Raw genomic sequence first — 56383 nt, 5'->3', positions numbered from 1 at the left:
CTGCGCGGACTCGAGGTCCGATTCCAACCGGGCCCGCTCGGCCTGCTCGCGGGCGTATTCGCTCACCCAACGGGCATATTCGGCCTCGCGTCCCGTCCGGAATCCGGCGTATCCCCCGCCGTACAGGCGCGGACGACCGTCACGGCTCGGGTTCAGGTCGAGGATCGACGTGGCGACGTCGGTCAGCAGGGCGCGGTCGTGGCTGACGAGGACCACGCCGCTGCGGGTCTGCTGCAGGCGTTCGGTGAGATAGTCGAGTCCCGACGCGTCGAGATGGTTGGTCGGCTCGTCGAGCAGCAGGAAATCGTGTTCGGCGCCGAGCAGTGCGGCCAGGCGCACGCGGTAGCGCTGCCCGACCGACATCTCCGCCAGCGGTCGCGAACGGTCGGTGACGGCGCCGAGCGCTTCGAGGGCGGTGTCGACGCGACGGTCGGCGTCCCACGCGTCGAGTTGCTCGGCGATCTCGAGGGCGTCGGCGTACGCGTCGGCGGCTCCCGGACGCTCGTCGGCGAGCGCTGCGGTGCTCTCGTCGAGCGCACGCAGAGCGGCGCGGACGTGCGCCAGCTCGATGTCGACGAGATCGCCGACGGTGCGCCCCTGCGCGACGGTCATTTCCTGCTCGGCGATGCCGAACGAGCCGAACCGACGCACGGTCCCCGAGTCCGGTTCGAGGCGACCGGCGAGGACGTGCAGCAGCGTGGATTTGCCGCGACCGTTCTCTCCGACGACGCCGAGCCGGGACCCCGGCGTGACCGCGAGGTCGACGCCGCGCAGGACGGGATGGCCGTCCCGGGCGAGGTGGACGTCGACGGCGCCGAGTTGGGCGCGGGAGCGCCGGGGCAGGGTGATGCTGATGGTCATGTGGTTTCCTCCGAGCGGAGGCGCACTCGTCCCCGGATCACGGGTGGGAGGATGCGCTCGCTGACGAACGGCCGGACACTCGGCCGTATTCGGGTACGGCTCGAACCGCGACCTCGGAGTACGTCCCGAGTCGCGGAGGGGGTGTCGTCAGTGGAAGTAGAGCGCCTGGATCATGATCTCCAGGGTACCGAGCGCCCGACCACCGTCAATCGAATTTCGATCCTCGGTCACGGCATGCGTCCGTCTCGGCGGCGAACCGTTCCTCGTAGGCCGCGGCGAGTTCTCCGAGCGTCGCGGCGCACTCACCTTCGTAGGCAGGGGCGTGCATGGGTGCGAGGGTGCTCGGTTGCAGACTCGCGAGTGCGCGGATGGTCGGACCGAGTGCGGGGGTCAGACAGGTCGCACGCCCCAGGTCCTCCGCCTCCAGAGCGGGCCCGACGATCTCGCTCGTCGTGCGTGCCGGATACCTGCCGAAGGCCGTGAACAGGTCGCCGCACAACAGGGTCGACGTCGTCTCCTCGAACATCACGCCCGCGTCCCACCCGTGCGGAACGTGCGGGGTGTCGATGTGCCGCACCCGACGGCGCCCGGTGTCCAGGACGTCCCCGTCCTGCAACGGATGCGGTGGACGGTCCGCAAGATCGGCGACCTGGACGAAACAGCCCATCGCGCCGTGCGCGACTTCGGCAGCCGGCGCCACCTCGAGCCAAGAATTCATCGAGCCGCACTCGTCGGCCTCGACGTGTCCGAAGGTGATCCACCGCAACCGATCCAGCGGTATCAACCGCGCCACCGCGTCCGACACCGACGGGAACAGCGCGCGATAACCGGTGTGGAACAGCAGTGGTTCGTCACCGTCCACGAGGAACTGGTTCATCGTCAGGTTCGCCGCGTCGAGAAATGTGGACACGCGGTAGACATCCGGAGCGATCTCGGTGATCTCGGTTTCCATCACAGCTCTCCTCGGTCGCACCCCCTTCTTCCGAGCGTGCTCCCGTCTCCGGCCGGACACAAGCCTCCGACCCGGTACTCGTGCGAGGATGCGAGGAACAGCTGTCGACGAGGCCGCAGGAGGCGCTCATGGAGCACACCGAATCGTCGTTCACCGGCGTCGGCGCGATCCCGATCGTGTACGACGTGTGGTCGCCGGAGGCCCCTACCGGCGTGCTGATCCTCAGCCACGGGCTGGGTGAGCACGCACGTCGCTACGACCACGTCGTCGCGCGGCTCACCGATCTCGGCCTCGTCGTGTACTCCCCCGACCACCGCGGTCACGGTCGGTCGGGCGGCAAGCGTGTGCGCGCCCAGGAGATGCGCGAGTTCACCGACGACCTGGACAGCCTGATCGATCTGGCGACCCATGCGCATCCCGGCCTGCCGGTCTTCATGCTCGGTCACTCGATGGGCGGTGCGATCGCTCTGGCCTACGCGCTCGATCATCAGGACCGGCTCGACGCGCTCGTGTTGTCGGGGCCGGCGGTGATCGTCACGTCGGGCACGCCGAAACCGGTCGTGGAGATCGGCAAGCTGATCGGGCGTTTCCTGCCGGGTGTGCCGGTGCAGAAGCTCGACAGCAAGGCGGTCTCGCGCGATCCTGCAGTGGTCGCGGCGTACGACGCCGATCCGCTCGTGCACCACGGTCTCGTGCCCGCCGGGCTTGCACGGGTGCTGGTGCTCAACGAGCAGAGCCTCGAACGTCGTCTTCCGGGCCTGACGTTGCCGTTGCTCGTCATGCACGGAACCGCCGATGCTCTCGCCGATCCGGCCGGGGCGCAGCTCATCGCCGATCGTGCGGGTTCGAAGGACCTGACACTGAAGTTGTACGACGGGCTGTACCACGAGGTGTTCAACGAGCCGGAGAAGGACCGCGTGCTCGACGACCTGACGGCCTGGTTGAAGACACGACTCGACAACTGAGGCTCGACAACCGGAAGGAGGGGTCGTGTCGTCACGCATGCCGGTCGCGTTCGTCGGCCACGGCAGTCCGCTCAACGCGCTCGAATCGAATCGGTACACGCAGGCCTGGGCGGCGTTCGGGCGATCCGTGCCGACGCCCCGCGCGATCCTGGCGATCTCCGCCCACTGGTTCATCAACGCCACCGCGGTGACCGCGATGCGGTCGCCGCGCACGATCCACGACTTCTTCGGGTTCCCGCAGGAGTTGTTCGACGTCGAGTATCCGGCGCCGGGTGCTCCGGAACTGGCGGAGGAGATCGCCGACCTCGTCCACCCGACGTGGGTGGGTGCCGACGTCGACTCGTGGGGTATCGACCACGGCACCTGGTCGGTGCTCACCCACGCCTTCCCGGAGGCGGATGTCCCGGTGGTGCAGCTCAGCCTCAACGCCTACAAGCCGCTCGACTATCACGTCGAACTCGGAGCCCGTCTCGCCGGACTCCGCGATCGCGGGGTGTTGATCGTCGCGAGCGGCAACGTCGTCCACAACCTCGGCGCGATGGATCCGCGACGCCCGGGCGCGGGGTTCGACTGGGCGCACCGATTCGACGAGGACGCCTTCGCCGTTCTGTGCGACCGTCCCGGTGACGCCGCGGCGCTGGGTGAGCACCCCGATTACCGCCACGCGGTGCCGACCCCCGATCATTTCCTGCCGTTGCTGTACGTCGCGGGTCTGGCCGCCGAGTCCGGGGAGCAACCGGAGACCCTCGTCGACGGTGTCGAATACGGATCGCTGTCGATGACGTCCTACGCCGTCGGCGGGAACTGTCCGCCGCGCGACGGGGACGGCCACGGCGCCGGACTGCCCGAGAGCCCGGAGCCGCCCGACACCAACCTGTGAGCGCTCAGGCGGCGTCGTCCACTGCGACGATCGCGCGTCGCGCGAACCGGGTGCTGAGCCCGATCAGTTCCATGGCTTCGGGGATCGCGCGGGCCAGGACCGGCCACGCGTGGATCTGCCCGCGCCACAGATGTGTCTCCACGGTGCGTCCCGCCGACGCGAGTCGTTCGGTCATGATCTCCACGTCCGGCCTGGTCAGCTCGTATTCGGCGGCGCACATGAACATGGGAGGGAACAGCGCCGGATCGGCGTCGACGGGGTTCGTCTCGCCCTCGATCGCCTCTTCCCCGGCGAACCAGCGCGGACTGATCTTCCCGAGTGCCTTGATGGGCAGGTAGGCGTCCCTCGCCATGTACTTCGGGTCGTGCTTGTCGAGGTCGAGGTTGAGCAGCGGCGAGTACCCGATCACCGCGGCCGGTCGCTGGATGCCGCGACGCGCGGCGAGTTCGGCGACCTTCGCCGCGAGATAACCGCCGGCCGAGTCGCCGCCGACGACGATGCGCGTGGGATCATCGGCCACCTCGAGCAGAGCGGTGTACGCGTTCATCGCGTCCTGCACCGAACCTGCGATCGGCACCGCGGGCACCTGCCGGTAGTCCATCGAGTACACCGGGGCACCGGAATCGAGCGCGAGCTGCACGCACAGCTGACGGTGGGTGGACGGGCCGCAGAAGATGAAGCCGCCGCCGTGGAAGTAGAGGATGGTGGCGTCGTCGAGCGGATCGTCGACCGGCTTCGGGGAGATGATCCGCTCACCGGGCACTCCGCCGAGTTCGGTCTGCGTGATGTGCACGGCGCGCGGCGTGGGCGTGATCCTGTGGACCACCCACGACAGCCGGCCGAGCACGGCGATGCCGAAGTCGTTGCTCGGCCAGAGACTCAGAATCGGCTTGAAGAGGATCCGGACCACCCACAGGAGGATCAGCGCGACCCTACTGCTGCGGTCGTGCCAGGTCACCGCATCGGTACGCATGTGCACACACTATGTGACCGATACGTTTCGGGCATCGAGAGTTCCGACACCCGGCGGCCCCGGACCTCGAACGCGTCACCCGATCCGCAGCAGCGGCACGAGCAGTTCCTCGTCGGTCAACGCCCCGTGCTGCCCGGGAAGGTTCGACATGACCTGCTCACCGTCGCTGCGGATCACCGTCGATTCGCCGCGTCCGACGGCCACGATGTCGCCGATCCGTTTGGTCAGCGCCGGATCGGGATCGGATCCGAACAGGCACGCCGCGAACGCGTCGTCGCGGGTGCCGACCCACGCGTGATCGCCGAGTTCGTTGCGCCAGCGTTCGAGGACCCGGTCGACGTGGTCGGTGTAGATGTGGCGGCACCGCGGTTCCCCGGCGATGACGGTGACGTCCTCACCGAGACCCGGGGTGTGGTCGAAGTCGATGCGGCGACCCCGCGAGGCGTCGACCATGCCGTGATCGGCGGTGACGAGCAGGCGGGTGCCGGTCGGCAGCGCGTCGGCGAGTTGCTCGACGAAACGATCGACCACCGTGAGCTGCGCGAGCCACGCCGCGGACTCCGGTCCGTAGACGTGTCCGAGGGTGTCGACCTCGCCGATGTAGCAGTAGACGAGGCTGCGGTCGCCGGCGCTCACCGCGGCGACGACCTGGGCGAGCAGATCGCCGTAGGCGGAGACCCCGACGAAGTTGCCGCCGCGCAGCACGGCCCGGGTGAGGCCGCTGCCCTCGAAGGCCTTCGGCACGACGGTGGTGACGGTCAGGCCCGCCTCGCGGCCGCGTTCGAACACCGTCGGGTGGGGCTGCACGGTCTCGGGTACAAGATCGTCGCGCTGGTCGATCGCGGTTCCGGCGAGGGTCCAGCGGAGCCAGTTGACCGGGGCCTCGATCTCGTCGACGTACGACTGGTAACCGGTGATGCCGTGGAGGCCGGACGGCAGCCCCGTCCCGAGGGAGGCGAGGCTGACGGCGGTGGTCGTCGGGAAGCCGGCACGCATCGGGCTCCCCGGCGCCTGCGTCAGGTACGGAGCTGCTTTCGCGTTGCGCTGCAGCAGTTCCCATCCCATCCCGTCGACGAGTAGGACGACGGTGTGATCGACGGGGGTGAGATCGAGTCGGTTGGTCTCACCGGCGACCCCCGCGGACGAGAGCACCGACGGCATCAGGTCGGCGAGGGTCGGCTCGGCGTAGACGTCGCGCAGCGGCAGGCTCATAACCCGAGTATGAGCCACTCGCCTGCGCCGAGGGTCACTTGATGTCGGAGCCGTGCTTCGTCAGCGGCATGACCTCGATGTTCATGTAGGGGAACAGCGGCAGGTTCCACAGGATCTCGTGCAATTCGTCGGCCGACTCGACGTCGAAGATCGAGATGTTGCTGTACTGGCCGACGATCCGCCAGATCTCCCGCCACTTGCCCTGGCGCTGGAGATCCTGGCTGTAGGCCTTCTCCTTCGCGACGGTCTCGGCGCGCACGTCGGGGTCGAGATCGCGGGGGATGTCGACGTCCATCCGAACATGGAACAGTGCCATGATGTTTCTCCTTCTTCTGTTCTGACGAGAGCGCGAATCAGGAACGCGCGTACTTCTTCACGACGTCCATGTCGAGTTCGACGCCGAGTCCCGGCCCCTCGGGCAGGTGCACCTGGCCCTCGGAGTAGTCGAGCGGCTTCTGCAGCAGTTCGACGGCGAACAACTGCGGACCGAACAGTTCGGTGCCGTAGTCGATCCCCGGTTCGGCGCAGGCGAAGTGGACGGACGCGGCGGTCCCGATGGGACCTTCGATGGAGGTCGCGCCGTGGCACCGCAGGCCGGCCGCCTTCGCGACGGCGACGACCTGCTTGCTGCGCTGCAGTCCGCCGCACTTGGTGGTCTTGAGCGCGACGACGTCGGCGGCGCCGAGCTTGGCCACCTCGTACGCGTCGTGCGGGGTCTGCACGGACTCGTCGGCCATCACCGGCGCCGAGACGCGTCGGTTGATCTCGGCGAGCACGTCGAGTTGATCTGCGGGAGTGGGCTGTTCGATGAGTTCGACTCCACCGTCGACGAGCTGCGGGACGTGGCGCAGCGCGGTGAAGCGGTCCCAGCGGGCGTTGACGTCGATGCTGAATCCGACCTCGCCGCCGAACGCCTCGACGATCTTGACGACACGATCGGTGTCGACTGCCGGGTCGAGCGCACCCATCTTGAGCTTGAAGGAGTAGTTCAGGCGCTGTTCACGCTTGTGGGTGACCTCCTCGACGATCTCTTCGAGCGGCGCGGCGCCGAGCGCCCACCGCACGTCGACGCCGGTCCGGAAGGCACCGCCGAGCAGCGACGCGACCGGCACACCCAGCGCGCGTCCCCACGCGTCGTGCATCGCGACGTCGACGGCGGCCTTCGCGAATCGCGCGTTGGCGACGATGCGCTCGATATCGACCATGACGCCACTGATCTCGTCGACTCCGCGTCCGATGATGTAGGGCCCGATGTAGCGATCGACGATCTGCTGCATCGTCTCGACCGATTCGCCGCCCCACCACGGCCCGCCCGGCACGACGCCTTCACCGTAACCGGTGACGCCGCCCTCGGTGGTCACCGCGACGAGCAGGATCGGCTGCGCTTCGGCGGTGGTGGTGGCGAACTTGTGGGGTCGGATCAGCGGTACGTCGATGATCGTCGTGGTGACGGAGGCGATCTTCAGATCGGGGTCGGACATCGGAATTGCTCACAATCGGATCGGGGTGTGACGGGGAATACGTCGACCCTGCATTCAGCACGAATGCCGGTACCCCAGTGGGGCACCGGCATTCGTTACGCAGAACCGACTCGCGCGCGGGGGCCGGATCGGGCGGTTTCCGCGGTGCGGATCACGCTTCGGGGTCGAGTACGAAGTTGTAGGTCACCTCGTCGATGCCGTCGGCGTTGGGCTGCGGATCCAGGATGAGCTCGGGCTTGACGGCCGTGGCGACGTCGTCCTCGACCCACTCGCCGCCCTTGAAGTACAGCTGGGTGGTGATGGCGCGCTTGCCGGGAGCCTTCACCATGAGGTGCAGGTGGGCCGGACGCCAGGGGTGTCCGCCGTAGGAGCTGATGAACCAGCCGGTCGGTCCGTCGGCCGGGATCTTGTAGGGAGCCGGCTTGAGCGTGGTGATCTCGAAGTTGCCGTTCTCGTCGACCTCGACGGTGCCGCGCAGGTTCCACTCGGGGATGCCGGGGGCGAACTGCGAGTAGAAGCCCTCTTCGTCGGCGTGCCACAGCTCGACGGTGGCGCCGTGCAGGCCGTTGCCCTCGAGGTCGGTGACCTGGCCCTTGAAGACCAGCGGCGGCGCGACCTTGTCCTTCTCGCGCATCGGCATCGTGCACTTGGCCGGGAGCTTGGGGCTGTTCGGGACGTAGTAGGGGCCTTCGATGGAGCCCTTGGTGCCGGTGAAGCCCTTGCGGTTGTAGTGCACCTTCTCGATCTCGTGCTCGAGGAAGACGTCCAGCCACAGCGGCCACTCGCCGTATTCACCCACGTCGATGAGCCACTGCTTGAGCACCCGGTACTCGTCGTAGGTCACCTGGTGCTTGTCGACGATACCGGCGAGAGCTCCCAGCAGGTCCTTGTAGATCGCCGACGCGCGCTCGACCGAGGTGTCGGACGTGACCCGCTCGGACTTGAACTTGTCGGTCGCAGCGTTGCCGGACCCGTGGGCGGTGGGGTTCTCCATGGTGGTCATGGCTCTCCTCGTGAAGGACTGAACTATCGGAAAGTGTGGGGCCGGTGCGACACGGGGCTGCGGTGATCACCGGTCAGTACGCTGTGCGTACTTGTGTATCGCAGTGCGTACATCACATACTGTGCGTGGTGTCACACAGCTTGTCAACACCGGATCGGGCAGTATCAACAAGTACGCAGGTAGGAGGCAGGATGCCGAGCATCGACCTAGGTAATGGTCCTAGTAACGATCGGGACTTCATCCAGAGCATCGAACGTGGTTTCGCGGTATTGCACGCCTTCGACGACAAGGACCCGAACCCCAGTCTGGCCGAGCTCGCCGCCAAGACCGACCTGTCGCGACCCGCCGTCCGCCGGATCCTGCTGACCCTGCAGAAACTCGGCTACGTCACCTCGCACGGCACGAGATGGTCGCTCACTCCGCGCGTGCTCAGTATCGGCCGGCACTACACCGAATCCCACACTCTCGTGGACTCGGCGTTGCCGAAACTCGTCGAGATCGCCGAGCACGCCAACGAATCCGCATCCCTCGGCGTACTCGACGGCACCGAGGTCGTCTACGCCGCACGCGTCCCGGTCCGCCGGATCATGAGCATCAACGTCTCCGTCGGCACCCGCGTCCCCGCCTACGCGACGTCGATGGGTCGGGCGCTGCTGGCCTGGTCACCACGCGAAATCGTCGATCGCGTGCTCGAGGAAACCGAGTTCGTACGATTCACGAGCGCGACGATCGACAACCCCGACGACCTGCGTGCCGAACTGGCCCACGTGCGCAACCGCGGCTACGCGATCACCTCCGCCGAGCTCGAGGAAGGGCTCATCACGATCGCCGCTCCCGTCTTCGACCCCTCCGGCTATGCCGTGGGAGTGCTCGCGTGCTCGACGTCGACCGGTCGGCACACCCTCGACTCGTTCCGTGATCTCGCTGCGAAAAGGGTCGTGAACTGCGCCGAAAGGCTCAGCAGCGAGCTCGGCTACCGCCACAACTGACGGCCCTCGATCACCCACGCAGCGTGACCGACGGTGCCACCCCGTACTTGCGCTTGTAGGCCGCCGCGAACCGGCCGGTATGGGTGATACCCCACTTCAGAGCCACATCGGTGACCGACAGCTCCGCCGCATCGCCCACCGCGAGTTCCTCGTGGATGCGCTCGAGACGCAGGTCGAGCAGGTAGTCGCGCGGGCACACCCCGAGATATTCGCGGAAGCCCTCCTGCAGACGCCGCACACTGACACCGGCCACCTCGGCCATCTCCGCTGTGGTCCACGCCGAGGCGGGATCCTCGTGCAACCGGTCGAGGACACGCTTGATGATGCGCGGACGCGCACCGCCGGTCGGATCCGCGTCCTCCGGCATGACCGCGAGGATGAACGAGGTGGTCAGAGCGCCCGACAACTGCTCCGCGACAAGCGGATTCCGCCAGAGCGATTCGTCCGCTTTGAGCTGTTCCACGACCGAGCGCAACAGCGTCATCCAGCTCTGCCCCGCCTGCGTCGTCAGATCCACCCGATTCGGGAGCTGCAGGTCGGGACGGGCGAGGATGCGCGACATCTCGCGCTGCAGATAGTCGCGTTCGAGCTTGATCCCGACGATCTCACAGTCGTTCGTCCACTTCTGTTCCGGAGCTGCGGTGTCGGGACGGAAGACGGCGGCGTGCCCGACCTCCGACACCAACCCGTTGCCGGCGGCGATCCGACCGGCGATCGGAATGTTCACCGCGTACGCCCCGGGATGTTCGCTGCGGATCGACACCGCCGCTCCCCAGCCGATGCGCGTGAGACGGATCGGCCCGAGCGGCAGCGTGCGGAGCCGGAGCGAGGGCGCGACGTCGTCGAGCGGCGTCAGTTCGTGCTCGAAATAGGCATTCGAGACAACCTCTTCCACCTCTTCCCAATCGACCGGCCCCGGAGTCGGCTCCATTGCCATCGGCCCCTCACCTTCGTTTCCAGCTCGTCGTCGGCGCTCCGACCTGCGCATCCGTGTGGTTCGAGCGCGTGCGATCCAGTGTGATGCGGAACACGGCCCCAGGCAAACAGGGCCCTTCGGCCCACTCACCGCGCTAGGTGGATAGTGACCGCGCTCACTGGATCGCACAAGTTCCACGACGTCCATATGGTCTGTGTCACATCGAATGGAAGTCCACCACAACCCGCACCGGACAGGAGGACGCAGACATGGATCAGCGCACACTCCGTAACATCTTCGGACAGTTCGCCAGCGGCGTCACCGTCATCACCTGCGCGAACAGCGACGGAGAGCCCCACGGCGCGACCGTCACCGCCTTCACCGCCGTCTCGCTCGAGCCCCGCCTGTGCCAGGTCACCCTGACCCGCACCTCCAAGGCCTGCCGGTTCCTGTCCGACGCGCCGTTCGCGGTCAACATCCTCGCCGCAAACCAGCTCGACACCGCACTGCACTTCGCAGGACGCCCCCAGTCGCCCGAGCCGGTCTGGGAGCAGGGCCCCACCGCCCCGATCCTCGCCGGCACCGCCGCGACACTGTCGTGCACGCCCTGGCGCGAATACGACGGCGGCGACCACATCATCTACATCGGCGAGATCGTCGACGCCACCTTCGACGAGACGGTCGACCCGCTCCTGTTCTACCGCAGCACTTTCCATGATCTCGGCGCCCCGAGCACGTCCACCGCGTGGAACGGCTCGCTCGACGATCCGCACAGCGGATGGTTCGACTCCCAGACCCGCTTCGTGCCGTTCCACCTCGCCGCAGCCCACGCCTGAACATCTTCCACTCCCCCGGACAAGGAGAAATCCCATGACCACCACCGAACCCCGGCCCTCGGAAACCCTCGATCGTTCCAAGGTGAACGTCGCCGCGGACTCCCCGGCCAACCAGCAGAAGAACTTCGCCTCCCGCCCCATGACCGGCGACGAGTACATCGCCTCCATCGACGACGGTCGCGAGATCTACCTGCACGGTGAGCGCGTCAAGGACTTCACCAACCATCCGGCCTTCCGCAACTCGATCCGGATGACGGCGCGCCTCTACGACGCCCTCCACACCGGTGAGCACGTCAATACCCTCACTACCCCCACCGACACGGGCAACGGCGGCGTAACCATGCCGTTCTTCCGCACCCCGAAGTCCGCCGACGACCTGCGGGCCGACCGCGACGCCATCGCCACCTGGGCACGGCTGACCTACGGCTGGATGGGCCGCAGCCCCGACTACAAGGCGTCCTTCCTCGGCACGCTCGGCGCGAACGACGAGTTCTACTCGCCCTTCCAGGACAACGCGAAGCGCTGGTACCGCGAGTCGCAGGAGAAGGTCCTGTACTGGAACCACGCGATCATCAATCCGCCGGTCGACCGTCAGCTACCGCCGGACCAGGTCGGCGACGTGTTCATGAAGGTCGAGAAGGAGACCGACGCCGGCCTCATCGTCTCCGGCGCCAAGGTCGTCGCGACCGGCTCGGCCATCACGAACTACAACTTCATCGCTCACTACGGTCTGCCGATCAAGAAGAAGGAATTCGCGCTGATCTGCACGGTGCCGATGGACGCACCCGGCATCAAGCTCATCTCGCGCGCCTCCTACTCTCAGAACGCGAACATCGTCGGCTCCCCGTTCGACTACCCGATCTCCTCACGGATGGACGAGAACGACGCGATCTTCATCTTCGACAAGGTGCTCGTGCCCTGGGAGAACGTCTTCATGTACGGGGACGTCGAGAAGATCAACAACTTCCTCGGCGGCTCCGGCTTCCTCCAGCGCTTCACGCTGCAGGGCTGCACGCGACTCGCGGTCAAGCTCGACTTCATCGCCGGTCTCCTCATGAAGGCTCTCGACGCCACCGGCGCCGGCGGATTCCGCGGCGTGCAGACCCGTGTCGGTGAGGTCATCGGCTGGCGCAACCTGTTCTGGTCGCTCACCGACTCCATGGTGAACAACCCGGAGCCGTGGATCGACGGCACCGTCATCCCCAAGCTCGAATACGGCCTCACCTACCGCATGTTCGCGATGCAGGGCTACCCGCGCATCAAGGAGATCATCGAGCAGGACGTCGCCTCGGGCCTGATCTACCTGCCCTCCTCCGCCGCCGACTTCAAGAACCCGGACGTGCGTCCTTACCTCGACAAGTATGTCCGCGGCTCCGACGGCATCCAGGCGGTCGACCGCGTGAAGGTCATGAAGGCACTGTGGGATTCGATCGGCTCCGAGTTCGGTGGCCGCCACGAACTGTACGAACGGAACTATGCCGGCAACCACGAGAACGTCAAGGCCGAGCTGCTGTTCGCCGCCGAGAGCCGCGGTGACGTCGCCTCCATGAAGGGCTTCGCGGAGCAGTTCATGAGCGAGTACGACCTCGACGGCTGGACCGTGCCCGACATGATCGGCAACTCCGACGTCAGCGCGTTCTACAAGTAACCGACTCCCGCGCGCGGGCGGATGATCTCCGTTCTCCTGCCCGTCCGCGCGCGGCCCCCAACATCCACCCACCGCGAAGGAGCGTCCGAGATGACCACGACCGCTTCGACCTCCGTGTCCCATCCCCCTGCACCGGAATTCGACGCGGTGGTCCTCGGACGCTCCTTCGCCTCCCAGCGGGTCTCGGCCCGGTTGCGCGACGAACTACGGCTGGCGGTCCACGAGATCGGCACCGCGAGCGCCGTCCGCTACGACGACATCGACCATCGGTGGGAGATCCTCATCGGCGGCACCGTCGTCGGCCGAGCGAAGTTCGTCGTCGACGGGCACGGCGGCCTCACACTGCAGGGCCGAGACGGCGCCGCGCTCGAGCGCGATGCCCTGACGGTGCACGGCTTCCCGAATCTGTTCCGCCCCATCGTCGGTACGCGCACGGACTCCGTCGGGTACACGGTGTCCTGCATCGAGTACATGCGCAGCAACGGTCTGGACTACGTCGAGCGGCGGCTGCGGACGCCGGTCGCGGACGACGACTTCCCCGAGTTGTCGTTCGATCGGCCCACACCGATCCTCTGGTTCGGCTGAGCAGTTCGGGGAGGACCCACGNCCATGAGGTCGTCACCCGCTCGCGTGCATCTGTATCCGCATGCGCTCAACCCCTCAGGATCTCCGTGGGGGTGACGCCGTACCGCTTCCGGAAGGCGGCGGCGAAACGCCCCGGATGGCCGAAACCCCACCTAAAAGCTACATCTGCCACCGTGATTCCCCCCGCAGCGAGATCCGCGTGGGCGCGATCGAGCCGGATGTCGCGCAGACACGCGGACGGACTGCTGCCCACGTACTCGGAGAACGCCTCCTGCAACCTGCGCACACTGGTTCCGGCGATCTCCGCCATGTCGGCTGCCGTCCAGACACGACCCGGATCCTCCTGCAGAGCGTTCAACACCCGCCGGACCATGCCCGGGCGGGGTGCCGGTGACATTTCGTCGGCCGGCGCGACCGCCAGGACGAAGGCCGTGGTGACCGCACCGCCGAGCTGGGCCGACACGAGAGGATTCGTGAGCACCCGGGTCGGCCCGGCGAGCTGCTCGCTCAGCGATGCCACGAGACGGTGCCATTCCTGCGCCGACCCCCGCAGATCGAGGCGGTCGGGAAGTTCGAGGCGCGACCGCAACGGACCACCGAGAATGCGGTCCGCTTCGCGTTCGAGATGATCTCGATCGAATTTGATTCCGAGGACCGAACATTCGGCGTCCCACCGTGTGATGAGCGACGGGGTGTCCGCGCGGAAGACCGTCGCCGAGCCGGGTTCGGAGACGACGGTGCCCGAGCGCCCCTGCGATTCGAGCCGCCCGCTCAGCGGTATGTTCACCTCGTAGGCGCCCGGATAATCGCATTCGATCGCGACGTCCGCTCCCCAGCTCATCCGACCGATCGTGACACCTCCGAGATCGGCCGAGACCAATTCGAGCTCAGGACGATCCACCTTTCCGAGGTCCGTCAACCGGTGCGGGAAGTACACGTCCGCCACGACGCGCGAGGCGTCGTCCCAGTCCTCGATCTCGGGCACACTCACGCCTTCGAGACTAACCGCTGCCGAGACCTGGATCACATAGTCGCGTGATTCGTCCAGGGACCGCGCAATGTGCATCGACCGTCCCGTCGGCCGACTCGTATGGTCCTGGCCACGTCAACAACGGCCCGGCCGTCGCCGGACGGCTCCCGACCCGGAGGTACACCGATGACCAGCACTCTTTCGTGGCTCGACGAGATCACCATGGAAGAACTCGAGCGCAATCCGTACCCGGTCTACGAGCGCTTGCGCGCCGAAGCTCCGATCGCCTTCGTGCCCGTCCTCGGCGCCTACGTGGCGTCCACGACCGAAGCGTGCCGTGCGGTCGCGGCCGGCGACGACTTCGACGGCATCATCACCCCCGCCGGTGGCCGCACCTTCGGTCATCCCGCGATCATCGGCGTCAACGGCGACATCCACCGCGACCTGCGGTCGATGGTCGAACCCGCCCTCCAGCCCGCCGAGGTGGACCGCTGGATCGAGGATCTCGTCCGTCCGATCGCACGACGCTACGTCGAGGCGTTCGAAGCCGACGGCAAAGCCGATCTCGTAGCCCAGTTCTGCGAGCCGGTGAGTGTGCGGTCGCTCGGAGATCTCCTCGGACTGAAGGACGTCAGTTCGGACAAACTGCGCGAATGGTTCCACAAACTGTCGGATTCGTTCACCAACGCAGCGATGGACGAGGACGGAAACTTTCTGAACCAGGAACGTTTCGACGAGGGCGACCGCGCCAAGGAGGAGATCCGTTCCGTCGTCGACCCGCTGATCGACCACTGGATCGAGCATCCCGACGACAGCGCCATCTCGCACTGGCTGCACGACGGGATGCCCGAAGGGCAGACGCGGGACCGCGACTACATCTACCCGACGCTGTACGTCTTCCTCCTCGGCGCCATGCAGGAACCGGGACACGCCATGAGTTCCACCCTGGCAGGCCTGTTCACCCGCCCCGAACAGTTCGAAGCCGTGGTGGACGAACCGGGACTCATCCCCCGCGCGATCGCCGAAGGGATGCGCTGGACCTCCCCGATCTGGTCCGGCACCGCACGTATCGCCAAGCGCGACACCGTCGTATCGGGAATCGAGATCAGCGAAGGGTCGGTGGTCATGCTGTCCTACGGGTCGGCGAACCACGACATCGACGTGTTCGACGCCCCCAGCCGCTACGACCTGACCCGCCCGCCACTCCCCCACCTCGCCTTCGGTGCCGGCAAGCATGCCTGCGCGGGAATCTACTTCGCGAACAACGTGAGCCGCATCGGTCTCGAAGAACTGCTCGAGACCATCCCCAATCTCGAGCGGGACACCTCCGAGGACGTCGAATTCTGGGGTTGGGGTTTCCGCGGCCCGAAGACCCTGCACGCGCGGTGGGAGATCTGACCATGCCGTACACACTGACCACGGGCACCGGCGTCGTTCCCTGCGAACCCGGCCGGACGGTGCTGGAAGCGTTCCTGCGCAACGGCAACTGGATGCCCAACTCCTGCAACCAGGGAACCTGCGGCACCTGCAAGATCAAGGTCCTCGACGGCGAACTCGATCGTCGGAACTCGCCGGAGGAGACGCTCACCGCCGACGAACTCGCGGCCGGATTCGTCCTCGCATGCCAGGCCACCCCGCGCGGCGACGTCGTCTTCGAGACCTCCACAACGGAGGAATCCGCCGGCACGCATGTGCTGCGCGACGTCGTCGCCACGGTCTCCGAGGTGCGCGACATCGCTGCCGACACGCGCAAGGTGTTGCTCACCGCCGACGAACCGCTCGAGTTCTCGGCCGGGCAGTACGTGGAGGTGACGGTTCCCGGGACCGAGGTCCGACGGCAGTACTCGCTCGCGAATCCGCCCTCCGAGGCCAAGCAGCTCGAACTGCACATCCGCCGGCAACCCGGTGGAGTCGCGAGCGAATGGGTCTTCGAGCGCATCGACGTGGGTGAACGAGTGGCCGTCACCGGTCCGTACGGCGACTTCACCTTCGACCTGGAGGGCACCGGCCCGATCGTCCTGCTCGGCGGTGGGACGGGCCTCGCCCCGCTCGAGGCCATCGTCCGGCAGGCGCTCTCCCTCGTCCCCGACCGGCAGATCCTGCTCTACCACGGGGTCCGTACCTGCGCGGACCTGTACGACGTCGACTTCCTCCGCGAATTGGAGACCCGCCATCCCGGCTTCCGCTACATCACCTGCGTGAGCAGGGAGAGCGGCGGAGACCGCGACGGTTACGTCACCGACGCTTTCCTCGAGGACGTCGCGTCCGCGAAGGAGTTCACCGGTTACATCTGCGGATCGGAGGCGTTCGTCGAGGCATCGGTGAAGGCGTTCAAACGTCGCCGCATGTCGCCGCGGCGCATCCACCGCGAACGGTTCACGCCGGCCGGCTGAGTGCTGTCTCCTCGCACCGTCCGAGCGTCCCGGTCTCCACACCGTGATGCATGTACTGCATCGGAAGGCGGCTGCATACATCCGGGATGTGTGCGGCCGCCTTCCGGATACACAAGGTCCGCAGATCACCGTGATCCGCTACTTGATGGCGAACCCCCGGTAACCGTGTGCCGCGACGTCGTCACAGATCTCCCGATAGGTGTTGAGACCACCGACGTACGACATGATCACCTGCGGCTTCCCGGGTACGTTCGCACCGGTGTACCACGAGTTCCCTTCCGGATACAGGGTCTGAGCGGCCAACTCGTTGTTGAGCTGCGTCCAGTCGTGAGTGCTCGGCTCCAGCGCTTCGAACCGCCGCGCGCCGCGCTCCTCGAGATGGGTGATGCACTCGCCCACCCATTCGACGTGCTGCTCGATCGCGCACACCACGTTCGTGAGCACATTCGGGCTACCGGGACCGGTGAGCATGAACATGTTGGGGAAACCGTCCACAGCGATCCCCAGATAGGTCACCGGGCCGTCCTGCCACTTCTCGTTCAGCGTCTGTCCACCGACACCCCGGATGTCCATCTTCAGCAATGGGCCGGTGATCGCGTCGAAGCCGGTGGCGAGTACGACGGCATCGAGCTCGTGCTCTGTCCCCCCGGCGCGGATTCCCTTCTCGGTGAACTCTTCCAGGGGTGCTTCGCGCAGATTCACCAGATCCACATTGTCGCGGTTGTAGGTCTGGAAGTAGTTCGTGTCCAGCGTTATCCGCTTGGCTCCGAGCGGGTACGTGCGTGGGGACAATTGTTCCGCCAGCTCGGGATCCTGCACAGCCGCTCGGATCTTGCTACGGAAGAACTCCGCGATCGTCTCGTTCGCTTCCCGGTTGCTGAACAGATCCGGGTAGGCCTGGATCAGGTCGATCGCGCGATGCCGTTTCCAGCGCTCCTCGTAGACCGCCCATCTCTCCTCATGGGTGTGATCGAGGGCGCTGACTTCCAGGGTGTCGGTGAACTGTCCCGACGGCGTGGTCTTGGAAATCGCCTTGAAGGTCTCGATGTTCTCCTTGAACTCCTGTCGTTCCGCATCGGTGAGCGGCCGATTGCCGCAGTCGAGGCTGAATGCGGGTGTCCGTTGGAACACGGTGAGTTTCGCGGCTTGCTCGGCGACGAGAGGAATGACCTGGACCCCCGAGGATCCGGTGCCGATGACCCCGACCTTCTTCCCTGTGAAGTCGACGCCACCCTCCGGCCAGTCCGCGGTGTGGTAGGTGGCTCCGCCGAACTTCTCGAGGCCGGGGAAATCGGGGGTCTGCGAGGTGGACAGGCAGCCCACCGCGGTGACGAAGTACTTGGTGACCACGGTGTCGCCGGCATCGGTGGTGACGGTCCACCGGTCGGTGTGGTCGTCGTAGGACGCCGATTCGACTCGTGTGCGGAAGCGGAAGTGCTTCTCGACGTCGAGTTCATCGGCGACGAACTCGAGGTAACGCAGGATCTCCGGTTGTGACGGGTACCGTTCGGACCAGTCCCACTTCTCGATCAACTGCGGCGAGAAGGTGTAGGCGTATTCCATGCTGATGCAATCGCATCGGGCACCCGGGTAACGGTTCCAGAACCAGGTTCCCCCGACACCGTCCGCCGCTTCGAAGGCGGCGACGGACAACCCCATCTCGGTCAGGCGGTGGACCATGTAGATTCCGGAGAATCCGGCACCGACGACGACTGCATCGAACTCCGTGGAATTCCCGACCCGGCTCATGCGCGCGCCTCCTCACCGGAAGGGGCATCGGCGATCGGCTTGCCGTCGAGCAGATCGTTCACCACATCGACGACATAGTCCATGCCGTCCTTCGCTCCCGGCAACACGTTGACGAACTGGAAGAATCCGTGCATCTGGCCGTCGAAGACCCTCTCTCGCACGGCAACGCCGGACTCGGCGAGTTTGCGGGCATAGGCGCGCCCTTCGTCGTGCAGCACATCGTGTTCCGCTACGAGTACGGCTGCCGGGGCCACCCCGGCCAAGGACTGCGCCTTGAGCGGGGCGGCATCCCAGCGTGCACGATCGGCCGCGTCGGGAACGTACAGGTCCCAGAACCATTTCATCGACGTGGCGGTGAGCATGAGCTCGTTGGCGGGGTCGCGGTAACTGGTGTTGTCGAAGTTGTCGTCCGTGACGGGGTATACGAGCACCTGTAGGTCGATTTTCGGTCCGCCTTCACGCACGGTCCGCTGGGCGAGCACGGCGGAGAGGTTGCCGCCCGCACTGTCGCCGGCGACGACGAGCGGGCCGTCCGCTGCCGCGTAGTTGCCACGGTTCTCGGCTGCCCACTCCAGCACCGCCCACGAATCCTCTGCAGCGGCGGGGAACTCGTGTTCGGGAGCGAGTCGGTAGTCGACGATCGCCACGGCACAATCGGTGCGCTCGGCGAGCTGGCGACCGAGTGTGTCGTAACCGTCGAGACTGCCCACCACCCAACCACCGCCGTGCAGGTACACGATGAAGCCGCGAGCGGCATCGGATGGCACCAGCACCCGCACCGGGACCTCGTAGCCGTTCGTCGACGGCACGGTGACGTTCTCGACACGCGCCATCTCGGGTCCCTCACCAACGAGTTCGATGAACCCGTCGCTCATCTCACGGGCTTCCTGGGGTGTCATCTCGTGAAGTGCGGGTCCTCCTGCCTCTGCCATCTGGGCGAGGAAGGCGGTCGTTGCGGAATCCAGTGCCATGGGTACTCCTTCGACGGAAGCTGTGGCGTATTCGGAACGTGTGGCGCGTAGGGAACGAACAGCAGAAGGTCGACGAAACGGTCGTCGGCAGTGATCCAGGTCACCTTAACCATAATTATGATTAGTGGCAATGGGGCGCATAGGTCTACCCTCGATGCGAATTCATGAATATGATTGGCTTGATTGATCGGCTCACAAGAGGAGCTTCAGCACCACAAGGAAGGCATCGATATGACCACCGGAAACCACGACGCCACACTGCAGAGCCCGATCGACACCATCGTGTCGGACCGTGCCTTCCTCGAATGCCCGCGATGGCACGACGACCGCATCTGGGTTTCGGATCTGTATCGCCACGAGGTGATTTCGATCGGGTCCGACGGAGACGTGAGGATCGAAGCGACACTCCCCGCCGACGAACCGTCCGGACTCGGCTGGCTTCCCGACGGCCGATTGCTCATCACGGCGATGGAATCCGGCCGGATCATGCGACGCGAACGGGACGGTGAGATCGTCGTACACGCGGATCTGTCCTCTGTCGCGACGGGCAAACTCAACGACATGGTCGTCGCTGCCGACGGTACCGCCTACGTGGGAAGCTTCGGATTCGAGTTCAAGCGCGACACCCCCATCCGGCCTGCGAACCTCGTCCGTGTCGCACCCGACGGGACCTTCACCGTGGAGGCGGACGATCTACTCTTCCCGAACGGCATGGTGATCACTCCCGACAACACGCTCGTGGTTGCGGAATCCATGGGGAACCGCCTGACCGCCTTCGACATCGGATCCGATGGCTCGTTGTCGAATCAGCGCACGTGGGCCGGCTTCGGCCCGGAACTGCCACGCGACTCCGTCAAGGCCGCCATGAGCGCTGCTGCCGTCGCACCCGACGGCATCGGTCTCGACAGCAGCGGTGCGGTCTGGGTAGCGGACGCCCTCAACCGTCGTGTCGTCCGAGTCGTCGAGGGCGGCCGGATCATCGACGAGGTCCACTTCCCCACCGGTGTCTTCGCATGCATGCTCGGCGGCCCCGACGGCGACACGCTGTACGCCTGCGCCGCACCCAATTCCTCGGAAGCGGCACGACGCCATACCCGTGATGCGAGCCTGCTCGCCACGCGCGTCGACGCCACCCACGGTGGGCGGCCCTGACGTCGGCTCCTGCACACCGAACACCGACGAGAGGGTGTCCTCCGCGNGATCGAGTCGCGGAGGACACCCTCTCCGTTGCGGGCATCAGTACGGCTGGTATTCGACCTCTCCCGCGGGAAGATCGATCATCCGATCGACCGAGATACCCTTCCTGTCGATGAGGAGGGTTCCTTCACGCTCGATGTAGACATCCGCATACCGGCCGTAGATCCGTTGGTTCGAACCCGGAGCACACACCGTCGCCTCGAAGTACGCATCGACGTGCACACGTCCATCCTCACCCTGTACGACACGCACGTTCGAGATCGCGTGACGCGAGAACTCCACCGGAGAGTCGATGAACGCGCGGTACACCCCGATGAACTCCTCGGCGCCGACGTCCGACTTCCCGTTCTGCTCGATCACCACATCGTCGGTGATCAACTCTCGGAGGCCGGTCAGATCACCGGTATCCACGGCCGCAGCGTAGTCGTACAGCAGTCTCTCGGCCCGATGACCGACTTCGACGGAAACCGACTGCATCACAAGGCTCCTTCCCGTGTTTCGAATGACGTCGGAATCAGAATTCCTGGATCAGTTTGGTCTCGAAGAATGCGTCGAACCCCTCGACGCCGCCTTCCCGGCCGAGTCCGGACTGCTTGTAACCGCCGAAGGGCTGGACCACGCACATGGCGTAACCATTGACCGAGATCTGACCCGTCCGCACCCGGCGTGCGACGCTGTCGGCCAAGGCGCGATCCTTCGCATACACCGCACCGGACAATCCGTAGTCGGAATCGTTGGCGATCGCGATCGCCTCGTCGATCGAATCGAACGGGATCACGACCAGGACCGGACCGAAGATCTCTTCCTGGGCGATGCGCATGTCGTTGCGAACGTCGGCGAACAATGTCGGCTCGACGTACCAACCGCGATCGAGGTGAGCAGGCTTGCCCCCGCCGACGACGAGCCGAGCACCCTCCTGCTTGCCGACCTCGATGTAGTCGAGCACCCGCTTCTGCTGCCGTTGCGCTGCCAGAGGCCCGATGAACGTGTCGGGGTCCCGCGGGTCGCCGACCTTGACGCTCTTCATGACCTCCTCGATCGCCGCAACCACTTCGTCCTGGCGCTCACGGGGCACGAGCACTCGGGTCAGAGCCGCACAGACCTGACCCGAATGACCGATACCTCCGAAGACCATGCCCGGCAGGAACGAGTCGAGTTCGATGTCGTCGGCGATGATCGCAGCCGACTTGCCACCGAGTTCCAGGGTTACGCGCTTGATCTTCTCGGCAGCCCTGGTCATGACCGTTCGACCGGCGACGGTACTCCCCGTGAAACTGATCTTGTCGACGTCGGGATGACCGACGAGATAGTCACCGACCTCCCGTCCCGCAGGCAATACGCTGATGACCCCTTCGGGGAGGCCGGCAGCCTCGAGGGCGTCGGCGAGCATCATCGTCGTCACCGGCCCTTCGGGAGCCGGCTTGAGGACCACGGTGCACCCCGCCGCGAGAGCCGGTGAGATCTTCAACGATGCCGTTGCCACAGGCCCGTTCCACGGAACGACCACGGCGACGACACCGATCGGTTCGCGCACGACCTTGCCGCGACCATCCTTCCATGTGCGATCCTCCTCGAAGACGAAGCGCTCGTGGAAGGTTGCCGCATCGTCCCACATGTCGACCGCGTTCTGATGGAAGAGTGTGGAGATGGCCGCCGGGCCACCCAACTCCAGCGTGAAGGCTTCGGCCATGGCGGGAATCCGCTTCTTCACCTCGTCCCCGACTCGCACGAGGATCTCGGCACGTTCGGCCGGGGTCATCCTGGGCCACGGCCCCTCGTCGAATGCCTTTCGCGCTGCTGCGACAGCCCGGTCCACGTCGGCCTCACGCGCCTCCGGGACCGACGCGATCACTTCTTCGGTGATGGGCGAGACGACGTCGATGACGGCATCGCTCGACGGCTCCACCCAGGAGCCCCCGATGAACAGTTTGTCGTAGCTCTTCAACCGGATCGGAGTTGCTGTGGTCATGTTCGTTCCTCACTCGGCCGTGCGCGGGCGCGGCTGTTCGATGATTGACGAGGTGTTACGAGGAATGCAGAGGCATCGTGTGCACAGGGGCGTCCAGATCACCGATCACATCGGGGTCCACGACGGCACCCCGATCGATCGCCATGCGCGCCTGCACCATATGACGCGGCGAGTCGATGCTCAGATGTGCGGTCAGCCTGGACGATTCGTCGATCCATGCTGCAGCCCATCTGCCGTCCCTGCCCTCCCGGAAGACGATCCGGTCGGATGGGTCGCGGTGCCCGACGAATTGGATCTTGTGCCCGAACTGGTCGCTCCAGAAGTACGGGACGGGATCGAAGACGAGTCCGCGATCCAGGCGGAGCAAGGCCGCAGCGATGGTTGCCGGCGCCGTGCGGGCATCGTCCCAGTGCTGTCCGATGATGCGGCGACGGTATCGCGGCGACCATCGTGCCGCGACGTCGCCGACCGCGAACACCGCCGGGTCGGCGGTACGAAGTCGCTCGTCGACCACCACTCCTCGATCGATATCGAGACCGGATTCGACGAGCCAGGCGACGTCCGGTCCGACACCGATGCCGGTGACGACGAGGTCGGATTCGACGAGCGAGCCGTCCGCGAGAACCGGTCCGGCCTCGGTGACTTCCGCAACCGAGACGCCGCAGCGTACGTCGACATGCTCCCACCACGACAGCATCCGGTGGGCCACCTCGGGGCCGAGCGGTTGATGCAACGGTGCCGGATCCGATTCGAGGACTGTCACCGAGCATCCGAGAACATGTGCCGTGGTGGCGATTTCGGCGTTGATCCAACCGGCTCCGACGAGCGTCAACCGAATACCGGGCCGGAGGGCGGCACGCAGCGCGTCGGCATCGGCGGCCGTGCGCAGTACGTGCTGCCGTCCGGATCCGGGAAGGATCACCGGCGCGGCTCCGGTGGCGACGACCAGAGCGTCGTAGGGATGTTCCCCCGAGTCGGTGAACACGACGCGCCGGTCGCGGTCCAGGCCCGTGGCCCGCACTCCGAGACGGAGGTCGACATCCAGGGCGTCGTAGTCGACATCGAAGGTCGTGTCGCGACGTTCGGAGAGGGCGACCTTGCTCAAAGGAGGACGGTCGTAGGGCGGCGTCCCTTCGCTGCAGAGCATTTCGATCTCACCGTCGAACCCTTCGGCGCGCAATGCTTCACATGTTCGCGACCCTGCCAGGCCACCCCCGACGATCAGAACACGTCTACCGACGAACACATCCGTCCCCTGTCTTTCGGTCGGCCGATCAGGCCGGTGTGATAGCGACCGTTCCGGTGAATCGGGGGGTCAGTAGAGCGTGTAGTCGGTCAGAACTCGGGGTCCCGGAGTGTACGTGGCGGGGATCCGCTGCCAGCCCATGTTGGTACCCTGGTGCGGATACCGTTCGAGTGCGGAGAAGTCGACCTCGTAGTCGGGCATCCTCTCGAGGATCTGGCTGATCAGGGTCTTGGACATGTACCGTCCGAGATGCGAACCTGCACAACGGTGTACGCCGATACCGAATGCCGTGTGCCGGTTGGGCCAGCGATCGATGTCGATCTCGTCGGGATTGTCGAACAACTTCTCGTCACGGTTGGCCGAGGACCACGACAACAGGACACGGTCGCCCTTGTGCATCGGGCAGCCCTGGAATTCGACGTCCTTGGTGACGGTGCGAGCGAGGGCCTGCGTCGGGGAGAAGTAGCGCAGGAACTCTTCGACGGCATGATCCATCAGGCCCGGATCGTCGATGAGCCGCTGCCGTACGGACGGATGCTCGGCAAGCCAGACCAGCGCCTGGCTCACCAGCGACGCCGTGGTACCCACCCCGCCGGCGAGAAGCAGGTCGACGATCGAGTACATCTCGAAGTCGTCGAGACGCCGGCCGTCGACTTCCTGCTGGACGAGATAGCTGATGATGTCGTCCGTGGGGTTCTCGCGGCGCGCGCGAATGGTTTCGCGCATGCGTTCTCCCAGATAAGGGAATTCGACTTCCATCGCGTGCTTGTAGTCGTCGCTACCCGGGATACCGGCGAGAGCCTGGTGGTGTGCGTGGGAATAGCGTTTCCAATCGGCGAGGTCGAGGCCCAGCCAATCCACGGTGACGATGGACGGGACGGCGATCACCGACGTGAGATCACATCGGCCGTCCTCGATGACACTGTCGATGAAGCCGGCCGTGTGCCGGTCGACGAGCGCCTTCATACGTTCGACCGCTGCCGGGGCAGTGATCGGGTTGACGATCTTGCGGTACTTGCGGAACTCCGGGGGATCGAGCTCGATCGGGATGTGGAAGTGCATCGGCGTCTTCGGAATGACGACCGAAAGTCCCTCTCCTCCATACTCGGTACGAGCGGAGGAGAACGTCTCGTCGTCACGCGCAGCTTCGAAGACCGACTCGTAGTCGGTCAGCACCCAGTAGCCTCCATGGGCTTCGGTCCATGCGACACGTTCGTTCTGACGCACCTTCCGGTACGACGCCACGGGATCCGCGGAATGTTCTTGCGAGTTGTGGTCGAAGTCGACGACAGGGCAACGGTTGCGATTTTCCATCGCGTGGACCCTCCTGCTCAGAATCAGGCATCTCCTGCTAATGGTTATAACGGATGTTATAGTAGTCTGGATCACATTGCCAGCCCATTCATCCAATCAAGGATTCAACGAGTTGGCATCCCCATGTGTCCGAATGATGAGAGGAGCAACTCATGAAGGTTGTCGTCGACGAGAACCACTGCCAGGGCCACGGGCTGTGCTTCATGACATCCCCCCAGGTCTTCGCTCTGCGTGACGAGGACGGCCATGCCTACGTCCTGCCCGGCGGCGACGATCCTGCCAACGAGCACGCCGCTCGCGAGGCCGCGGCCTCGTGCCCCGAACGGGCCATCTCGGTCGTCACCGAGTGACCCGGCAACCCTCAGACGAGAACCGGGAAGGAACCCGATGAGGTTCCTTCCCGGTCGCATGTGCACCCTTGTCGGAGCATCCTCGACATCGGAACACGCTCAACCCAGCGCCCGATCCCACTGGATGACCTGCTCGAACAACTCCGGATACTTTCTCTCGGCATACCGCCTGTAGGCGTCGATGTGCTCACGCATGTACCGTTCCGAGCCCTCGGCGTCCCCGCTCGCAAGGCATTCGTAGATTTGCGTATGAGCGACGATGATGGCCTCTCGACGATGCGGCGGATAGTCCATCCCGATGGCCGTGCCGTCCATGATCCCCAGCAGGGAATCCACCAGGTAACCGAACAGCGGATTCCCCGACGACCATGCGATCAGGTCGTGGAAGGTCTTGTTCGCTTCGAGAAACTCACTCTGATCGCTCAGCGAGCCGTGCATCCGGTCGACCGTCTCCTTCAGGCTGGTCAGGGTCGCGTCCGATACCCGTGCGGCTGCAAGCCGGCTGATCATGGGCTCGAGTGCCGTTCTGGCCTCGACGACCACCTTGAATGGTGCGTCGTTGAGCTGCATGAGCAGGATGAGCGAACTCGCGAGGTGCGAAGCATCAGGATCGAGCAGCACCGGACCTCCCCTGGGTCCCGGTTTCAACGCGATCACTCCCTGGAATTCCAGCAGCCGGAGGGCTTCCCGGAGGGTGCCTCGTCCGATTCCGTACTTCTCGAGCATGACGCGCTCGGGAGGGAGAAGATCGTCGGCCACCAGGTTCTCCCGACCGGCATCCTTGATGATCTGCTGCGCCACCACCATTGCGGCCTTCGGCGCCCGACTCGTGATCATTGCGACTCCCGTCAGAACCACGCCGGCCCGAAACGACCGCCGCAGGACCTCCACTTCCGTCACTTGTCGACGAAATGATGCTAACCATTATAACGTGTAATGGAGTGCGGCCGAGGAGGTTCGTCCGGGCGTCCACCTCGTCCGCTCCGCAGCACCTGCTGCATCCGGCTCGACACCCGAACGAAGGAGTTTCGATGTCCACGCCCACCACCACGAGCGTCGTGCTCGAATCGATCGATTCGAGCTTGTGGATTCGCCTCAATCGCCCTGAACGCCGCAATGCATTCGATCCGGAGATGTGCTCGACGATCGTCGACGCCCTGCACGACGCCAACAGCTACCGATCGGTCGTCATCACCGGGTCCGGCGGAAGTTTCTGCGCCGGCGGTTCCCTCGGCCAACTGAGCGAACCCACCGTTCCCGAGATGCGTAAGCTCTACCGCTCGTCACTGGCATTGTTCGACGCGATCCGGTCCTGCCCACGACCGGTCGTCGCCGCAGTCAACGGTGCAGCGGCTGGGGGCGGCAACGAACTGGTGGTCGCCTGCGACCTCGCAGTCGCCGCCCGATCGGCGACCTTCGGGCAGACCGGCCCCCGAGTCGGGAGCTCGCCCGTCTCGGGCGCAACGAACGTCATGGGGGTCCAGATCGGCGAGAAACGCGCCAAGGAACTGTCGATGCTGTGCCGTCGGTATCCGGCCGAGCGCGCCTACGAGATGGGGTTGGTCAACGAAGTCGTCGACGACGACGCCCTCGAACAGCATGTGCGCGCACTGTGTCGCGAATTCGAGGCGCTGAGCCCCCGCTACTTGGAGATCACCAAGATCAGTTCGAATATCTGGTGGAACTCCGCGCGAGATTCGTTCAGCACCGGGCTGGGCATGTTGGTCCAGGCGATCGGCAGCGAGGATATGACCGAAGGGGCGCGAGCGTTTCTCGACAAGAGGAAGCCACAGTTTCCTTCGCCGGAATAGTGGGCATCACACAAATCCTGAGTATGAATGTGCACAATTGGGTGCACAATGAGTACAGTGCACACTCCGTAAGGACAGTCCCCTGTTCGCGACGGAGCACGGCGGAGAACATCTTCGTCAGGAGAGATCTCCGCGTCGACCGAGACCGGAGGGTACGAAGCTAGAGGAGGCTCCGTGACAATGCCGAGAGGCCCGAAGACGTCACTCGTCGTCGCGCAGCAGATCGTTCGGGACACCGCCCGGAAAGGCCTCCGCCCCGGCGACCTTCTCCCTCCGGAGAAGGCGATGCTCGAGGAGTACCAGATCGGTCGCGGCACGCTCCGCGAAGGATTGCGTCTGCTCGAGTTCCAGGGAATGCTCACGTTCAAACCCGGCCCGAAGGGCGGGCCGGTGCTGCTGGATCCTGACGCCTCGCATCTCGCCAGCACGATCATACTGCTCATGCAGTTGCAGAACGCTTCACTCAACACCATCGTCGAGGCTCGCACCGCCCTCGAACCTGTGGTGTGCCGCCTGGCCGCGGAACGCATCGGCGAGGACAAACTCGTCGAACTCAAGGATTCCGTCGACCGGATGCAACAGTCGGTGGAGGCAGCCGACATCGACACCTTCCTCGAGACCAACAAGCAGTTCCACGACATCATCGCCTGGTCGACCGGTAACGCTCTGTTCGGATATCTGACCGACGCCCTCATGCGCATCACCGGGGGCACGGTGATGGGTATCGACCATCCCGCGTCGCTCCGTAAGACCACCCTCAAAGCGCATACTCAGATCTACGAAGCACTGAACAACCACGACGCCGACCTCTCCGAGGATCGGATGCGCGATCACATCAAGGAATATGTGAAGTACGCGGAGCGGAAATTCCCCGAAGTGCTGAGCCAGGTACTGCCCTGGAATCAGGCGCTCGGCGGCTGAGACCTCCACCTCTACGGGACCGACGGGCCCGCACCGGTACATCCGGTGCGGGCCCGCTCTTTTCGGCTCGCCTCTTCCCGGCCTCGGTGACCAGATCACGACACAGTCCACATCACCGAGAATCTATTGCTTCTATTGATGCATATGGTTATGGTGATCACGATCACAGGATCCGGCGGATCGGTACCCCACCGACGCCACGCGAATCTTCCCCGTTCACCGTGAGGAGACGTCATGAAGACCATCGGAGCACTGCTGTGGGAGCCCGGTACCAAATCCGGATGGAGCGTCGAGGAAATCGAGATCGATCCGCCCAAGAGCCGTGAGGTACGCGTCAAACTCGCCGCCTCCGGAATCTGCCACAGCGACGACCACGTCGACACCGGCGACATCCCCCTCGACTGGGCGCCGATCATCGGCGGCCACGAAGGTGCCGGAGTCATCGAGGAACTCGGTCCGGACGTCACCGGTTTCGAGGTGGGCGATCATGTCGTCCTGTCCTTCCTGCCCTCGTGCGGCAACTGCCGTATGTGCACGATCGGCAAGTCCAACATGTGCGAACGCGGCGCCGGTGTTCTCGGTGGCTTCGCTCCCGATGGCACCCACCGCGTTCATGCCCGGGGTCAGGGTGTCGGACCGTTCTCCTATCTCGGCACCTTCTCCCCTTACGTCGTGGTGAACATCGACTCGTGCGTCAAGATCGACAAGGACATCCCGCTCGACAAGGCCGCCCTCATCGGCTGCGGTGTGCCCACCGGCTGGGGATCGTCCGTCTACGCCGCAGACATCCAACTCGGTGACACCGTCGTCATCATCGGAACCGGCGGCGTCGGCATGAATGCCGTTCAGGGAGCGCGTCACAAGGGCGCGAAGAACATCGTCACGATCGATCCGGTCGAGTTCAAGCGCGACATGGCCAAGCACTTCGGCGCGACGCAGACCGTCGAGAACCTCGACCAGTGCCGCGACGTCATCGACCAGCTCACCAACGGCCAGGGAGCAGATGTCGTCATCATCACTGTCGACATCGCCTACGGCCACCTCCTCAATCCGGCGCAGGAGATGACCCGCCGCGGGGGCACTCTGGTGCTCACCTCCGCCGCGCCCGTCACCCAGCGCGACGTTCCCTTCGACCTGTTCACCTTCGCTATGTCCGGCAAACGACTGCAGGGCACCCTGTACGGCACCACCACGGCGCGCCGTGACATCCCTCTGATCACGGACATGTACCGACGTGGTGAGTTCAAACTCGACGAACTGATCACCAAGACCTACAAGCTCGAAGACATCAACACCGCGTTCGCGGACATGCGCGAAGGCAAGAACATCCGCGGCGTCATCGTCTACGACGACTGATCTCCGTCCTTCCTCAGCATTCGCCGCACTGCAACGGATTCGACTCGGGCCGGGGTGGAGTGATACTCCGCTCCGGCCCTACGCATGCACTTCCCAGGAGTTCAGCAGATGACCACATCCGCTCGTATCGAACCGGATGCCACCGCACTGGCACGACTGATCGCGAAGGACGAGATCCGTGATCTCGCCGGCCGATACGCACTCGCCGTCGACGATCACGACATCGAATCGGTCCTGTCGATGTTCGCCGAGGACGGAGTGTTCGAAGTCGCCGGACGTCAACTTCGGGGGCACAACGAGATTCGGCCCTTCTATGTCGACAGCATGGATCGCTATCACACCATGCTGCACACTCCCGAGATCCATCTCGTCACGCTCGTGGACGACACGAACGCAACAGGGATCATGACCGGACACGCCGAACTCGCGGTACACGACACCCTGATGATGACGGCCTTCCGATATCACGACCGCTACACCAGAACAAAGAACGGCTGGTTGTTCCAAAGACGCTCCGTATCGTTCATGTATGCGCTACCTTTCGAATCGATGAGCTCGAGTTTCCGTTCCACCAAACGGATTCGGTGGCCGCAAACCCGATACTCCGAAGCCGACTATCCCGAGTCGGCATCCACCTGGAACACCTACCGCGGAACGGAATCTCCCGGTCCGCGTTGAAGGAGCACTCATGTCAGGACGGGTAGCAGGCAAGGTCGCATTCATCACCGGAGCGGCGCGCGGGCAGGGACGCAGTCACGCCATCCGGCTCGCCGAGGAGGGCGCCGACATCATCGCCCTCGACATAGCCGGCACCATCGACAGCGTCGAACGCTTCTATCCCAGCGCCACCGAGGAGGACTTCGCCGAGACGGTACGTGAGGTCGAATCCCGCGGACGCAAGATCGTCGCCCGCACCGCGGACGTCCGCGATTTCGACGCCGTAGCAGCCGTGGTACAGGAAGGCATCGCCCAGTTCGGCCGGATCGACACGGTCGTCGCCAACGCAGGCATCTTCCTGTTCGGCGAACCCACCCACCTGGTCACCGAGAGCGACTGGGACGACGTCCTCGACATCAACCTCAAGGGCGTGTGGCACACCTGCAAGGCCGTCACCCCGCAACTCGTCGAACAGGGTAGCGGCTCGATCATCATCACCAGCTCGTCGGCCGGTATCAAGGGCACACCCAACGTCGCGCCCTACACGGCGAGCAAGCACGCCGTCGTAGGCCTGATGCGCACCCTCGCCCTGGAACTGGGACCCCACGGAATCCGAGTCAACACCGTCCATCCCACCGGTGTGGCCACCGACATGATTCTCAATGAATCGTGCTTCCGCCTCTTCCTTCCCGACGAGGAGCACCCGACCAAGGAACAGGCGGCACCCGTCTTCGCGACCACCAACGCCATCCCGATCCCATGGGTGGAACCGATCGACATCTCCAACGCCGTCCTGTTCCTCGCCTCCGACGAAGCCCGTTACGTCACAGGCACCGAACTCAAGGTCGACGCCGGGTACACGACGCGATGACCGCGCAGGAAAAGAGGGACACCGCAGGCTCGGACGACATGCTCGTCGACGTCGCACACGACTGGCTCGAGAAGCTCGGACGGACCCTGCGCCGAGGTGACACCGACTCGTACGGGAAGGTGTTCGTTCCCGATGCATGGTGGCGCGACCTGCTGGCGTTCAGCGGAGACCTGCGCAGCCTCCACACGGTCGACGCCATCGGACCGATGATCGCGACCGCAGGAACCCTCGAGGTCTCCGACCTCGAACTCGATCCCCGGGTTCCGCCGGCACTGTCGTCCGGAGATACAGCACCTCCCGTGCTCCAGATCCTGTTCGGACTCACCACCCGGGTGGGCTGCGTCCGCGCGGTCGCGCGGCTCACCCCGGGCGACGACGACATCTGGCGGGCGACCGCACTGCTCACCGAACTCGACACCCTACACGGCCACGAACCGGCAACCGGACGTCGACGCCCGCACGGCGCACCCGAGTCCGGTGGGTGGGTCGAAGACCGGCGCGGCGGAGGAGCACGTGAGGCCTCGACGGTCGACGAGCCGGAGGTCGTCGTCATCGGCGCCGGACACTCGGGACTCGGCCTCGCCGCGCACCTGAAGACACTCGGAGTGCGGGCGCTCGTCGTCGACCGGAACGCGCACATCGGCGACAACTGGCGCAGCCGTTACGACTCGCTCGTACTGCACGATCCGGTGTGGGCGAACCATCTTCCGTTCCTTCCGTTTCCTCCGACCTGGCCGGTCTTCACACCGAAGGACAGGATGGGTGACTGGCTCGAGCTGTACGCCCTCGCCCTCGGGTTGGACGTGCGGACCGGCACCACGGTCACATCGAGCACCTACGACGTCTCGACGGGAACGTGGGAACTCGACCTGGACGACTGCGGACAGGTGCACACCGTGCGACCCCGCCATGTCGTGCTCGCCACCGGCCTCAGCGGCACCGAACCTCTGGTCCCCGAATTCGAGGGCACCGACCTCTTCCGTGGAGAGATTCTGCACTCGGGACGGTACCGAACCGACCCGGCACGAGCCGGCACCTCGGTGGTCGTGATCGGCACCGGCAACAGCGGCCACGACATCGCACAGGACCTGTACCTGTCGGGGGCGAACGTGACCCTGGTGCAACGCGGACCCACATACGTGGTGGGCGGCACCACGGTGGTCGACGTGATGCTCGAGCCCGCATACGGTGAGGACTCGCCTCCGACCGAGATCTCCGACCTCGTCGGAGCATCGTTCCCCCGATTCGACGAGTCGGCTCGAGACGGACTGCGCGCGGCCGTGGCACTCATGGCCGAACGCGACCGCCCACTTCTCGACGGCCTCACCACACGAGGATTCCGCCACAACCTCGGCGACGACGACATGGGGGCAATGAACCTGTTCCTCACCCGCAACGGCGGTTACTACATCGACGTAGGAGCGTCCCGCCTCATCGGCGACGGTGAGATCGAGCTGGTGTCCGGAACGATCGAAGGGTTCACACCTGATGCCCTTCGGATGAGCGACGGCCGTCGGATTCCCGCCGATACGGTGGTTCTCGCCACCGGCTTCCGCGGAATCCACGACACCGCACGGCGTGTTCTGGGCGATGCCGTCGCCGACAAGTGCGGACCGGTATGGGGTCTCGACGACGAGGGAGAAGTCCGCTCGGTGTGGCGACGGTCGGGACACGACGGCTTCTGGTTCAGCGGCGGCAACCTGACCATGGCTCGCGTCTACAACAAGTACCTGGCGCTCCAGATCAAGGCAGATCTCGAAGGAATCGAATTCTTTCCCACCCCATAATTTTCCGAGGAGGAGTACATCATGTCGATCGACAACATCATCGGCGAGGACAGAGCCGGCGACATCGCCGAGATCACCCGGGTCACCCACGTGTACGCCCGGGGTCTCGATCGGTTCGATCCGAAAGAGACATTGTCCGCTTTCACCGTGGACGGTGTGTGGGATGCCAGTGCGGTCGGACTGACTCGATACGAAGGTCACGAACAACTGCTCGACTTCTTCGAGCGTGACGCCGAAGCCGTGGACAAGCAGTTCCACATCATCACCAACCACGTCATCGATTTCCAGGATGCGGACAATGCCACCGGCACCAATTACGTGTTCTCCGAAGCGGAGATGAAGAACGGCGCGGCGATCAAGGCGATCGCTCTCAACACCGACCGATACACCCGGACCGCCGAGGGATGGAAGATCGCCGAACGGGTCATCACCGCGTTGACCACTCCGCAGATGGATGGGTTCGACGCCTGACAACCGGACCCGAGCGGAGAACGGCGGCGGGCAGCGATCACTGTGTCGTTGCCCGCCGCCGTACCGTTCTAGATTCCCTTGGTGATCTCGTAGAAGTCGAACGAGACGCCTGCCTGTGCGAAGTTCTCGAGATCGGCAGCACCCTTCTGCCCCTCGGGCGATGCCATGTCTTCGAGCATGGCTTCCTTGCTGTCCCAGTCGCAGACCGCGACGAGGAAGTGCTGGGGCGTGGTCCCGTCGGCGGTACTGCACACACCCCACTCGAAGTTCCGCAGACCCTTCTGGTCGAGGGCGAGCCTCGCATGGACGTTCCGGTAGTGGTCGAGGAATTCGGCGGGATCCTCGGGGTGGTTGTAGGTGGCGACGAGTCGGTACACGATTCCTCCTGGAACGGGCTTCGGCGAACGCCGAGCGGGTTGAGATCCGGTCGGACCCGGGGCGATACGGGCCGGGGTCGATATCTACGATCGTGATTGATTATATCGATTCGCATTGTTATTGTGGTGCCAATCACATTCCGGATCGTGCGGGTGTCACGACCTCATTCGGTTCACGGTCCTCCCGCATCCGGACAACCCGGAACAGACCCCGAATTCCGCTGTACGCCTTCATCCCCGACATCCAGGAAAGGCATCCAGATGACTTCTGCACCTGCAGCCACCGACCACTCCACCCTGATCGAGGTCGACGCGGTCGTGGTCGGAGCCGGATTCTCCGGCCTCTACCTGCTGTGGAAGCTCCGCAAACACGGTTACACCGCAGTCGCGTTCGACAAGGGCAAGGAAGTCGGGGGCACTTGGCACTGGAACCGCTACCCCGGCGCACGCTGCGACGTCGACAGCCACGACTACTCCTTCGGATTCGACGAGGAACTCGAGCAGGAATGGGAATGGACCGAGCGATACCCCTCCCAACCCGAACTGCAGGCCTACCTCTCACACGTCGCCGACCGCTTCGACCTCCGCCGCGACATCCGACTCGAAACCGCGGTCACCGAAGCTCATTTCGATGAGACCACACAGAAGTGGATCGTGCGCACCGACACCGGCGAGACATGCATCGCCACGTTCTGCCTCATGGCGGTCGGATGCCTGTCCGTCCCCAAGGACGTCGACGTACCCGGCCTCGAGAACTACACCGGACCCGTCTACCGCACCAGCTCCTGGCCCGAAGACGGAGTCGACTTCTCGGGACTGAAGGTCGTCGCCGTCGGCACCGGATCCTCGGGCGTGCAGGCCATCCCCGAGATCGCGAAGCAAGCCGGTCGGTTGACCGTACTGCAGCGCACCGCCAACTTCGTCATCCCCGCACGCAACCACAAGCTCGATCCCGCATACGTCGCCGATATCAAAGCGAACTACCGCGAGCGACGCCGTCTCTCGCGGTCGCTACCCGCCGGCTGCATCCGGGACGACAATCCGAAGACCGCGTTCGAGGTCAGCGACGAGGAACGCCGCGCCGAGTTCGAGAAGCGCTGGGAAGGAGGAGGAATCGCCTTCCTCGGCGCTTACTCCGATCTCATGGTCGATCAGAAGGCCAACGACGCCGTCTCCGACTTCATCCGCTCCAAGATCGACGAGATCGTCACCGACCCGGAGACCGCCGACAGCCTCAAACCGTACGGCTACCCGATGGGCGCCAAGCGCCCAGTCGTCGGTACCGACTGGTACGAGACGTTCAACCGCGACAACGTCGAACTCGTCGACCTCCGCAAGAAGCCTCTGGACCGCTTCACCGACAAGGGGATGCGACTGGCGGACGGGACCGAGTACGAATTCGACGCCGTCGTGCTGGCCACCGGATTCGACGCTTTCACCGGCGCATTCACTTCGATGGACATTCGCGGCCGCGACGGTCGTGCACTGACAGAAGCATGGTCGCAGGGCCCGAAGACCCATCTGGGCCTGGGGACGGCCGGCTTCCCCAACATGTTCATCATCGCCAACGTCGGCAGCCCGTCCGTCCTCGCCAACATGGTCACCGCCATCGAACAGCATGTCGAGTGGACGATCGAGACGATGGACCACATGCGGGACCACGGCTTCACCACGATCGAAGCCACCGAGGATGCCCAAGAGGCCTGGGTGCGGACCGTCGAGGAGATCGCCGACACCACTCTGTGGCCGCAGGGACAGTCGGGCTCCTGGTACCGAGGTGCCAACATCGACGGCAAACCGCAGATCTTCATGCCGTACGCCGGCGGCATCGTGCTCTACGAGGAGACCTGGAACGAAGTCCGGGACGCCGGATACAAGGGATTCGTCCTCCAACCCTGACATCGCGGGTCCGACGCCGGGTGAGTGCCTGAGNGCCGGTTGCAACGACTTTCTCGCGGCACTCCGGACGAGCAGCGGCCCCCTTCTCCCATCGGACGACGGAAGAAAGGGGCCGAACCCCGTAGCGTCGATCGCGCTCGTGCGCTCAGACGAGTTTGGCCAGCGCGTAGGCCTGTCGAGTGGCGAACACCAACCGGCGCGGTGCGTACGCATCACCGAGGATGTGGACCTGCCGATCACCCGTCGTCGCGGGACCGCTCTTCAAGCTCTCGTACAGAGCGGCGTCACCGATACCACCACACGCCAGCACGACACTGTCGAATCCGTCGACCTCGTAGGTGCGTCCCGAGTACACGTTCCGGGTGATCACCCCGGTGGGGGTGATCTCGACGACGTCCTCCATGAAGCGATACTGCACGCCCTTGTCGTCGAGGCGTCCGAGGATTGCGCCCACGATGTACCGTCCCAGCAGCTGGCCGGCGGTCTGCGTCGCATACACGAGTGTGACCTCGCTGCCCCGTTCGGTGAGATGGTCGGCCAGTGACAGCGGGGGCATGTGATCGTCCTGTGCGACGATCAGAACCCGCTTGCCGACCGTCGCCTCACCACTCAGGACGTCGCGGATGTCGGCGACGTTGTCGCCGTACACCCCGGGAATCTCCGGGATCCGGCGGGTCGAGCCGGTCGCCACTGCGACCACGTCGAAGTCCGCGTTCTCGATCTCGGACCGCGTTGCGGTGTGCTCGAAGTCGATCTTGACACCGACACGTTCGAGCCTGCGCTGCTGCCACTCGAGGTATTCGGCGAACTTGTCGTAAGTGGGCGCGTTGATCGCGGTGCGCAGCTGACCGCCGAGAACGGTCGACGACTCCCACAGCTCGACGTCGTGCCCCTTCTCCCGTGCCAGCGCCGCGAACTCCATCCCTGCGGGTCCACCACCGACGACCAGCACCCGCTTCGGGTCGCGCACCGTCGGCCACGGGCCGTCGATCTCGTTGCTCGTGACCGGATTGACAGCGCACCCGAACGGCAGGTTCTCCACGTAACGCCGACTGATGCACTCGTTGCCGCCCACGCAGGGCCGGATCTCGTCGACACGACCGGTCCGGGTCTTCTCGATGATCTCCGGCTCGGCGATGTGCGCGCGTGCCATACCCACCACGTCGGCATGGCCCGCTGCGAGGATCCGCTCGGCCACGTCCGGATGATTGATCCGACCGGTGTGTACGACGGGCAACGAGATCGCCCGCTTGAACCGTCCGGCCAGGTCGGCCCACTGTCCTGCCTCGAAGAAATGCGGCTGGATGTAGGACGGGTTACCCCAAGGACTTCCGACCACTCCGTGGAAGTAGTCGACCAGCCCGGTGCTTTCGAGGTACTGCGCGATCTCGATGGCCCCGTCGAGGTCGTAACCACCGGGCACCTCCTCACGCAGATTCAGACGGACGCCGATCACCATCGACGACCCGATCACGTCACGGGTCGCGCGCAGTACTTCGACGGGGAATCGGCAGCGGTTCTCGATGGAGCCGCCGTACTCGTCGTCGCGCTTGTTGGTCAGCGGCGAGAGGAAGTACTCGAGGAGGTCGTCGTGGTTCATGTGGAGCTCGACCCCGTCGAGACGGGCCGCTTGGGCCTGTCTCGCGCAGAACTCGTACTGCCCGACGAAGTACGCGATCTCCTCGCGGTCGAGCCGGTGCGGCACGGTGTTGATCACCGGAGCGCTGAGAACCGGCGACGCGCCGTGCGGCATACCGCCCTGATGCACCATCTGTCCCGTGGCGACCGCGCCCTCGGCGTGCAGGGCATCCGAATACCCCTGCACTCGTTCGACGAAGAACGGCAGACTGTAGTGCCCCTGCACCGTCGCCCCGATACCGGTCGGTTCGAATCCGGGGATCACGCCCGTGTTCGGCACCCACGCGCTGAGACTGTCGAACCAGGCTGCACCACCGCGGGCACGGGAGACGTAGTACGCGATGTTGCGTTCCGCCTCCTCGTCCGTGCCGAAGATGTTGCCGATCGCGGAAGCGTGCGGTGGCAGCATCACCCGGTTCTTCAACTTCATCGGCCCCACTTGGAAGGGGGACAACAGGTGCGAATAGTCGGACATCGGATCCGCAGACATGGCATTCACTTTCTCGTCGAGCGAGTCCCCGTCCCGCCACCACGGCCGTCTCCGGGCATCTTGGTGGAGTCGTGGCTGACGGCGATACGCACCGGGCGTACCTCGAGGACTACACGATTGGGACTGTCCAGCAATTGTTCGAAGGCAACGGGATCGTTCGGTGCGTGGTGGTGTGCGAATGCCGGATAGAACCACCGCTTCGTCTTCTCATCGGTACGGACCGTGGCGCGGCCGCGGATGGCGAGCATCCTGCGCCCCGGCAGGTCCGTCCCGGCATTGGAGACGACGAGGGTCACCCGCGGGTCACGACGAGCGGCTCGCACATGAGCGCGGCCGCTTGCTGCGGTGAGCCAGAACGTGCCGTCGCGGTACAGATAGCTCATCACGACTCCGGCCGGCCATCCTTCCTCCGTCGTGAAGGTGAAGGTGCACTCACGTTGTGCGTCGAGAAGACGTTCCTGGGTTCGGGCGTCGACACGCAGTGACGTCAGGTCTTCGTTGTCGTCGATACCTACGGCCATCGCGGGACCTACTTGACGTAGGCGCCGGCGTCGACCGGGAAGGTGACGCCCGTGACGTAGCGGGCTTCGTCGCTGCCGAGGAAGAGCACCGCGTTGCTGATGTCGATCGGGTCGATCCACGGGGTGGGCAGGGTGTTGAGGGACATGAATCCCGGCATCGCCTTCTCCTGCGTCGGCTCAGGGTCGCCGGGTGAGAACATGCCGTAGGTGCCCGGGTTCTGGATCATCGTCGTATCGACGTTGGTGGGGTGGATCGTGTTGACCCGGATGTTGTGCGGACCGAGTTCGTTCGCCATCGTGCGCATCAGGCCGACGATGCCGTGCTTCGCGGCGACGTAGTGCCCCACGTGTTGCACGCCCTTGAGCCCTCCGATCGAGCTGATGAACATGATCGACCCGCCGCGACCGGCCTCGATCATGTGCGGGATCGCGACCGCAGCGGTGTTGTAGACGCCGGTGAGATTGACGTCGATCATGTCGCGCCACTGCTCTTCGGTCAGCTCCCAGGACAGACCGTAGGTGGCGATGCCGGCGTTCGCGACGACGATGTCGACTCCGCCGAGATGGGAGATGCCGTCCTCAAGCGCTTTCTGCAGACCGGCCCGGTCGCGGACATCGGTCCTGTGGGCGATGATGCGCCGGCCGAGTCCCTCGACCAGGCGCACCGTCTCGTCGAGGTCGGCCTCCGTGGCGAGATCGTAGTACGGGCTGACGGAGTCGATGTTCTCGCAGATGTCGACGGCGATGATGTCCGCGCCTTCCTCGGCGAGACGGACCGCGTGGGAGCGGCCCTGACCGCGAGCGGCTCCGGTGATGAATGCGATCTTGCCTGCTGCACGTCCGGTCATAGTGTCCTCCTGGACAGGTGTCGGTGAGCGATCAGTTGTCTACGGGCAGGCGGACCGTGCCCGTTCCTTCCAGGACGCGAGCGCCGTCCACGACGTCGAGGGCGAGGTCGCAGTGCACGAGCAGACCCTCGGGGGTCTCATCGACTGCGGTGACCGTCCCGGATGCCTGCACACGGTCGCCTTCGAAGACGTTGCCGAGGAACCGGAACCGGTATCGGGTGATGCGGTCGACTCCGCCCGCCCAGTTCCCCAGCATGGACATCACGTAGGCGATGTTGCTCGGTCCCTGATTGACGGTGCGTTCACCGAGTCCGAGCGCGCTCGCGGCGGATCGGTCGAAGTGGATGGGGTTCGGGTCGCGCATGAGCGCGGAGAGGGTCTTCATGCGGGCGGGATCCACTGCTTCGATGATCCGAACCGGGATCTGCTGTCCGACAGTAGGTCTCATGAGGAATCACCTCGACGGGGGAAAACGATCGAGTTGGTGGTCGAAGCGTGGTGCACGCCGTTGCCGTCGTGCAGATCGAGCCGATAGCCGATGATGTCGAACGTGCCGGTTCGACGGCCGACCTTGCGGACGGCGGAGACGATCTCTCCCGACACCCGGTAGGTCCCACCCACCTGCAGCGGATGGTGCACGACGGTGTCCGTCTCGCCGGCCATCGGGCCGTCGGCCTCGGTGGCTCCGCACAATGCGAACAGTTCGTCCCAGGTCCACCCCATTGCTCCGGTGGCGACGAGGAACACCAACACCGGGTGCGCTCCCCCGTCGTCGGGATCGGCGAGCAGACTGTCGAGCACGAGGTGGACCCACCAGGGTTCCAGGGTCACCTCCCCACCGGGGAAGGGTGTACCGACCAGTGCGTCCAGTTCGGATTCGCCGGGCGTCGTCCGGTCCGTGCCGACGGTCATCGGGTCGCCGCCGGCTGGAGGTACGGTTCGCGCAGCTCTCGCTTCATGATCTTGCCTGTCGGGGCCTTGGGCAGGGCGTCGACGAAGTCCACCGAGCGTGGTTTCTGGTACGAGGCCAGATTGCGCTTCGCGGTGTCGATGATCTCCTGCTCGGTTGCGGTCTGTCCGGGCTTGAGCACCACCACCGCCTTGACGACCTCACCCCATTCGTCGTCGGGAACGCCGATCACGGCGCATTCGAGTACGGCGGGATGTGCACCGATCGCTTCCTCGACCTGGATGCTGTAGATGTTCTCGCCACCGGAGATGATCATGTCCTTCGCACGGTCGACGATGTAGATGTAGCGTTCCTCGTCCCAGACGGCGACGTCGCCCGTCCACATCCAGCCGTCCCGGAGCGTCTGGGCCGTCAGCTCGGGCTTGTTCCAGTAGCCGAGCATGTTGGCCTCGGAGCGGACGACGATCTCGCCGGGGGTCTTCCCGTCACGCGGCACCTCGTTGCCGTCGAAGTCGACGACGCGAATGGTGGTGCCGAATCCTTCCCGGCCACAGGACTTGAGACGCTGCTCGTTGATCCCGTTGACCGCGTCGCGGTGATCCTCCTGTGACAGGAAGGACATCGTGGTGCCCTCGGTCTGCCCGTAACCCTGGATGAGGGTGCAGGGGAACGCCTCGAGCGCCTGCCGGACGATGGCGGAGGGCATGGGGCCGCCGCCGTACTGGATGTTGCGCAGGCTGGACAGGTCGTAACGGTCGAAGTTCTCGACGGCCATCATCCAGTTGAGCATCGTCGTGATGCCGAGGAACGCCGAGACCTTCTCCTGCTCGATGATCTCGAGCGCCTGCCGGGCTTCGAAGTTGACCAGGACGACGGGGCAGCCGTGCTTCATGTAGTTCATCGAGAGCACGACGGGGATGTGGTACATCTGCCCGGTGAGCATGTAGACATCGGACGGCACGACTCGCTCGGCCACGGTCTGGTTGAGCATGCCGGCGGCGGCACTGGTGTGGGAATGCAACGCGCCCTTGGATTGTCCGGTGGTCCCTCCGGTGTAGAGGATGAAGAACGGATCATCGTTGCCGATGGTCGACGCCCATACCGGTTCTTCGGCACTCGCGGAGGCGAGCAGGTCTTCGTAGGTGCCGGCACCCCCGGGCCCGAATTCGAGCCAATGATCGACGTTCGCGACACGTGTGAGTTCTTCTGCAGTGGAGCGGAACTCGCTCGACGTGATGAGGACTCGGGGGGTGGCGTCGGCGATCAGCTCGAGCAGGGCCGTATCGGCGAGGCGCCAGTTGAGCGGCTGGAGGATGAGTCCGGCCCTGCCGACAGCGAAGAAGAGTTCCTGGAACTCGATACTGTTCTTGGTCAGGACCGCGACGCGGTCCCCTTTCTCGAGCCCGAGGCCCCGCAGACCGTTCGCGAGGCGGCGCACCCTTTCGTCGAGTTCGGCGAAACTGATCCGCCTGTTGTTCGGTACGTCGTAGACCGCCATCCGGTTCGGCGTGAGTGCAGCCCATTTGGCCGGAATGAGTCCCTGGTTCATCGTCATCGACAACGTCTCCACAGTAGAGGTCAGTAAGGAAGGTCGAGAGCGATGTGACGCTTGACCAGTACCCAATCGCCGCCCGTCCTGGTCCATTCGTCCTCGTACTTGCCCGTGGTGAGCACGGTCAGTGCGCCGTCTGCCGCGGAGGTGATGAGCAGGTACGACACGCTGCGTACGTTCTTTTCGTCGACCTCTTCGACCAGCACGTTCGTGGTGATGTGGCGGCGCTGGTCGGACTGGGACTCGTGGGCACCGCGGAAGAGGCCCATGATCTCGTCGCGACCATGGAGGGGACCGACGAGATCTCCGTCGCCGATGCGCATGGTGAAGACGGCCTGCTCGCCGAAAGATGTTTCGACGCCGTCCATGTCACCGTCGTCGTACGCGAGAGCGTAACGGGCGAGGGCGTTTTCGATATCGTTTCTGAGCGACATTGCTACTGCTCCTACCGACGAAGGTTCGAGGAGTGATTCGATGTGACAGCGATCACTTTATACTAATCATGCGCATTGTCTAGACCTGAAATCCGCGGCCTGCAATGCTCCGCGCGGCGGTCGGCTCAATCGGACACGGCCCACGTATCCGTACCGGTCAGCAACTCCTGCAACGCCTTCGCGTCGCCGGCACGAGCTGTACGAGCCGAATCGTTCTGCTCGCGCACCAGATCGTCGTAGCACGGGCGCTGAACGGAGCGGAACACGCCGAAGAGCGTGTGTTCGAGGTCCTGATCCGACAGACGCGACAACGCGAATGCATACGCCGGATCGTCCGAGTGTGCATCGTGGACCACGACCTCCTCGGGCGGAATGCTGTCGGTGTCGGCGACCCGCAGTCCGAAACCGTCCCGGACGACACATCTGCTGCCCTCGGCGCCGAACACGATCGGCTCACCGTGGCGCAGGGGAACGACCCGCTGTTCGGCATCGTCCTTGCGCAGGAGATCGAACGACCCGTCGTTGAAGATCGGGCAGTCCTGGTAGATCTCCACGAACGACGTACCGCGATGGTCGGCAGCCTGCCGCAACACCTCGGTGAGCCCCTTGCGATCGGAGTCGAGGGCTCGGGCGACGAAGGTCGCCTCTGCGCCGAGCGCGAGCGACAGGGTGTTGAACGGGTGGTCGATCGACCCCATCGGGGTCGACTTCGTGATCTTCCCGACCTCGGACGTCGGCGAGTACTGCCCCTTGGTGAGACCGTAGATCCTGTTGTTGAACAGCAGGATGTTCATGTTCACATTCCGCCGCAGGGCGTGGATAAGGTGATTGCCCCCGATCGACAGGGCGTCGCCGTCGCCGGTGACGACCCACACCGACAGGTCCGGGCGCATGACCGCCAGTCCGGTCGCGATGGACGGAGCCCGACCGTGAATCGAGTGCAGTCCGTAGGTCTCCAGGTAGTACGGGAAGCGGCTGGAGCACCCGATCCCCGAGACGAACATCATGTTCTCCCGGCGCAGCCCCAGTTCGGGAAGAAAACTACGGATGGCAGCCAGGATCACGTAGTCGCCGCATCCGGGGCACCAACGGACCTCCTGGTCGCTCGTGAAGTCCTTGGCCTTCTGGGGCGCGTCGGCCTTGGGAACGAAGGCGGTGGCACTGAGACCGAGATCCACCCCCACGCGACTTATCAACTCGGTCATGGCTTCTGCTCCTCACAGCCGGCCGAAGGACGGTACTCCGCCGCAGCCAGCGCCGTGGTGGTCTTCGATTCTTCCCGGCTGCGCAGGGCGCCTGTCAGGGCCGCGTCGATCGCCTCGAGGATCTCGTCCGCCGAAAATGCCAGGCCCTGCACCTTGGTCACGGGTTGGACGTCGACGAGGAAACGCGCACGGAGCACGGACGACAGTTGCCCGAGGTTCATCTCCGGTGCGATGACCGTTCCGTACCGACCGAGGATCTCGTCGAGGTTCTTCGGCAGCGGGTTCAGGTTCCGCAACTGCAGATGCGCGACCTTCGTCCCCCGTCGCCGCGCTCTCCGGCACGCCTCCCCGATCGGACCGTACGAGCTGCCCCAGCCGACCACGAGAAGGTCCGCTTCCCCCGACGGGTCGTCGACCACTGCGTCCGGGACGTCGATGCCGTCGATCTTGGCCTGCCGCAGCCGCACCATGAGGTCGTGGTTGGCCGGGTCGTACGAGATGTTCCCACTGCCGTCGGCCTTCTCGATGCCGCCGAGTCGGTGTTCGAGTCCCGGCGTCCCGGGGATCGCCATCGACCGCGCAAGGGTCCCACGGTCGCGAGCGTACGGCCGGAACGGTGTCTCGGAGTCCGCCGATTCGATCTCGAAGCCCGGATCGATGGGCGCGATCCGCTCGACGGACGGGATCCGCCACGGTTCGGAACCGTTCGCGATCGCCCCGTCCGAGAGCAGCAACACCGGGGTCCGGTAGGTCACCGCGATACGTGCGGCCTCCACCGCGGTGTCGAAACAGTCGGCCGGTGAGGAGGGCGCGATCACCGCCACGGGCGATTCGCCGTTGCGGCCGTGCAGGGCCTGCAACAGATCTGCCTGCTCGGTCTTGGTGGGCAGACCCGTGGACGGTCCACCGCGTTGCACATCGACCACGATCAATGGAAGTTCCGTCATGACGGCCAGACCGATGGCCTCGCTCTTGAGGGCGAGCCCGGGCCCCGACGTACTGGTCACCCCCAGAGCTCCACTGAGGGACGCACCGATGGCAGCGCCGATGGCGGCGATCTCGTCCTCCGCCTGGAAGGTGGTCACGCCGAAACGCCGATGCTTGGTGAGTTCGTGCAGGATGTCGGAGGCGGGGGTGATGGGGTAGCTGCCGAGGAACAGCTCCAGACCCGACAGCTGTTGTGCCGCAAGTAATCCGTAGGACAGTGCCGTGTTGCCGGAGATCTGCCGGTAGGTTCCGGCCGGTAGGTCGGCCTTCGCGATCTCGTAGGTCGTCGCGAACGTTTCGGTGGTCTCGCCGTAGTTCCACCCGGCTCGGAAGGCCAGCAGATTGCCTTCGGCCACCTGGGGCTTCTTCGCGAACTTCGTCCGGAGGAACTCTTCGATCCCGGAGACCGGCCGGTTGTACATCCACGACAACAGACCGAGCGCGAACATGTTCTTCGAACGTTCGCCGTCCTTGCGGCTGAGCCCTACCGGCTCGACCGCGCCGATCGACAGCGACGACATCGGCACCGCGTGTACGACCAGGTCCGCGAGACTTCCGTCCTCGAGGGGGTTCGAGGTGTACCCGACCTTGCCGAGGTTCCGTTTGGTGAATTCGTCCGTGTTCACGATGACGGTGCCGCCGCGCGGCAGGTCTGCGACGTTTGCCTTCAAAGCAGCGGGGTTCATCGCAACGAGGACATCCGGGCGGTCTCCCGCGGTGAGGATGTCGTGATCGGCGATCTGGATCTGGAACGACGACACTCCCGGCAGAGTGCCCTGGGGTGCGCGGATCTCGGCGGGGAAGTTCGGTTGGGTGGCGAGGTCGTTGCCGAACACCGCGGCTTCGGCGGTGAACCGGTCGCCGGTCAGCTGCATGCCGTCACCCGAATCGCCGGCGAAGCGGATGACCACCCGTTCGAGCCGGGTTGCGTCGACTTTCGTCATACTCGTTGCCTCCGGGTCCGGTCGGGGTGCCTAGCCGGCATCCCGTACGAGTTGCTTGGCGAGCGAATCGAGGATCACCTCGGTCGATCCCTCGTAGATGCGCATGGGGCGCGCTTCGCGGTAGAGGCGTTCGAGTTTCCCACCGCGTACGAGCCCGAATCGACCTGCGACCTGGACCGATCGATCGACGACAGATGCGGCGATCTCGGTGGCTGCGACCTTCGCCATCGACGACAGATGCAGGTTCGCCCGGGCGTCCCGGGCCGATGCAGCGGCTGCCCGGTAGGTGAGGGACCGCGCCATTTCGATATCCATCCAGCACTTGGCGAGGTGTTCGGGCACCGATCCGAGCCGAGCGAGTGTCACGCCGAAGCCCTCCCGGGTCCTGGCGTGGGCGACCGCTTCGTCGAGGGCGGCCTGCGCGAGCCCGACTGCGGCACCGGCGACGGAGACCCGGAAGGTGGCGAGTGTGGCCAGCACCAGAGCGAAACCCTTACCGGGCTCGCCGATCCGGTTGTCGACAGGGACCTCGACGTTGTCGAGGACCACATCGGACAGCACGTGCGGAGCGATGATCTGGTGCGGTCGCTCGGTGCGCAGCCCAGGCGTATCCGCGGGTACGAGCACGAGCGAGTAACCGTCGCCCTCGCGACCGAGGATGCTGTAGAAGTCCGCGTCCCCACCGTTGGTGATGAAGGACTTGTGACCGTTGACGACCAGTTTGCCGTCGCGCTCGACGATCGTCGTCGTCAACGCTTTGAGGTCGGAGCCCACCCCCGGCTCGGTCAGGCCGAGCGCGGCGATGGCATCGAGGCGTGCGACCTTGGGCAGCCATTCCTCCTTGAGCTTCTCGGATCCACCGACACCGATTCCGTAGCTGCCGATGCCCTGCATGGCGAACATCGAATCCAGGTGCGCACACTCCGCACCGAGGGCTTCGCGCACCACGGTCACGGCCAGCGAGTCGACCTTGTCGAAGCGGCCGCCGTAGGCGGCGGGGACCACGATCTCGGCGAGGCGCGAGGCCGCGAGGCGCTTGCGCACGTCCGGGTCGATACTGTCCGATTCGTCGGCCCGCGCTGCGATGTCACTGCAGTCGGCCGCGAGTTCGCGCGCCGCGGCCTGCACATCGAGGTATCGCTGCGGCAAGGTGAAGAGGTCCTGCTCGGTGCTCACTGTGTACTCCTTCTGACCGGTTCCGACCGGCGGCCTGCCGGCGGGCGCAGACGAGATGTGACGTGTCGCGTTGCGCGATGGGCTCGTGAACTGGATCACTATCCGGTAATCTATGATCACAATAACAAGGAATTATGGTCAGTCAACCGGAACCAGTGGAGGAAGAAGATGGCCGAATCACCAACCGGAAAGTCCGTTCCGGAGTTCGATCCGACACGCGCATTCGATCTGACCGACCGCGTCGCGATCGTCACCGGCGGGAGTCGAGGACTCGGTCGCGCCATCGCCTTCGGACTCGCACGCGCCGGATGCGATGTGGTGATCGCCAGCCGCGATCTCGCATCCTGCCGGACGACTGCGGACGAGATCACCGCCGAGACCGGACGCAAGACCCTGGCGCACTCGTTCCACGTCGGACGATGGGATTCCATCGACGAACTGGTCGACACCGTGTACTCACACTTCGGCCGAGTCGACGTCCTGGTCAACAACGCCGGTATGTCTCCGCTGTACGACAGTCTCGACACCGTCACCGAAACACTCTTCGACAAGGTCGTCGGCGTGAACCTCAAAGGTCCGTTCCGGCTCGCCGCACTCGTGGGAACACGCATGGCCGAGGGCGACGGCGGCTCGATCATCAACATCTCCAGCGCCGGATCGGTGCATCCGAGACCCGACATCCTCCCGTACGCCGCAGCCAAGGCCGGACTGAACGCCGTCACGATCGGCATGGCCCACGCCTTCGGCCCGACCGTGCGCAGCAACGCCATCATGGCCGGCACGTTCCTGACGGACGTGAGCAACTCCTGGGACATGGACGCCTTCAACAGGCGTGCCCAGGGTTTTGCCGCCAAACGAGGTGGACAACCCGACGAGATCGTCGGAGCCGCGCTCTATCTCGCGAGCAACGCATCCAGCTTCACGACCGGCTCGATCCTCACCGTCGACGGAGGACACCCCTGATGACCGAGAACCTCACCCTGACGACCACTCCCGTGACGCAGCAGCGCTTCCGACTCGCATACGGCGATTGCGATGCGGTAGGCATCTCGTACTTCGCCATCAACTACCCGTGGATGGAGCGCACCTACAGCGTGTGGCTCCATTCGTTCGGCCTCGAAAGCCACAGGCTGCTCGACACCGTCGGGGTCTACACGGTCGGCCTGAAGTCCGAGTGCCAGTACATCACCAGCTGCAAGGTCTTCGACGAACTCACCTGCACGGTCGCGCTCGACCGCATCGGCACCACTTCCTACACCCTCGCCTTCGACTTCGAACGAGGTGACGAACTCGTGGCACAGGGCCGGATGACGTTCGCCGTCCGCAACCCCGACGGCACGAAAGCCGCGATCCCTGATCGATTCCTAACAGCTCTGCGCACACTGGGTCCACCGAAGCCTGTTGGCTGAGAACGCTTCCCGAGACACAGGCGCCACTCCCTCCGGAGTGGCGCCTGCGTCGTCCGCACACCGGATGCAGCATTGTCACGGCGATCGGCAGCATTGACATGAGTGAATTCGTAGTTATAGTTACCACTCATCCAGTGACACAGGCCACATCCTGCAGGCGAAGCGCGGTGGCTCGAGCCGTCCTTCTTCCTCTGCCTCCGCACCGTCCGCTCCACATCGAGGAGATCGCGTGACTGCAGTAGAACCCCGTCCGGCCGCTCCCGACATTCTCTCCCCCGAGTTTCTCGACGACCCGTATCCCTGCTACCGGATATTGCGTGATCACTACCCTGCGCTCCATCACCCCGGCACCGACAGTTACCTGATCAGCAGGTACCAGGACTGCGCGGAGGCGTTCCGCAGCCCGAAGTTCTCGAGTCGCAATTACGAATGGCAGCTCGAACCGATCCACGGACGCACCATCCTGCAGATGCAAGGAACCGAGCACTCGACTCATCGCTCACTGCTCAATCCGTTCTTCCGCGGGAGCGGGCTCGAGAAGTTCATGCCCGTCATCACCCACAACGCTGCCGAACTCATCGACGGCATCGTGACCGGGGCTGCCGACAACCTCCTCGGCGAAGTGGCCGGATGCGGTGAGGCCGAACTAGTTTCCGACTTCACGAGTCGTTTCCCCATCAATGTCATGGTCGACATGCTGGGCCTCCCCAAGAGCGACCACGAGCGGTTCCGAGGCTGGTACTTCTCGATCATGGCGCACCTGAACAACCTCGCCGGCGACCCCGAGATCACCGCCGCGGCAGCGCGCACCCACGAAGAACTCCAGGACTACATGCTCCCCCTCATCCGGGAGCGGCGTTCCGGTGACGGCGACGACCTGCTCTCACGCCTGTGCCGGGCGGAAGTCGACGGCGAGAAGATGTCCGACGACGAGATCAAGGCCTTCGTCAGCCTTCTGCTCGTCGCCGGCGGTGAAACCACCGACAAGGCCATCACCAGCATGATCCGCAACCTGATCGACCATCCCGACCAGATGCAGGCCGTCCGAGCCGACCGCAGCCTGGCGGATCGGGTCATCGCCGAGACACTGCGCCATTCGGGACCGGTACACATGATCATGCGCCAGACCGAAGAAGATGTACAGATCGACGACACCGTAATCCCTTCGGGAGCAACATGTATCATGATGCTCGCTGCGGCGAATCGGGACGACAGACATTTCTCCGATCCGGAGCGGTTCGACATATTCCGTGAGGATCTACAGGTCGATCGAGCCTTCAGCGGTGCGGCCAACCATGTCCAGTTCATCCTCGGTCGCCACTTCTGTGTGGGCTCACTGCTGGCGAAGACCGAGATGACGATCGCCTTGAATCTCATCCTCGACACCATGGAGTCGATCCGGTACCGGGACGGATTCGTTCCGCGAGAAGTGGGCCTCTACACCAGGAGCATCCCCGAGCTGCCGATCGTGTTCGAGCCCACGGGCGGTGCACGGAGATAATCTGTGCAGCAGGTAGGTGACCACCTGCTCGTCTTGGTCGGTCCGCGCGTCGAAGTCACGCGGACCGACCTCGCCTCACATGAGGGTGTAATCGGTGAGGATGCGCTTGCCCGGCGTGAAGATCGTCGGGATCCGCTGATAGCCGGTGTTCACTCCTTGACGCGGATAGGTCTCCAGCGCATCGAAATCGATCTCGTAGTCGGGCATTCGCTGCAGAACCTGTTCGATCAGGGCACGGGACATGTACCGGCCGAGATGCGACCCCGCGCAACGATGGACACCGATCCCGAACGCGGTGTGCCGGTTGGGCCAGCGATCGATGTCGACCTCGTCGGGATTGTCGAACAGCTCCGGGTCCCGGTTCGCCGATGCCCAGGACAGCAGGACACGATCCCCCTCCTCCATCGGGCAGCCGTGGAATTCGATGTCCTGCAGAACGGTACGGGCCAGAGCCTGCGTCGGGGAGAAGTAACGGAGGAACTCCTCGACCGCATGATCCATCAGGTTCGGATCATCGATCAGCCTCCGACGCACGTCGGGATGACGAGCGAGCCAGACCAGTGAATTGCTCACCAACGACGCCGTGGTGCCCACACCACCAGAGATGAGCAGATCGACGATCGCGAAGGTGTCGTGATCGTCGAGAGGCTCGCCGTCGATCTCCTGTCGAACGAGATAGCTGATGATGTCGTCCCGTGGTTCCGCACGACGATCGGCGATCCGTTGACGGATCCGGTCCGCCAGATACGGGAAGTCGACCTCGACGGCCCGTGTGTGTTCGTCGGTTCCGGGAATGCCGGCCAGTACCTGGAAATGAGCTTCCGAGTATCGGCGCCATTCGGAGACGTCGAGACCGAGCCATTCGATGGTGACGATGGACGGCACGCCGATCACCGAGGTGAGATCGCACTTGCCGCCCTCGATGACACTGTCGATGAATCCGGTGACGTGGCGGTCCACCATCGACTTCATCTTCTCGACGGCGGCCGGCGCCGAGACGGGATTGACGATCTTGCGGTACTTCCGGAACTCGGGCGGATCGAGCTCGATGGGGATGTGATCGTGATGGGGCGTCTTGGGAATGACGACCGACAGACCTTCTCCCCCGTATTTCGTTCGACGCGAGGAGAATACGTCGTCGTTGCGTGCAGCATCGAAGACGGAGGCGTAGTCGGACAACACCCAGTAGCCCCCGTGCGCCTCGGTCCATCCCACCTTCACCGATTCGCGGATTCTCCGGTACGAGCCTGCCGGGTCTGCCGAGTGCTCAGGCGAATTGTGATCGAAATCGATCATCGGGCACCTGGGGGTGCTTTCCATCGTGGGTTCCTTCCGAAGAGAACTGCGGGAGTGGGTCGTCTAGGTCCGGGCGAGGAGCCCTGCGTCGATGGGCAGCACGACACCGGTGACGTAGCGGGCCTCGTCGGAGGCGAGCCACACCAACGCATTGCTGACGTCGACGGCCTCGACCCAGGGCACGTCGAGCTCGTTGCGCCGACGGCAGTGGTCGACGATGTCGTCCTGCGTCGGCGACTCGAGATCGGGCCGGTAGATGCGATACATCGCGTCGTTCTCGATCATGTCGGTTCGCACCGTTCCGGGATTGAGTGTGTTCACCCGGATCCCGTGCTCACCGAGTTCGTTGGACAGCGTGCGCATGAGGCTCACCACCCCGCCCTTGCTGGCGGCGTAGTGGCCGAGATTGCGACTCGCCCTGATCGCAGCGACCGAACTGGTGAGAACGATGGCGCCACCGGTGCCCTGTTCGATCATCGGGGGTGCCACCGCCCGCACGGTGTGGAAGACACCTGTGAGGTTGACGTCGATGACGTTCTGCCACTCCTCGTCGCTGAGATGCCAGGTCGGGGTGAAGCTGACGATGCCGGCGTTCGCGCTCACGATGTCGAGGCGACCGAATTCCGCCACGGCGTCGGAGACGAGCAGGTCCAGCGCGGCCTGGTCGCGGACGTCGACGACGCGGGAGAGACAACGGCGTCCCGTGGCCTCGACGAGGCGGTGCGTCTCGGCCAGATCGTCGGAGGTGGCGAGCGGGTAGGCGACGGTGTCGATGTCCTTGCACGCATCGAGCACGATGACATCGGCACCTTCCTCGGCGAGCCGGACCGCGTTCGAGCGGCCCTGGCCGCGCGCCGCTCCCGTCACCAATGCGACCTTGCCGTCCACACGCCCCATGTCGTTCTCCTGTTCCTCGACGAATGCTGCTGTTCTCACTCGGACCGCTCACGCGGGTGTCACGACTGTCCTCACGCGGGTGCCGTGGCGTGCGCGGAAGACGAGTCGAGAGATGCCGTGTTCCCGGCTCGCGCGGCCGCGCGACCGGCCCGGTATCCGAATACGAGGGCCGGCCCGAGAGTTCCGCCCGCACCCCCGTAGACCATGCCCGTCGGGGCGGCCATCACGTTCCCGGCCGCGAACAGACCCGCGATGACGCCACCGTCGACGTCGAGCACCGCGCCGTCGGTATCGGTACGCGGACCGCCCTTCGTGCCGAGCGTGCTGCTGTGGATCTGTACTGCGTGGAACGGTGCTCGCGCGACGGAGCCGAGCGTGGATCCGACGCCCGGATACTTGCTCTTGTCGCCGACGAAACCGTCGTAGATGCTCTCGCCGCGACGGAACTCGCTGTCCCAGCCACGCGCGACGTCCTCGTTCCAGCGCGCAAGAGTCGCCTCGAGTGCCTCCGCCGGTACATCGATCCTGCGCGCGAGTTCTGCCGGGGTGTCGGCCCGGATGATCCACTCCGGCGCCTCGGTGCCGGGCGCCGCGCCGAAGGCACCGTACTCGGCGAGGTGTTCGGCGTCGAAGATCAGCCAGCACGGCTGGTTGAGATAGTCGAACTCGTGCGCGTCGAGTTGGTGGAAGGCACCGCCGAGCGCGTTGTAGTTGGTCGCCTCGTTGGTGAACCGGCGTCCGAGACGATTGACCATGATCGAATGCGGGGCAGTGCGCTCCCGGTGCACGAGTTGCACGGCCTGCGCGCCGTCGATCTGCCGGTCGGGCAGCACTGCCACCGGAGCCCACCATGCTTCGCGCATGTTGCCGAGTTGCGCGCCGACACGCATCGCCATGCGGAGCCCGTCACCGGTGGACGTGGGCACCGAGGCGGGGTGGCGGAGAGGACCGCGAAGGAAGTCCCGGCACAGATCCTCGTCCCATTCGAAACCACCGGTGGCGAGGACGACACTGCGTCGTGCGTGAACGTCGTGGGTGCCGTTCGGTCCTTCGAATCGCACCCCGGAGATCCGTCCGTCACGTCCGTGGAGCAGACGCACACCGCGCTCACGGGTGTGGACGGCGACGCCGTCGTCCAGGCAGCCCTGCAGCAGTGCGGCGACCATACTGCGGCCGAGTCCTTCGACGTCGGCCTGCTCCCGTTCGGCCTGCACCTCGGGCGGCAGGTGGCCGGTGCCCCCACCGATCGGTGTCTCGCCCACCGTCATCCGCCGCGGTACCCCGACGAGCTTGCCCCTCCACCGGCCGAGGTCGACGAAGCCGAACAGTCGCGGTTCGAGCGACCGCCCGCCGTGTGGCATCCCGCCGGGACGTTCGGGGTGGTAGTCGGGGTATCCGGGCACCAGTTGCATCTTCAGCGGGGTGGTGTCGAGCCAATCGAGAAGTTCGGGGACGGTGTCGACGAACGTCCGTGAGAGTTCTGGCAGGATCATGCCGTGCGACAGCGAGTCGAGGTAGGCCAGGGCCTGCTCGCGCGAATCCTCGATCCCTGCTTCGGCGGCGTACCGATTGTTCGGCAGCCAGGCCACGCCGCTGGACAGGCAGCTCGTCCCACCGAGCAGGCCGCCCTTCTCGAACACCGCGACACTCGCTCCGCTGCGCGAGGCGGACAGCGCCGCACAGAGTCCGGCTGCACCGCTGCCGAGTACGACGACGTCGTAGCTGTCGGGAAGGTCTTCGCCCTGCATGGTCATACCTCGTTCGGGATGGGGTTCGTGAGAACCGTGCCGTAATGGTGGACCGGTACCGCGTACCGGACCTCGAGTCGTCGCTCGGCGAAGAGCCAGACGTCGTCGCTGCGCTCGTAGCGATCGTGGTACCGCAACGCCAGCACGTACTGCACACCGTCCTGCGCGTACTCGACATGGCTCGGAATCACGCCGAGTGCGGTGTCCGGCCCCGTGAAGTCCACGACACCGGGATGCGGAGTATGGATACTGGCTCCGTCGTAGGTGTCGAGTGTCCTGCCTACATAGGCGACGATGGCATCACGGCCGCGGATGGTGCCGGACAGGCCGACGAGCACGGCATCGGGTGTGTAGAGATCCGCGAGGCACTCCATGTCGTGATCGTCGACGACGAGTGCGTAACGTGCGGTGAGTGCGTTGATCGCGGTGATGTCCTCGGCGCGCGCGACCGGATCCGTAGCGGCGTCCATCATTTCACCAGCGCGCCGGCATCGATCGGCATGGTGATGCCGGTCACGTAACGGGACCGATCGCCGGCGAGGAAGAGCACGGCGTTGCTCACATCGTCGGGATGCACGAACGGAACGTCGAGAGCGTGCATGCCGTGGAGCAGAGGTTCGACATCGGAACGTGTCGGCGCATCCGCGTCGGGCAGGAAGAGCTTGTAGATCGCGTCGTTGAGCAACATACGGGTATCGACGTTGGTGGGGAGCACCGCGTTGACCCGGATCCCCTCGGGACCCAGTTCGTTCGCGAGACTGCGCATGATGCCGAGTACGCCGTGTTTGGCGGCCGCGTAGTGGGCGTTGTTGGGTAGGCCCTTGAGACCGGCGATGGAACTGATCAGAATGATACTGCCGCCGCGACCACCGGCACGTAGGTGTGGAAGCGACGCCTTGACGGTGTTCCAGACACCCGTGAGATTGATGTCGATCATGTCGCGCCATATCTCGTCGGTGAGTTCCTCGACAGGGAAGCTGCCGGCGATCCCGGCATTCGCGACGACGACGTCGAGGCGTCCGAAACTCTCGATCCCGCGTGCGAGAGCCTTCGTCACCGCCTCGGCGTCACGAACGTCTGCGACGGTCGCTTCGATCCGCCGGCCTTCGGCTTCGACGAGACGCACGGTCTCGTCGAGATCCGCCGAAGTGGCCATGTCGTAAGGTGCACCTGCTACGGGAGCACAAAGGTCGAGCGCGATGATGTCTGCGCCCTCTCGTGCGAGGCGGACCGCGTGGTTGCGCCCCTGTCCGCGCGCCGCGCCGGTGACGAATGCGACCTTACCGTCGAAATCCATGGGAGAACCACCCTTTCGATCAATGCGTATGATTATGATCACATTGTTCGGCATTCGTCAACGACTCCCGGTCGCACATCGACGCCGAAAATTGTTGGTATACAGTCTGTTATCGCACCTACCGGCCTGGTCGACCGCCGATTCCGCGGCGTGACCCCGGGGTGAATCGAGCCGGTATCTTCTTCCACCCGGGATTGACCGCCTGATGAGGGAACGGCACCACCTCCTCGTGCAGGATCTCGTAGTCCGGCATCCTGTCGAGGATCCGACCGAGCATCTCGACGGCCAGAGCTCGCGCGAGATGCGATCCCGCACAACGATGAACGCCCATTCCGAACGAGGTGTGCCGGTTCGGCCACCGGTCGATGTCGACGGAGTCCGGATCGTCGAACGCGTTCGCGTCCCGGTTCGCCGACGCCCAGCTCAGCAGCACCCGATCGCCCGTGCGGAAGCGGTGGCCGCGGAATTCCGTATCGCGGGTGACGGTACGGGCCAATGCCTGTGTGGGTGAGAAGACCCGGAGGAACTCCTCGACCGCACGAGGAAGTTTCTCAGGATGGCGGATCAGGTTGCGGCGCAGCTCCCGATCGGTGTCGAGATACATCAACGTCTGAGCGACGAGTGAGGCCGTGGTTCCCACCCCGCCCGAGATCAACAACTCCGCCATTGCGAACACTTCGTCGTCCGTCAGCGGGCGGCCGTCGATCTGCGATACGAGCAGATGACTCAATACGTCCTCGCGCGGCTCGATCCGGCGCCGGCCGATCGTCGCGCGCAACTGTTCTTCCATCCAGGGGAAATCGACGTCGATCGCATGTGTGAACTCCGCACTGCCCGGCAGTTCGGACAAGGCGGCATGATGCGCGTGCGCATAACGCTCCCAGTCGTCGGCCGGCAGTCCGAGCCAGTCGATCGTCACCACAGCGGGGACGCCGATGATCGTTGCGAAGTCGCACTGCCCGTCCTCGATCACCCGGTCGATGAACCGGGTCGTGTACTTCTCGATCGACGGACGCAGACGCTCCACGGCGGCAGGTGTCGTCAGCGGATTGATCAGTTTGCGGTACTTGCGATGCTCCGGCGGATCGAGTTCCACCGGAATATGGTGGTTGACGGGAGTCTTGGGAATCACCGTGGCGAGCCCCTCACCCCCGAACGGGCACCGTGCGGACGAGAACACCTGATCGTCCCGGGCGGCGTCGAAGACGCCCTCGTAGTCCGTGAACACCCAGAAACCCCCGTGCCGAGGCGACCGCACCACCGGGCCGAGAGCACGGAGACGTCGATACGAGGCCACCGTGTCGGCAGCGTGCTCGGCGGAGTTGTGGTCGAAATCGACTACCGGGCAGTTGGGTTCGACGAGTCGATCATCGAGGGACATCACACCGCTCCTGTCGGGGTCGGGCACGGGCCCTGCGAACGATTCTCCGATGTCCGGGCATCGATCGACACGATCTCGTTCAGGCCCGGAACGATGTCCCGCCCCAGATCGTCGAGATAGGCGACCACATCGTCCGAACTCATGTCGGGCCACTGAGCGCGCACGATCACCGGATCCACCGGGACCTGGCCGGCGAGATCACGCAACTGGGAGAGACATTCGTCAGGTGTGCCGATGATCGCCTCCTTCCGCGCGACCTCGCGGAACTCCTCCCGCAAGGCGCGAGCGTCGCGAGTCACCAGATCTCGCTGGGCATACGCCAGCAGCCGATCCCGGGCCATCGCCTCGAAACGCTCGAAGGCGGCTTCGGAGGTCCGGCCGGGCACGATCTCACGCCGCAACGGATGTCTCGGCACCGGCGGTCGGCCGTGCTTGCGTCGCGCAGCGGCATACACGTCGAACATGCGCTTCATGTCCGCGGTCCCGGTCTCCGGTGTCACCGGCCAGGCATCCCCGAGCCGCGCCGAGCGGCGCACACC

At 65.0% G+C, this 56383-nt stretch carries 55 protein-coding genes (2 of these 55 cut by a window edge); 21 read left to right on the top strand and 34 right to left on the bottom strand.

The genetic code is table 11. The features are described 5' to 3' along the window. Together ACLBYD_RS02995 and ACLBYD_RS02990 are read right to left on the bottom strand one after the other, a co-directional pair. Window positions 1-861 carry the 5' portion of an ABC-F family ATP-binding cassette domain-containing protein gene (locus ACLBYD_RS02995; RefSeq protein ID WP_447815321.1) on the bottom strand. 819 nt of this gene lie to the left of the window's left edge, so only the first 861 of its 1680 coding nucleotides appear in the window; the start codon lies at window positions 859-861; its stop codon lies beyond the left edge, outside the window. Window positions 862-1066: 205 nt separating this feature from the next. Then, a complete protein-coding gene (locus ACLBYD_RS02990; protein WP_064256446.1) occupies window positions 1067-1813 on the bottom strand; it encodes a hypothetical protein in 747 nt (248 codons plus the stop codon). A gap of 128 nt (window positions 1814-1941) precedes the next feature. Between ACLBYD_RS02990 and ACLBYD_RS02985 the strand changes: the two genes are divergently transcribed. Together ACLBYD_RS02985 and ygiD are read left to right on the top strand one after the other, a co-directional pair. Beyond that, on the top strand, window positions 1942-2778 hold the full coding sequence (locus ACLBYD_RS02985) for an alpha/beta hydrolase (RefSeq protein ID WP_060652640.1): 837 nt from the start codon (window positions 1942-1944) through the stop codon (window positions 2776-2778). 37 nt (window positions 2779-2815) lie between these two features. Next, window positions 2816-3658, top strand: a complete 843-nt coding sequence (gene ygiD / locus ACLBYD_RS02980; protein ID WP_447815363.1) for a 4,5-DOPA-extradiol-dioxygenase — start codon at window positions 2816-2818, stop codon at window positions 3656-3658. Between the two features lie 4 nt (window positions 3659-3662). On the opposite strand, the gene ACLBYD_RS02975 is transcribed toward ygiD, so the two are convergent. The 5 genes from ACLBYD_RS02975 to catA all read right to left on the bottom strand — a co-directional run bounded on the left by ACLBYD_RS02975 (window position 3663) and on the right by catA (window position 8327). Further along, on the bottom strand, window positions 3663-4631 hold the full coding sequence (locus tag ACLBYD_RS02975; RefSeq protein ID WP_447815320.1) for an alpha/beta hydrolase: 969 nt from the start codon (window positions 4629-4631) through the stop codon (window positions 3663-3665). A 75-nt stretch (window positions 4632-4706) separates the two neighbouring features. Next, a complete protein-coding gene (locus tag ACLBYD_RS02970; RefSeq protein ID WP_258260885.1) occupies window positions 4707-5843 on the bottom strand; it encodes an alkaline phosphatase family protein in 1137 nt (378 codons plus the stop codon). 34 nt (window positions 5844-5877) lie between these two features. Further along, a complete protein-coding gene (gene catC, locus ACLBYD_RS02965; protein WP_006553167.1) occupies window positions 5878-6159 on the bottom strand; it encodes a muconolactone Delta-isomerase in 282 nt (93 codons plus the stop codon). Window positions 6160-6196: 37 nt separating this feature from the next. Then, on the bottom strand, window positions 6197-7324 hold the full coding sequence (locus ACLBYD_RS02960) for a muconate/chloromuconate family cycloisomerase (RefSeq protein ID WP_060652637.1): 1128 nt from the start codon (window positions 7322-7324) through the stop codon (window positions 6197-6199). Between the two features lie 151 nt (window positions 7325-7475). Next, window positions 7476-8327 carry a catechol 1,2-dioxygenase gene (gene catA / locus ACLBYD_RS02955; protein WP_447815318.1) on the bottom strand — a complete coding sequence of 284 codons (852 nt, stop codon included), beginning with the start codon at window positions 8325-8327 and terminating at the stop codon, window positions 7476-7478. A 191-nt stretch (window positions 8328-8518) separates the two neighbouring features. Here catA and ACLBYD_RS02950 point away from each other — a divergent pair, with 191 nt between their 5' ends. Further along, window positions 8519-9316 (top strand): IclR family transcriptional regulator domain-containing protein, encoded by a 798-nt coding sequence (locus tag ACLBYD_RS02950; protein WP_447815317.1) that lies wholly within the window; start codon window positions 8519-8521, stop codon window positions 9314-9316. 10 nt (window positions 9317-9326) lie between these two features. On the opposite strand, the gene ACLBYD_RS02945 is transcribed toward ACLBYD_RS02950, so the two are convergent. Continuing rightward, window positions 9327-10247, bottom strand: coding sequence for an AraC family transcriptional regulator (locus ACLBYD_RS02945; protein WP_447815362.1), 921 nt, complete (start codon window positions 10245-10247; stop codon window positions 9327-9329). Window positions 10248-10501: 254 nt separating this feature from the next. Here ACLBYD_RS02945 and ACLBYD_RS02940 point away from each other — a divergent pair, with 254 nt between their 5' ends. From ACLBYD_RS02940 to ACLBYD_RS02930, 3 genes are all read left to right on the top strand, one after another. Continuing rightward, window positions 10502-11068, top strand: coding sequence for a flavin reductase family protein (locus ACLBYD_RS02940; protein ID WP_019288825.1), 567 nt, complete (start codon window positions 10502-10504; stop codon window positions 11066-11068). 34 nt (window positions 11069-11102) lie between these two features. Continuing rightward, window positions 11103-12716 carry a 4-hydroxyphenylacetate 3-hydroxylase family protein gene (locus ACLBYD_RS02935; protein ID WP_413767535.1) on the top strand — a complete coding sequence of 538 codons (1614 nt, stop codon included), beginning with the start codon at window positions 11103-11105 and terminating at the stop codon, window positions 12714-12716. Window positions 12717-12806: 90 nt separating this feature from the next. Beyond that, complete coding sequence (locus ACLBYD_RS02930) at window positions 12807-13301, top strand: hypothetical protein (protein WP_447815316.1); 495 nt, start codon at window positions 12807-12809, stop codon at window positions 13299-13301. Window positions 13302-13368: 67 nt separating this feature from the next. Here ACLBYD_RS02930 and ACLBYD_RS02925 read toward each other — a convergent pair whose 3' ends face one another. Then, on the bottom strand, window positions 13369-14292 hold the full coding sequence (locus tag ACLBYD_RS02925) for an AraC family transcriptional regulator (protein WP_447815315.1): 924 nt from the start codon (window positions 14290-14292) through the stop codon (window positions 13369-13371). 165 nt (window positions 14293-14457) lie between these two features. Here ACLBYD_RS02925 and ACLBYD_RS02920 point away from each other — a divergent pair, with 165 nt between their 5' ends. Together ACLBYD_RS02920 and ACLBYD_RS02915 are read left to right on the top strand one after the other, a co-directional pair. Then, window positions 14458-15669, top strand: a complete 1212-nt coding sequence (locus tag ACLBYD_RS02920) for a cytochrome P450 (protein ID WP_085469912.1) — start codon at window positions 14458-14460, stop codon at window positions 15667-15669. 2 nt (window positions 15670-15671) lie between these two features. Next, complete coding sequence (locus ACLBYD_RS02915; protein WP_447815314.1) at window positions 15672-16664, top strand: 2Fe-2S iron-sulfur cluster-binding protein; 993 nt, start codon at window positions 15672-15674, stop codon at window positions 16662-16664. 138 nt (window positions 16665-16802) lie between these two features. On the opposite strand, the gene ACLBYD_RS02910 is transcribed toward ACLBYD_RS02915, so the two are convergent. Both ACLBYD_RS02910 and ACLBYD_RS02905 read right to left on the bottom strand, forming a co-directional pair. Beyond that, on the bottom strand, window positions 16803-18413 hold the full coding sequence (locus ACLBYD_RS02910) for a flavin-containing monooxygenase (RefSeq protein WP_447815313.1): 1611 nt from the start codon (window positions 18411-18413) through the stop codon (window positions 16803-16805). Continuing rightward, window positions 18410-19384, bottom strand: a complete 975-nt coding sequence (locus tag ACLBYD_RS02905; protein ID WP_094979873.1) for an alpha/beta hydrolase — start codon at window positions 19382-19384, stop codon at window positions 18410-18412. The genes ACLBYD_RS02910 and ACLBYD_RS02905 overlap by 4 nt, the downstream gene beginning before the upstream one ends. A 231-nt stretch (window positions 19385-19615) precedes the next feature. Between ACLBYD_RS02905 and ACLBYD_RS02900 the strand changes: the two genes are divergently transcribed. Beyond that, the gene (locus ACLBYD_RS02900; protein ID WP_447815312.1) at window positions 19616-20536 is read left to right on the top strand and encodes an SMP-30/gluconolactonase/LRE family protein; all 921 of its coding nucleotides are present in this window, start codon (window positions 19616-19618) and stop codon (window positions 20534-20536) included. 84 nt (window positions 20537-20620) lie between these two features. On the opposite strand, the gene ACLBYD_RS02895 is transcribed toward ACLBYD_RS02900, so the two are convergent. The 4 genes from ACLBYD_RS02895 to ACLBYD_RS02880 all read right to left on the bottom strand — a co-directional run bounded on the left by ACLBYD_RS02895 (window position 20621) and on the right by ACLBYD_RS02880 (window position 25110). Continuing rightward, window positions 20621-21058, bottom strand: a complete 438-nt coding sequence (locus tag ACLBYD_RS02895) for a nuclear transport factor 2 family protein (protein ID WP_094980989.1) — start codon at window positions 21056-21058, stop codon at window positions 20621-20623. A 37-nt stretch (window positions 21059-21095) separates the two neighbouring features. Further along, the gene (locus ACLBYD_RS02890; RefSeq protein WP_231413487.1) at window positions 21096-22550 is read right to left on the bottom strand and encodes an aldehyde dehydrogenase; all 1455 of its coding nucleotides are present in this window, start codon (window positions 22548-22550) and stop codon (window positions 21096-21098) included. A gap of 55 nt (window positions 22551-22605) precedes the next feature. Then, on the bottom strand, window positions 22606-23796 hold the full coding sequence (locus ACLBYD_RS02885) for an NAD(P)/FAD-dependent oxidoreductase (protein WP_094979870.1): 1191 nt from the start codon (window positions 23794-23796) through the stop codon (window positions 22606-22608). Window positions 23797-23865: 69 nt separating this feature from the next. Continuing rightward, a complete protein-coding gene (locus ACLBYD_RS02880; RefSeq protein WP_026060933.1) occupies window positions 23866-25110 on the bottom strand; it encodes a cytochrome P450 in 1245 nt (414 codons plus the stop codon). Between the two features lie 152 nt (window positions 25111-25262). Between ACLBYD_RS02880 and ACLBYD_RS02875 the strand changes: the two genes are divergently transcribed. Beyond that, window positions 25263-25460, top strand: a complete 198-nt coding sequence (locus ACLBYD_RS02875) for a ferredoxin (protein ID WP_016691150.1) — start codon at window positions 25263-25265, stop codon at window positions 25458-25460. Window positions 25461-25559: 99 nt separating this feature from the next. Here ACLBYD_RS02875 and ACLBYD_RS02870 read toward each other — a convergent pair whose 3' ends face one another. Continuing rightward, the gene (locus tag ACLBYD_RS02870) at window positions 25560-26267 is read right to left on the bottom strand and encodes a FadR/GntR family transcriptional regulator (protein WP_447815310.1); all 708 of its coding nucleotides are present in this window, start codon (window positions 26265-26267) and stop codon (window positions 25560-25562) included. A 224-nt stretch (window positions 26268-26491) separates the two neighbouring features. On the opposite strand from ACLBYD_RS02870, the gene ACLBYD_RS02865 reads away from it, so the two are divergent. The 7 genes from ACLBYD_RS02865 to ACLBYD_RS02835 all read left to right on the top strand — a co-directional run bounded on the left by ACLBYD_RS02865 (window position 26492) and on the right by ACLBYD_RS02835 (window position 33334). Continuing rightward, a complete protein-coding gene (locus tag ACLBYD_RS02865) occupies window positions 26492-27271 on the top strand; it encodes an enoyl-CoA hydratase/isomerase family protein (RefSeq protein ID WP_231413490.1) in 780 nt (259 codons plus the stop codon). Between the two features lie 180 nt (window positions 27272-27451). After that, window positions 27452-28192, top strand: a complete 741-nt coding sequence (locus ACLBYD_RS02860) for a FadR/GntR family transcriptional regulator (protein WP_016691147.1) — start codon at window positions 27452-27454, stop codon at window positions 28190-28192. A gap of 234 nt (window positions 28193-28426) precedes the next feature. Beyond that, the gene (locus ACLBYD_RS02855) at window positions 28427-29548 is read left to right on the top strand and encodes an NDMA-dependent alcohol dehydrogenase (protein WP_094979867.1); all 1122 of its coding nucleotides are present in this window, start codon (window positions 28427-28429) and stop codon (window positions 29546-29548) included. A gap of 108 nt (window positions 29549-29656) precedes the next feature. Then, the gene (locus ACLBYD_RS02850) at window positions 29657-30226 is read left to right on the top strand and encodes a nuclear transport factor 2 family protein (protein WP_447815309.1); all 570 of its coding nucleotides are present in this window, start codon (window positions 29657-29659) and stop codon (window positions 30224-30226) included. Window positions 30227-30236: 10 nt separating this feature from the next. After that, window positions 30237-31076 carry a mycofactocin-coupled SDR family oxidoreductase gene (locus ACLBYD_RS02845; protein WP_271036177.1) on the top strand — a complete coding sequence of 280 codons (840 nt, stop codon included), beginning with the start codon at window positions 30237-30239 and terminating at the stop codon, window positions 31074-31076. After that, window positions 31073-32863, top strand: a complete 1791-nt coding sequence (locus ACLBYD_RS02840) for a flavin-containing monooxygenase (protein ID WP_447815308.1) — start codon at window positions 31073-31075, stop codon at window positions 32861-32863. Before ACLBYD_RS02845 ends, ACLBYD_RS02840 begins: the two co-directional genes overlap by 4 nt. 21 nt (window positions 32864-32884) lie before the next feature. After that, on the top strand, window positions 32885-33334 hold the full coding sequence (locus ACLBYD_RS02835) for a nuclear transport factor 2 family protein (protein WP_094979863.1): 450 nt from the start codon (window positions 32885-32887) through the stop codon (window positions 33332-33334). A 68-nt stretch (window positions 33335-33402) separates the two neighbouring features. Here the strand turns inward: ACLBYD_RS02835 and ACLBYD_RS02830 are convergent, their stop codons facing one another. Further along, window positions 33403-33711: an EthD family reductase gene (locus ACLBYD_RS02830; RefSeq protein WP_447815307.1), complete on the bottom strand. Its 309-nt coding sequence runs from the start codon at window positions 33709-33711 to the stop codon at window positions 33403-33405. A gap of 261 nt (window positions 33712-33972) precedes the next feature. On the opposite strand from ACLBYD_RS02830, the gene ACLBYD_RS02825 reads away from it, so the two are divergent. Continuing rightward, a complete protein-coding gene (locus ACLBYD_RS02825) occupies window positions 33973-35610 on the top strand; it encodes a flavin-containing monooxygenase (RefSeq protein WP_447815306.1) in 1638 nt (545 codons plus the stop codon). Window positions 35611-35755: 145 nt separating this feature from the next. Here the strand turns inward: ACLBYD_RS02825 and ACLBYD_RS02820 are convergent, their stop codons facing one another. From ACLBYD_RS02820 to ACLBYD_RS02775, 10 genes are all read right to left on the bottom strand, one after another. Further along, a complete protein-coding gene (locus tag ACLBYD_RS02820) occupies window positions 35756-37738 on the bottom strand; it encodes an oxidoreductase (RefSeq protein WP_447815305.1) in 1983 nt (660 codons plus the stop codon). A 5-nt stretch (window positions 37739-37743) separates the two neighbouring features. Next, window positions 37744-38259: a pyridoxamine 5'-phosphate oxidase family protein gene (locus ACLBYD_RS02815; protein ID WP_094979859.1), complete on the bottom strand. Its 516-nt coding sequence runs from the start codon at window positions 38257-38259 to the stop codon at window positions 37744-37746. Window positions 38260-38267: 8 nt separating this feature from the next. After that, window positions 38268-39107 (bottom strand): mycofactocin-coupled SDR family oxidoreductase, encoded by an 840-nt coding sequence (locus tag ACLBYD_RS02810; RefSeq protein ID WP_447815303.1) that lies wholly within the window; start codon window positions 39105-39107, stop codon window positions 38268-38270. 31 nt (window positions 39108-39138) lie between these two features. Next, on the bottom strand, window positions 39139-39555 hold the full coding sequence (locus ACLBYD_RS02805) for a MaoC family dehydratase (RefSeq protein ID WP_447815302.1): 417 nt from the start codon (window positions 39553-39555) through the stop codon (window positions 39139-39141). Continuing rightward, window positions 39552-40019, bottom strand: a complete 468-nt coding sequence (locus ACLBYD_RS02800; RefSeq protein ID WP_447815301.1) for a hypothetical protein — start codon at window positions 40017-40019, stop codon at window positions 39552-39554. Before ACLBYD_RS02800 ends, ACLBYD_RS02805 begins: the two co-directional genes overlap by 4 nt. Beyond that, window positions 40016-41572, bottom strand: a complete 1557-nt coding sequence (locus tag ACLBYD_RS02795; RefSeq protein ID WP_271036169.1) for an AMP-binding protein — start codon at window positions 41570-41572, stop codon at window positions 40016-40018. The genes ACLBYD_RS02800 and ACLBYD_RS02795 overlap by 4 nt, the downstream gene beginning before the upstream one ends. A 23-nt stretch (window positions 41573-41595) precedes the next feature. Continuing rightward, window positions 41596-42003: a nuclear transport factor 2 family protein gene (locus tag ACLBYD_RS02790; protein WP_094979855.1), complete on the bottom strand. Its 408-nt coding sequence runs from the start codon at window positions 42001-42003 to the stop codon at window positions 41596-41598. 125 nt (window positions 42004-42128) lie between these two features. Then, on the bottom strand, window positions 42129-43208 hold the full coding sequence (locus ACLBYD_RS02785) for a 2-oxoacid:ferredoxin oxidoreductase subunit beta (protein ID WP_447815300.1): 1080 nt from the start codon (window positions 43206-43208) through the stop codon (window positions 42129-42131). Then, complete coding sequence (locus ACLBYD_RS02780; protein ID WP_447815299.1) at window positions 43205-45139, bottom strand: 2-oxoacid:acceptor oxidoreductase subunit alpha; 1935 nt, start codon at window positions 45137-45139, stop codon at window positions 43205-43207. Before ACLBYD_RS02780 ends, ACLBYD_RS02785 begins: the two co-directional genes overlap by 4 nt. A 30-nt stretch (window positions 45140-45169) precedes the next feature. Then, entirely contained in the window at window positions 45170-46315 is a 1146-nt protein-coding gene (locus ACLBYD_RS02775) for an acyl-CoA dehydrogenase family protein (protein WP_230792296.1), read from the bottom strand. A gap of 168 nt (window positions 46316-46483) precedes the next feature. Here ACLBYD_RS02775 and ACLBYD_RS02770 point away from each other — a divergent pair, with 168 nt between their 5' ends. From ACLBYD_RS02770 to ACLBYD_RS02760, 3 genes are all read left to right on the top strand, one after another. Next, entirely contained in the window at window positions 46484-47278 is a 795-nt protein-coding gene (locus tag ACLBYD_RS02770) for an SDR family oxidoreductase (protein ID WP_271036165.1), read from the top strand. Beyond that, window positions 47278-47724, top strand: a complete 447-nt coding sequence (locus tag ACLBYD_RS02765; protein ID WP_271036164.1) for a hotdog domain-containing protein — start codon at window positions 47278-47280, stop codon at window positions 47722-47724. Before ACLBYD_RS02770 ends, ACLBYD_RS02765 begins: the two co-directional genes overlap by 1 nt. A 229-nt stretch (window positions 47725-47953) precedes the next feature. Continuing rightward, window positions 47954-49225 carry a cytochrome P450 gene (locus ACLBYD_RS02760; protein WP_447815298.1) on the top strand — a complete coding sequence of 424 codons (1272 nt, stop codon included), beginning with the start codon at window positions 47954-47956 and terminating at the stop codon, window positions 49223-49225. Between the two features lie 75 nt (window positions 49226-49300). Here the strand turns inward: ACLBYD_RS02760 and ACLBYD_RS02755 are convergent, their stop codons facing one another. From ACLBYD_RS02755 to ACLBYD_RS02725, 7 genes are all read right to left on the bottom strand, one after another. Further along, window positions 49301-50545 (bottom strand): cytochrome P450, encoded by a 1245-nt coding sequence (locus ACLBYD_RS02755; RefSeq protein WP_447815297.1) that lies wholly within the window; start codon window positions 50543-50545, stop codon window positions 49301-49303. 39 nt (window positions 50546-50584) lie between these two features. Beyond that, a complete protein-coding gene (locus ACLBYD_RS02750; RefSeq protein ID WP_026061285.1) occupies window positions 50585-51418 on the bottom strand; it encodes a mycofactocin-coupled SDR family oxidoreductase in 834 nt (277 codons plus the stop codon). 71 nt (window positions 51419-51489) lie between these two features. Next, entirely contained in the window at window positions 51490-53172 is a 1683-nt protein-coding gene (locus ACLBYD_RS02745) for an FAD-dependent oxidoreductase (protein WP_447815296.1), read from the bottom strand. Continuing rightward, entirely contained in the window at window positions 53169-53636 is a 468-nt protein-coding gene (locus ACLBYD_RS02740) for a nuclear transport factor 2 family protein (protein WP_447815295.1), read from the bottom strand. Before ACLBYD_RS02740 ends, ACLBYD_RS02745 begins: the two co-directional genes overlap by 4 nt. After that, window positions 53636-54463 carry a mycofactocin-coupled SDR family oxidoreductase gene (locus ACLBYD_RS02735; protein WP_447815294.1) on the bottom strand — a complete coding sequence of 276 codons (828 nt, stop codon included), beginning with the start codon at window positions 54461-54463 and terminating at the stop codon, window positions 53636-53638. Before ACLBYD_RS02735 ends, ACLBYD_RS02740 begins: the two co-directional genes overlap by 1 nt. A 118-nt stretch (window positions 54464-54581) precedes the next feature. Beyond that, on the bottom strand, window positions 54582-55844 hold the full coding sequence (locus ACLBYD_RS02730; RefSeq protein WP_447815293.1) for a cytochrome P450: 1263 nt from the start codon (window positions 55842-55844) through the stop codon (window positions 54582-54584). After that, on the bottom strand, window positions 55844-56383 hold the 3' portion of the coding sequence (locus tag ACLBYD_RS02725; protein WP_447815292.1) for an LLM class flavin-dependent oxidoreductase. 534 nt of this gene lie beyond the right edge of the window; only the last 540 of its 1074 coding nucleotides appear in the window; the start codon falls outside the window, past its right edge; it ends in the stop codon at window positions 55844-55846. The genes ACLBYD_RS02730 and ACLBYD_RS02725 overlap by 1 nt, the downstream gene beginning before the upstream one ends.

The sequence above is a fragment of the Rhodococcus sp. C26F genome, assembly GCF_053345925.1.
The sequence above is the reverse complement of the archived record's forward strand: the minus strand, read 5'-3'. Positions and strand labels throughout refer to the sequence as shown.

Excerpts from the sequence above, each read along its gene's own strand:
- ACLBYD_RS02990 (WP_064256446.1), bottom strand. The coding sequence starts at position 1,813 with ATGGAAACCGAGATCACCGAGATCGCTCCGGATGTCTACCGCGTGTCC.
- ACLBYD_RS02985 (WP_060652640.1), top strand. The coding sequence starts at position 1,942 with ATGGAGCACACCGAATCGTCGTTCACCGGCGTCGGCGCGATCCCGATC.
- ygiD (WP_447815363.1), top strand. The coding sequence starts at position 2,816 with ATGCCGGTCGCGTTCGTCGGCCACGGCAGTCCGCTCAACGCGCTCGAA.
- ACLBYD_RS02975 (WP_447815320.1), bottom strand. The coding sequence starts at position 4,631 with ATGCGTACCGATGCGGTGACCTGGCACGACCGCAGCAGTAGGGTCGCG.
- ACLBYD_RS02970 (WP_258260885.1), bottom strand. The coding sequence starts at position 5,843 with ATGAGCCTGCCGCTGCGCGACGTCTACGCCGAGCCGACCCTCGCCGAC.
- catC (WP_006553167.1), bottom strand. The coding sequence starts at position 6,159 with ATGGCACTGTTCCATGTTCGGATGGACGTCGACATCCCCCGCGATCTC.
- ACLBYD_RS02960 (WP_060652637.1), bottom strand. The coding sequence starts at position 7,324 with ATGTCCGACCCCGATCTGAAGATCGCCTCCGTCACCACGACGATCATC.
- catA (WP_447815318.1), bottom strand. The coding sequence starts at position 8,327 with ATGACCACCATGGAGAACCCCACCGCCCACGGGTCCGGCAACGCTGCG.
- ACLBYD_RS02950 (WP_447815317.1), top strand. The coding sequence starts at position 8,519 with ATGCCGAGCATCGACCTAGGTAATGGTCCTAGTAACGATCGGGACTTC.
- ACLBYD_RS02945 (WP_447815362.1), bottom strand. The coding sequence starts at position 10,247 with ATGGAGCCGACTCCGGGGCCGGTCGATTGGGAAGAGGTGGAAGAGGTT.
- ACLBYD_RS02940 (WP_019288825.1), top strand. The coding sequence starts at position 10,502 with ATGGATCAGCGCACACTCCGTAACATCTTCGGACAGTTCGCCAGCGGC.
- ACLBYD_RS02935 (WP_413767535.1), top strand. The coding sequence starts at position 11,103 with ATGACCACCACCGAACCCCGGCCCTCGGAAACCCTCGATCGTTCCAAG.
- ACLBYD_RS02930 (WP_447815316.1), top strand. The coding sequence starts at position 12,807 with ATGACCACGACCGCTTCGACCTCCGTGTCCCATCCCCCTGCACCGGAA.
- ACLBYD_RS02920 (WP_085469912.1), top strand. The coding sequence starts at position 14,458 with ATGACCAGCACTCTTTCGTGGCTCGACGAGATCACCATGGAAGAACTC.
- ACLBYD_RS02915 (WP_447815314.1), top strand. The coding sequence starts at position 15,672 with ATGCCGTACACACTGACCACGGGCACCGGCGTCGTTCCCTGCGAACCC.
- ACLBYD_RS02910 (WP_447815313.1), bottom strand. The coding sequence starts at position 18,413 with ATGAGCCGGGTCGGGAATTCCACGGAGTTCGATGCAGTCGTCGTCGGT.
- ACLBYD_RS02905 (WP_094979873.1), bottom strand. The coding sequence starts at position 19,384 with ATGGCACTGGATTCCGCAACGACCGCCTTCCTCGCCCAGATGGCAGAG.
- ACLBYD_RS02900 (WP_447815312.1), top strand. The coding sequence starts at position 19,616 with ATGACCACCGGAAACCACGACGCCACACTGCAGAGCCCGATCGACACC.
- ACLBYD_RS02895 (WP_094980989.1), bottom strand. The coding sequence starts at position 21,058 with ATGCAGTCGGTTTCCGTCGAAGTCGGTCATCGGGCCGAGAGACTGCTG.
- ACLBYD_RS02890 (WP_231413487.1), bottom strand. The coding sequence starts at position 22,550 with ATGACCACAGCAACTCCGATCCGGTTGAAGAGCTACGACAAACTGTTC.
- ACLBYD_RS02880 (WP_026060933.1), bottom strand. The coding sequence starts at position 25,110 with ATGGAAAATCGCAACCGTTGCCCTGTCGTCGACTTCGACCACAACTCG.
- ACLBYD_RS02875 (WP_016691150.1), top strand. The coding sequence starts at position 25,263 with ATGAAGGTTGTCGTCGACGAGAACCACTGCCAGGGCCACGGGCTGTGC.
- ACLBYD_RS02870 (WP_447815310.1), bottom strand. The coding sequence starts at position 26,267 with ATGGTGGTGGCGCAGCAGATCATCAAGGATGCCGGTCGGGAGAACCTG.
- ACLBYD_RS02865 (WP_231413490.1), top strand. The coding sequence starts at position 26,492 with ATGTCCACGCCCACCACCACGAGCGTCGTGCTCGAATCGATCGATTCG.
- ACLBYD_RS02860 (WP_016691147.1), top strand. The coding sequence starts at position 27,452 with ATGCCGAGAGGCCCGAAGACGTCACTCGTCGTCGCGCAGCAGATCGTT.
- ACLBYD_RS02855 (WP_094979867.1), top strand. The coding sequence starts at position 28,427 with ATGAAGACCATCGGAGCACTGCTGTGGGAGCCCGGTACCAAATCCGGA.
- ACLBYD_RS02850 (WP_447815309.1), top strand. The coding sequence starts at position 29,657 with ATGACCACATCCGCTCGTATCGAACCGGATGCCACCGCACTGGCACGA.
- ACLBYD_RS02845 (WP_271036177.1), top strand. The coding sequence starts at position 30,237 with ATGTCAGGACGGGTAGCAGGCAAGGTCGCATTCATCACCGGAGCGGCG.
- ACLBYD_RS02840 (WP_447815308.1), top strand. The coding sequence starts at position 31,073 with ATGACCGCGCAGGAAAAGAGGGACACCGCAGGCTCGGACGACATGCTC.
- ACLBYD_RS02835 (WP_094979863.1), top strand. The coding sequence starts at position 32,885 with ATGTCGATCGACAACATCATCGGCGAGGACAGAGCCGGCGACATCGCC.
- ACLBYD_RS02825 (WP_447815306.1), top strand. The coding sequence starts at position 33,973 with ATGACTTCTGCACCTGCAGCCACCGACCACTCCACCCTGATCGAGGTC.
- ACLBYD_RS02820 (WP_447815305.1), bottom strand. The coding sequence starts at position 37,738 with ATGTCTGCGGATCCGATGTCCGACTATTCGCACCTGTTGTCCCCCTTC.
- ACLBYD_RS02815 (WP_094979859.1), bottom strand. The coding sequence starts at position 38,259 with ATGGCCGTAGGTATCGACGACAACGAAGACCTGACGTCACTGCGTGTC.
- ACLBYD_RS02810 (WP_447815303.1), bottom strand. The coding sequence starts at position 39,107 with ATGACCGGACGTGCAGCAGGCAAGATCGCATTCATCACCGGAGCCGCT.
- ACLBYD_RS02805 (WP_447815302.1), bottom strand. The coding sequence starts at position 39,555 with ATGAGACCTACTGTCGGACAGCAGATCCCGGTTCGGATCATCGAAGCA.
- ACLBYD_RS02800 (WP_447815301.1), bottom strand. The coding sequence starts at position 40,019 with ATGACCGTCGGCACGGACCGGACGACGCCCGGCGAATCCGAACTGGAC.
- ACLBYD_RS02795 (WP_271036169.1), bottom strand. The coding sequence starts at position 41,572 with ATGACGATGAACCAGGGACTCATTCCGGCCAAATGGGCTGCACTCACG.
- ACLBYD_RS02790 (WP_094979855.1), bottom strand. The coding sequence starts at position 42,003 with ATGTCGCTCAGAAACGATATCGAAAACGCCCTCGCCCGTTACGCTCTC.
- ACLBYD_RS02785 (WP_447815300.1), bottom strand. The coding sequence starts at position 43,208 with ATGACCGAGTTGATAAGTCGCGTGGGGGTGGATCTCGGTCTCAGTGCC.
- ACLBYD_RS02780 (WP_447815299.1), bottom strand. The coding sequence starts at position 45,139 with ATGACGAAAGTCGACGCAACCCGGCTCGAACGGGTGGTCATCCGCTTC.
- ACLBYD_RS02770 (WP_271036165.1), top strand. The coding sequence starts at position 46,484 with ATGGCCGAATCACCAACCGGAAAGTCCGTTCCGGAGTTCGATCCGACA.
- ACLBYD_RS02765 (WP_271036164.1), top strand. The coding sequence starts at position 47,278 with ATGACCGAGAACCTCACCCTGACGACCACTCCCGTGACGCAGCAGCGC.
- ACLBYD_RS02755 (WP_447815297.1), bottom strand. The coding sequence starts at position 50,545 with ATGGAAAGCACCCCCAGGTGCCCGATGATCGATTTCGATCACAATTCG.
- ACLBYD_RS02750 (WP_026061285.1), bottom strand. The coding sequence starts at position 51,418 with ATGGGGCGTGTGGACGGCAAGGTCGCATTGGTGACGGGAGCGGCGCGC.
- ACLBYD_RS02745 (WP_447815296.1), bottom strand. The coding sequence starts at position 53,172 with ATGACCATGCAGGGCGAAGACCTTCCCGACAGCTACGACGTCGTCGTA.
- ACLBYD_RS02740 (WP_447815295.1), bottom strand. The coding sequence starts at position 53,636 with ATGGACGCCGCTACGGATCCGGTCGCGCGCGCCGAGGACATCACCGCG.
- ACLBYD_RS02735 (WP_447815294.1), bottom strand. The coding sequence starts at position 54,463 with ATGGATTTCGACGGTAAGGTCGCATTCGTCACCGGCGCGGCGCGCGGA.
- ACLBYD_RS02730 (WP_447815293.1), bottom strand. The coding sequence starts at position 55,844 with ATGTCCCTCGATGATCGACTCGTCGAACCCAACTGCCCGGTAGTCGAT.